Raw genomic sequence first — 42,970 nt, forward strand, 5'->3', positions numbered from 1 at the left:
CACCGGCAGCACTTCCTGGAGGCACGGCCGAAGAACTGGGCTGCCTTCTTCGCCGCCGCGCCCGCGGACCCGCCCCTCGCCGAGGGCATCGCGCTCGCCCTGGAGAGCGCCCGCGAGTGCGAGGTGCTGTATCTCACCGGCCGCCCCGAGCGGTACCGGCGCGACACGCTGGACTGGCTCGCCGCCCAGGGGCTGCCCGAGGGGCGCGTGTACATGCGGGGCAACGCCGACCGCAGGCCCGCCCGGTTCACCAAGCTGGAGATCCTGCGCCGGCTCGCCGAGGACCGCGAGATCCGGGTCCTCGTGGACGACGACGATATGGTCTGCGACAACGCCGAGCGCGCCGGGTTCACCGTCGTACGCGCCCGCTGGGCCGCGAAGTCCGCGGCGCTCCAGGAGGCTCAGGAGCGGGAGGGCCGCACCTGACGCCGGGAGACCGTCATTCGGCGTCCTCGATGCGGAAGCCCACCTTCAGCCCCACCTGGTAGTGCTCGATCCGTCCGTTCTCGATCTGGCCGCGGACCTCGGTGATCTCGAACCAGTCCAGGTTGCGCAGGGTCTGGTCGGCGCGGGCGATGCCGTTGCGGATGGCCTGGTCGATGCCCTCGTGCGACGTGCCGACGATCTCGGTGACCCGGTAGGTGTGGTTCGTCATGAGGGTGCTCCTCTCGTGTCACGCCGTACTCCACCGTGCCCCATCCCCGCCCGGCCCGCCCCTTGACCTCCGCATTGGTCCATACCAAAATCCAGCACACCCGTACGAGCGTCACCGCTCGTCCCCCCACGTCGGGCCCCCAGCCCTGTCCGCGTTCCCTTGCCAGACAGAACAGGACCCCTCGTGAGACGTCGTCTGCTCGCCCTCGTGTGTGTCGCCGGTTCCCTCGTGAGTGCCTGCGGGATGCTCCCGGGCCACCATGAACGCAAGACCGTCACCGTGTGGTTGATGAAGGACAGCGCCTCCGAACAGTTCCTCCGGCGGTTCACCGCCGATTTCGAACGCACCCACAAGGACCTGCGCCTGGACATCCGCATCCAGGAATGGACCGGCATCGTCGACAAGGTCCGTGCGGCGCTCAAGGACGACTCCGGGAACGGACCCGATGTCATCGAGGTCGGCAACACCCAGGTGCCGCTGTACGCCGACGGCGGCAAGCTCGCCGACCTCACGCTCGAGTCGATGCGCGACTGGGGCAAGGACCAGTGGCTGCCCGCCCTCGCCGAGCCCGGCAAGGACGCCAACGCGCAGTACGGCATCCCCTGGTACGCGGCCAACCGCGTCGTCATCTACCGCAAGGACCTGTTCGAGGCCGCCGGCATCACCCGCCCGCCGCGGACCCGCGAGGAGTGGCTCGCCGACACCGAGAAGCTGAACTCCGGCGGCAACCAGGGCATTTACCTGGCGGGACAGGACTGGTACACCCTCTCGGGGTTCATCTGGGACGAGGGCGGCGACCTCGCCCGGCAGAAGGACTACCGGTGGGAGGGCGCCCTAGACACCCCGGCCGCGCTGCGCGGCATGGACTTCTACCGGCGGCTGCAGGCACTGGGCCGAGGCCCGGCGGACGCCGATGAGGAACACCCGCCCCAGGCCGGGGTGTTCGCCGGCGGCAGGGTGGCGCAGCTCGTCGCCGTGCCGGGGCTCGCCCAGTCGATCGTGCGGCAGAACCCGGATCTGAAGGACAGGCTGGGCTTCTTCCCGGTGCCCGGCAGGACCGCGGCGCGTCCCGGCACCGTCTTCACCGGCGGCTCCGACCTTGTCGTCCCCGCCCGCACCAGGGACCAGTTCGCGGCGACCGCCGTCGTGGGCGCGCTCGTCGGCGCCAAGTGGGACACCGAACTCGCCCGCACCATGAACTACGTGCCCAACAAGACCACGCTGGCCGGCGCGGTAGCGGGCGAGGAGGGGGTCGCCGCCATGGCCGCGGGCGCGGCACACGGCCGGGCGACCCCCAGCACCCCTCAGTGGGCCGACGTCGAGGCCGACAACCCGATCAAGCAGTACATGACCCGGGTGCTGTCCGGGGCGGATCCGGCGACGGAGGCCCGCCTGGCCTCCGCGAAGATCACCGAGAAGCTCGCACCGGACGTGTGAGTCACCGCGCCACGCTCAACGACAGCGCGAAGCGGCCCTGTGCGTCCGTCCACCAGCGGGTCAACTCCAGCCCTGCCGCGGCCAGTTCGCTGCTCACTCCCTCCTTGCGGAACTTCGCCGACACCTCGGTGCGCAGCTCCTCGCCCGCTGCGAAGTCCACGGCCAGGTCCAGCGCGGGCACCTTCACGGTCTGCGCGGTACGGGAGCGCAGCCGCATCTCGATCCACTCGTGCTCGGCGTCCCAGCGGGCCACATGGTCGAAGGTGTCCGGATCGAAGTCGGCGCCCAGCTCACGGTCGATGACGGCCAGTACGTTCTTGTTGAACGCGGCGGTCACCCCGGCCGCGTCGTCGTACGCCCGGACCAGCACCCGCTCGTCCTTGACCAGGTCCGTGCCGAGCAGCAGCCCGTCGCCCGGCGCGAGCAGGGACCGTACGGTGGCCAGGAAGCCCGCGCGTTCGGCGGGCAGCAGGTTGCCGATCGTGCCGCCGAGGAAGGCAAGCAGCCGGGGGCCGGGAGTCGCGGGCAGGGCCAGCGGGGCGGTGAAGTCGGCGATCAGCGCATGGACGTCGAGGTCCGGGCGGTCCGCGACGAGCGCCTGCCCGGCCTGGGTGAGCGCGCTCTCGCTGACGTCGACCGGGACGTACGCCGCGGGCGAGAGCGCGTCGAGGAGATAGCGGGTCTTCTCCGAGGAGCCCGAGCCGAGTTCGATCAGCGTGCGGGCGCCGCTCGCCGCGGCGATCTCGCCGGACCGGCCGACGAGGATCTCCCGCTCGGCGCGCGTGGGGTAGTACTCGGGCAGCTCGGTGATCTGCTCGAACAGCTCGCTGCCGCGGGCGTCGTAGAACCACTTGGGCGGCAGCCACTTGGGGCTGACGGTGAGGCCGTGCCGGACGTCGGCGCGCAGCGCGGCCTCCGTCGCGTCTTCGGGGAGTGTGCGGGTCACGTGCAGGGGGCTCACGTACAGGGCTCCTTCGTTGGTGCGGATGCCGGATCCTCCAGCGGTGCGAGCAGCACGCCGGCGCGGCTCGCGGTGAGCACGGTGCGGTCGGGGACCTCCTGCCAGAGCGGGTCGTCGTCGTAGGGCTCGGAGGCGACGACCGTGCTCCGGCCGGGCTCCGTGCGGTACCAGAGGGTGTCGCCCCAGGCGGTGGCGGCGATCGTCGTGCCGTCGGTCAGCAGCAGGTTGAGCCGGGAGGCCGGGGCCGCCCCGGCCAGCTGCCGAACCGTTTCACCGAGCGCCCGGTCCGGCTCGTCACCGCAGCGCAGCCGGTGCAGGACCAGCGCCCAGACGAACGCCGAGTCGGTACGGGCCTGCAGCGACAGCAGCTCCACCGGGGGCAGCGCGGACACCAGCGGTGCCGCCGAGTCGGGCCAGCCCGCGAGCGCGCCGTTGTGGCTGAACAGCCACCGCCCCGAGGCGAAGGGCGCCGCGGCGGCCTCGGCGTCCGCACCGGCGAGCGTGGCGTCCCGCACGGCGGCGAGTACGCAGCCGGAGCGCACCACCCGGGCCAGATCGGCGAAGGACAGGTCCGCCCAGATCGGCCCGGCGCGCCGGTAGCGCGCCGGGACGGGGTCCTCGGGGGCGTACCAGCCGACCCCGAAACCATCGGCGTTGACCGTGCCGTAGCGTTGCCGCCGCGGCGCCCACGACTGGCGCAGCAGGCTGTGCTCGGGCTCCACCAGAAGCCGGCCGAGCGGCTCCTCGGGCCCCACGTAGGCCAGATGACGGCACATCAGGCGGCCTCCGATCGGGCGGTGCGGAACCCGGAGAAGATCTGCCGCCGGATCGGGTAGTCCCAGTTGCGGAACGTGCCCCGGCAAGCCACCGGGTCCACGGCGAACGAACCGCCGCGCAGCACCTTGTACTCGGGGCCGAAGAACACCTCCGAGTACTCCTTGTACGGGAAGGCCTGGAACCCGGGGTACGGCAGGAAGTCGCTCGCCGTCCACTCCCACACGTCGCCGATCAACTGCCGTACGCCGAGCGGTGATGCACCGTCGGGACAGCTGCCCGCGGGCGCGGGCCTGAGGTGCCGCTGGCCCAGGTTGGCGTGCTGGGGCGCCGGGTCCGCGTCGCCCCACGGGTAGCGCATGGAGCGGCCGGTGGCCGGGTCGTGCCGGGCGGCCTTCTCCCACTCCGCCTCCGTCGGCAGCCGCCGCCCGGCCCAGCGGGCGTAGGCGTCGGCCTCGTACCAGCACACGTGCAGCACCGGCTCGTCCGGCGGAACCGCCTCCGTGACCCCGAAACGCCGCCGCAGCCAGCGGTCGCCGTCCCGGCGCCAGAACAGCGGCGCGGTGATCGCGTGCTGCTTGACGTGGGTCCAGCCCTCCGGGGTCCACCAGCGCTCGGTGTCGTAGCCGCCGTCCTCGATGAACGCCTGGTACGCCGCGTTCGTCACCGGTGTGGTGTCGATCCAGAACGGCGCCACCTCCCGGACGTGCGCCGGGCGTTCGTTGTCCAGCGCCCACGGCTCGGTGGAGGTGCCCATCGTGAACGGCCCGCCGGGAACGAGGACTTCGGCCGGGCCGGTGAACAGCGGGGCCGGCTCCGGGTCCGGGGCGGTCAGGACCTGCGGGCCCGTTCTGAGCTGATGGGTGATCAGCATCGTCTCGTCGTGCTGCTGTTCGTGCTGGGCGATCATCCCGAAGGCGAACCCGGCCTCGGTCAGCCGGGTGCCGTGGAAGTCCGCGTCCGCCAGCAGGTCCATGACCCGGCCGCGCACCTCGGCCGCGTAGCGGCGGGCCTCGGCGGGCGGCAGCAGCGGCAGCGAGGGCCGCTCGGCCCGTGGATGCTCGAAGGCGTCGTACAGGCTGTCGATCTCGGGCCGCATGGCGTCCCGGCCGCCGACCCCCCGGAGCAGCCACAGCTCCTCCTGGTTGCCGATGTGTGCCAGGTCCCACACCAGCGGGGACATCAGCGGCGAGTGCTGCGCGGTGAGATCGGGCTCCTCGACGCAGCTGGTCAGTAGCGTGGTGCGGTCCCGGGCCGTGGTGAGGGAGGCCAGCACCCGCTCGCGCAGCGTCTCGGTGTCCACCTCGGTCGTGTCGGTCTCGGGGACGGTCATGTGCGGATGTCCTTCCTCCCGTGGGCGGTGCGGCCGGGCCGGTACGGGGGCAGGCCCCCGCCGTCCACTCGGTCCAGCAGGTCGTCGGCCGGGCAGCGGCCCCGGGCGACATAGCGGTCCAGGTACGCGGCCACCGCGTCGGTCACCCCGGCGGTGGCGCCGAGCCGGGGCAGGGCCTGGAGCGCCGCCGTGAAACACACGGCGGCCACCTCGCGCAGCTCCGGGTCGGCGAGGCCGAGGCGGGCCGCGTCGGTCCACAGCGGGTTGTGCGGGGCGGGCAGGTTCAGGGCCCGTTCCGCGAGGCGCTTGACGCTCCGGTACACGGTTTCGGCGGCCTCCTGGTCGTCGAACAGCGCCGCCGTCACTGCGAGCGGCACGATCCAGCCGTCGTCGCCGGGCTGCGCGTCGATCATCCGCAGCTCCAGGTGGCCACGCGGCCGGACCGGCGGGAACAGGGTGGTCAGGTGGTAGTCCAGATCCGCCCGGGTGGGCGGCCGGGGCGATCCGGAACGGGTCCACTCACGGAAGGTGAGCCCCTCGGGCACCTCCCACGGCCCGCTGTCCCGGCGCACACACATCACCGGAGAGTCGAGCACGTGCCGGGCCCAGGCCGCGCGCGGCTCGCCGTCCAGCGGTGGAGCGCCCGCGCGTCCGGCGTCGATCTCCAGCCACAGCAGCTGCCGGGTGGACCGCCAGCCCGTGGGCTCGCGGCCGACCAGCGGGGAGTTGGCGAACGCGGCCACCAGGACCGGCCCCAGCTGATGGGCCAGCCACCAGCGGCGCCGGTACCCGAGTGGACCCGGTTCCTCGTGGCCGGCGTCCAGGCAGACCTGCACGGAGGCGGAGGCGCACATCATGTGCCGGCCGGCCGGACCGGTGCGGTCCAGGCAGGTCTCCATCGCGTCGTAGCGCGGCTCGTGCAGGAACCGGCGGGGGATGTGCCAGGGGTCGTGGCCGATGCCGACCAGACCGAGCCCTTCCTCGGCGAGGACGGCGCGGACGGTGTCCAGGTCGGCGGAGACGGTGCCGATGCACTCCATCAGGGAGGCGGCGGGCGGCGAGCTCAGCTCCAGCTGGCCGCCGGGTTCCACGGTGAGCGGCGACCGCAGGGGCAGGGCCCGCAGTGCGGCGTACGCCGCTCGGAGTCGTTCGGGTGTCACGGGGAGCTGCGGCATCCGCAGCTCATGGACGAGCCACTCCAGTTCGACACCGAGTGCGCGGGGTGGCCCGGTCTTGAAGCAGATGCCCTGGACCAGGGCCTCCGCCTCGGCTTCGGCGACGGCGGTGCGGTGGTCCGTACAGTCGCCACCATCGCTCTGTGAATCGGACATGTCGGGATCCTCCTGAGATTCCACCATGTCGCCGGCCCGGTTCGGACGTGGGGCCGGGCAGGCGTGCGTTCCACCCAAGACCCTCGAGCCGATTCGCACAAGGGTGCCCCTCGGTACGTTCCGGTTCGGTCACCTCCGTTTCCGTATGCGTTCGCGGACCGTTCCGGGGACGGGAAACTCCGTTGCACGGCATCACCAGCATCACCCAGGATGCGTGCATGAGCACGACGGGGGAGACCGCGCAGGCCGCGGGCACGGCGCCCACGGGGGTGGCGCCATGAGCGCGCGCCTGCGCGGGATCGCCGCGGAGACGGAGCAGATCGTCGCGGCGGGCCGGTACCGCTTGCCGGACGGCCGCGAGGTGTCCGTCGCGGCGGAGATCGAGGCCGCGCGGGCTGGCACGCGGATGTTCGGTCCGCAGCCGGTCTCCCTGCGGGAACCGGCCCCGGTACGGCAGACGCCCACCGTTTTCCAGGTCACCGGCGAGAGCAGTCTGGAAGCCGCCCGCCGGCTGGCCGGTGCTCCGGTCGCGGTCCTGAACTTCGCCTCCGCGCGCAATCCAGGCGGCGGCTATCTCAACGGCGCACAGGCCCAGGAGGAGGCCCTGTGCCGCGCCTCCGCGCTGTACACCTGCCTGCTGGAGGTCCGGGAGTTCTACGACCATCACCGCGCCCACCGCGACCCCTTCTACACGGACCGGGTGATCCACTCCCCGGCCGTCCCGGTCTTCCGTGACGACCGTGGCCGGCTGCTGTCCGAGCCGTACCTCGCGGGCTTCCTGACCGCGGCCGCCCCCAACGCGGGCGTCGTACGGCGCACGGAACCGCAGCGCGCCGCCGAGTTGCCGGGCGCGCTGGCGGCGCGGGCCGAGCGCGTGCTGGAGACGGCCGCTGCCTGCGGCTACGGCCGACTGGTGCTCGGAGCCTGGGGCTGCGGAGTGTTCCAGAACGACCCCGCGCAGGTCGCGGGCGCGTTCCGGGCACTCCTCGGCCCCGGCGGCCGGTTCGCCGGGACGTTTGAGCACGTGGTGTTCGGGGTGCTGGACCGGACCCCGGGAACGGTGGTCCGGGAGGCCTTCGCCCGGGCCTTCCCGGAAACCCCGGCCGGGGCGCCGTACGCCGGTCAGGTCCAGCCGTAGCGCTCGTGCAGCCGCTGCCGGACGAGGTTGAACCGCATCCGGTCGATCGCGCACGCCTCGCGGCGCATGCCCTCCTCGTGCAGCCGCAGCACGCGGTCCACGTCCACCCATGAGTCCCGGCCGGACCGGTCCCACGGCCCGCTGCCGATCGCCACCCACTCCCGGTCGCCGTCGTGCCGCTTGCTGGAGAGCTGTACGGCGAGCAGGGTGCCGGCCGCCTCCCGGGCGACGACCAGCACCGGGCGGTCCTTGCCCCGGCCGTCGTTCTCCTCGAACGGCACCCAGGTCCACACGATCTCGCCGGGGTCCGGGTCGCCGTCGTGGGCCGGGGAGTACTCGGTGCGCACCCGGCCGACCTCGCGCGGGTCGGCCTCGGTGGTCGCGTGGGGGCCGAAGCGGCCGGGGACGTTCTCATCGGTAAACGTGGTCACGGGGGCACCCTAGTGCCAAGCTCCCGCAGGTCAAGGGGCGGCTGTCGGCGGGGGGTTGCCGATGGCGCGCTACTTCGGCTACGCCGGTGCCGGTCGGGCCGGCCGCGACCGTGACGTGCCGTGGGCCCCACAGTGGTGTGCTGTCGGCCCCGACCGTGGCGCGTGGGGCCCGCTGTGTGTGGGCGGCCGGGCGGTAGTGCCGGTGATCCGGGCCGAATCGCGCGGGGCCGGTGTTGTGCCGGTGATCCGGGCCGAATCGCGCGGGGCCGGTGCTGTGCCGCTGTCCGGGCTGTAGTCGTCGGGGCGGGGGCGGTCAGGTCTCGGGGCGGGTGCCGATTTGCATTCCCGGGCGGCGCTGATGCACGGTCACATAGGTCAGGCCCGCCTCGCCCGCACTGATGCTGCGCGGCGCCCCGTGCGGCAGCCAGGCCAGGGCGCCCTCGGTGAGCGGCTGCGGTGCCTCGGCGGGGCCCGCGCCGAGCACGCCGTCCCCGGCCACGACCAGGACCATCACATCCAGCTGCGTCTCGGTGTGCGCCGTGATCCGGTCGCCCGGCGCGAGCCGGACCACGTTGGCGTCGAGTTGCCGTCCGCTCTCGGCCAGCTTCCACAGCACTCCGCCCGGCAGTGGCGGAGACTCCGCCAGGGCCCGGGTGTCGCACAGCACGCGTGCCTCGTCCGAGGTGCGGTCGGCCGGCCCGGTGTGGGTGGCTGAGCGCGACGTCATCTGGTGTTCCCCTCGGCTCTTCCGTTTCCCTGCGAACAGGTACCCACTGTTGCCCCCCGTGCTCACTCTACAATTAATACAAGTAGAGTTCGTGAAAATGAGCGCAGGTGGGAGAGGGGTTCCGGAGGTGACCACGCGACAGAGGCCACGCCGCCGAGAGGTGCTGGACGTGCTGCGCGCGGCGCCCTCGCCACTCGGTGTCGCGGAGACGGCCGAGCGGATGGGCGTCCACCCGAACACGGTGCGGTTCCATCTGGACACCCTGGTGGCCGAGGGCCTGGTCGAGCGCCGGGCAGAGCCGTCCTCAGGGCCGGGCCGGCCCCGCACCGTCTACACCGCGCGTCCCGGCATGGACCGCGGCGGCATGCGTGACTACCTGCTTCTCGCCCGCATCCTGCTGAGCCGGTGGGCGTCCGCCGACCCGGCGACGGCGCGCGAGGAGGCCCTGCAGACGGGCCGGGCGTGGGGTGGTCACCTGGTGCAGCCGCCGCCCCCGTTCGAGGAGCCGACGGCAGACCGCTCGGTGGCCGCACTGCTCGCTCTGCTGGGCGAGCTGGGCTTCGCACCGCGGGCGGAGGGAGCCGACGAGTCCGGCGCTCCACCCCGGCTGATCCGGCTACGGCACTGCCCCTTCCTGGAACTCGCCGAGGAACACGGGAGGTTGGTGTGTCCGCTCCATCTGGGCCTGATGCAGGGCGCGTTGACCCGGCTGGACGCCCCGCTGACGGCCACCGGCCTGGAACCCTTCGCCGAACCCGACTTCTGCGTGGCCCACTTGGCCGCGACCAAGGCCGCCTAGCCGACGTACCCCCCTCCACGCGCTCAACGCACTGCACCGCCGGCCCCCGGCGGAGAGAGGCCCCCGCACATGAACGGCACGTCCGCCGCCACCGCGAGCGCTGTCACCTTCGTCTGGCTCGGCATGGTGCTGGCGATCTCCTTCCTGGAGGCGCCGCTGAAGTTCCGAGCGCCGGGCGTGACCATCCCGGTCGGCCTGGGCATAGGCCGGCTGGTCTTCCGCGCGCTGAACGCCGTGGAGGCGGTGCTGGCCGTCGTCGTCATCGCCGCGATCGCCGTGGGCGGTGCCCCGGCCGGGATCACCTCGCTCACCGCGGTCCTCGCGGTGCTGCTCCTCGCCCAGCTGGCCGCCGTCCGGCCCTGCCTCAACCGCCGGTCCGACCGGATCCTCGCCGGGGAGGAACTGCCCCGCTCCCGCAGTCACTTCTGGTACGTGGGACTGGAGATGCTGAAGGTCATCGCGCTGATCGCCCTGGGAGTCGGCCTGCTCACGGTGTGACGCCGTGAGGTCGTCGCCCCCGAGGTCCGCGCCCCAGCCGCAGGGGACCCGCGGCCCCGCCCGTCACCGTGGAACGCCTCCCCTCGGACCCGACCCCGACCCGCAGCAGGGGTCGGCGTCCGCCCGGCACCTGAACCTCCCTCCGGCCCGGCCCCCCTCGCACGCGCCCGTCCATCGACGCGTCGTCGGTCACATGTCACAAGGCGCGGGCGAAACAGCCGTCAGGCGGCCCGTGGTGCCGAGGCGGATTCCGGCGGCCACCGGTCCTGCCAGCGCAGCTCCGTCTCCAGCTGGGCGGCGACGGACACCAGCAGTGGTTCGCTGTGCGCGGGCCCGAGCAGTTGCGCGCCCACCGGCAGGCCGTCACCGACGAACCCGGCGGGCACGTTCACACCCGGCCAGCCCAGCACGTTCCAGGGCCAGGCGTACGGGCAGGCGGCGATCATCGCCCGGTCCGTGGCCAGCCCGCGCAGCCGGTACAGGGCGCCGATCCGGGGCGGGGGAGCGGCCGTCGTTGGCGCGAGGATCACGTCGTACCGCCCGAAGAACCCGCCGATCCGCCGGTGCAGCACCGCCTCCGCGCGCCGGGCCGCGCGCAGCGGGGCCCCGCCGAGCAGCCGGCCGAGGCGGGCCGCGTCCCGGGTGCGCGGGTCGAGCAGCGCCGGGTCGGGGGCCTCGCGGACGTGTTCGGCGATACCGGCGGTGGCGCGCGGCACGAAGGTCAGCCCGATCTGCCCGTACGGCGGGTCGGCCTCCTCCACGTGGTGCCCCAACGCGGCGAGTTTCCCGGCGAGTTCGACGACCCGGGCGCGGATCTCCGGGTGCAGCCGGGCAGCTACGGCGGTGAACGGCGGCTTCAGGGACAGGGCGATGCGCAGCCGGCCCGGGTCGCGGCCGACCGCGTCCGCCACGGAGAGCGCGGGCGGCCGGTGCGGGTCCCGGTCGTGGTTGCCGCTCGCCGCGTCCAGCAGCAGGGCCGCGTCGGCGACCGTCCGGGCGAGGGTGCCGTTGACCGTGATGCCCTGGAAGGACTCACCGCGCGGCCAGGTGGAGATACGGCCCCGCTGCGGCTTGATGCCGACCAGGCCGGTCCACGCGGCCGGGATGCGCACGGAGCCGGCGCCGTCGGAGCCGAGCGCCGCGGGGACGAGCCCGGCCGCGACGGCGGCGGCCGAGCCCCCGGACGAACCCCCGGGCGTGTGCCCGGGGTGCCAGGGATTGCGGGTGTCCCCGAACGCGGCTCCCTCGGTGAACGGCCACTGCCCCAGCTCGCACGTGTTGGTCTTGCCGACGATCACGGCACCGGCCGCGCGCAGCCGCCGTACCGCCTCCCCGTCCTCGGCGACCGCGGGGAACGTGCCCGCGCAGCCGAAGGCCGTCGGCTCCCCGGCCACGTCCATGTCGTCCTTCACCGCCACCGGCACGCCGAGCAGCGGACGCCGCGCCCCGCCGGCCAGCTCCCGGTCGGCGGCGTCCGCCTCGGCGAGCGCGGCCTCGGCCCGCACGATGCGGAAGGCGTTCAACGTCCCCTGTGTGGCCTCGATGCGGGCCAGCGCCCGTTCCACCAGCGCACGGGAGGTCACCTTCCCGTCGGCGAGTGCACTCCGGGTCTCGACGAGGCCGGCGGAACGGTCGTGCGGCATGGGCGGCACCTCCGGGAGACTCCGGGACTGATGTCTACCGAACGGTAACGTCACCGTCGGGCAGCCGTACGGGTTTCGCGCGGATGCCCCGGGCCGGACAGGCGTCGGCGGGCGATCTCGTCGGCCGCCCGCGCGGGGGTCACGCCCTCGCGTTCCGCTGTGTCGAGCAGTTCCCCGGCGGTCTGTTCGATGGCGAGGACCCGCGCACCTGCGGATACTGCTCGCCACGGGCCTGGTGACCCGCGCCAGGGACGGCCGCCGGGTGCTGTACCGGCGCAGTGGGCCGGCCGAGCGGCTGGGCGCCGATGGGGGTGACGCGGTCGGCTGACGGTTGGCGGCGGGCGACTCGTACGCGGCGGGGGCGACCGCCGGTGTCGACGGAGCGTTTCGAGCGGCTGGAGGAGACGCTGCGGATCTGTCTGCAGATGCGGGACGACCCTGCGGCTGATGGAGGGCTGCACCGAGCTCGGCACCGACACGGTGATCCTCTGCCCGCGGCTCGGCGGGACCTCCGCGTGGAGGGTGTGCCTCGCGGCGCCGCGGTGGAGCGGCTGAGCGGCCTCGACCAGGCCACGCGTACGCGGAAAGGGGCCGGACGGGATCCGGCCCCTGCGCGCGGTGCGTGCGGCTCAGGCGGCCGCGGCCTCGCCCACGTTGCCGTGCAGCCGGGCGACGACCTCGGTCAGCTGGGCGGCGACCTCGGCGTCGTCGACCGGGTGGGTCTCGGCGAAGCGGGTCAGGGAGCCCGGGATGGACAGCTTGATGTCCTCGATCACCTTGCCGCCGGCGATGCCCACGGCCTTGCGGGCCTCGTCCTGCGCCCACACGCCGCCGTACTGGCCGAAGGCGGTGCCGATCACGGCGACGGGCTTGCCGCCGAAGGCGCCGGCGCCGTACGGGCGGGACAGCCAGTCGATGGCGTTCTTCAGGACGGCCGGGATGGTGCCGTTGTACTCGGGGGAGAAGAGCAGGAAGGCGTTGGCGGCCTGCGCGGCCTCGCGCAGCTTGGCGGCGGCGGCCGGGACACTGCCCTCGACGTCGATGTCCTCGTTGTAGAAGGGGACGTCGGCCAGGCCCTCGAACACCACGACCTCGGCGCCCTCCGGAGCGAGCTTGACAGCGGCCTCGGCGAGCTGGCGGTTGGTCGAACCGGCACGAAGGCTGCCGACGAGCGCGAGGATGCGAACAGACATGGGGAACTCCAAGAGGCTGAAACATCGCCGATACGATCCGGACCGAGGTCCGGTTAAGTTTGTATCACTCTAAGCGGACCGCGGTCCAGTTTTGTTCCCGATGCTTTACGCTGTCTTCATGTCCAGCGCTCTGCCGCCCTTCCCGTCACCTCAAGAACCCCTCGACGTCCCTCAGTTGCTCGAGGTGGGCAGCGGGCCCGAGGAGCCGTGCCTGCGTGCCGACGCGGCGCGCAACCGGGCCCGGCTGCTGGAGGCTGCCGCGCGGCTGATCGCGGAACACGGTGTGGCCGGGGTCACCATGGAGGCGGTCGCGGCGGCGGCCCAGGTGGGCAAGGGGACGGTCTTCCGACGCTTCGGCGACCGCACGGGACTGCTGATGGCCCTGCTCGACCACTCGGACCGCAAGCTGCAGGCGGACTTCCTGGGCGGGCCGCCGCCGCTGGGGCCCGGAGCGCTGCCCCTGGAGCGCCTGCGGGCGTTCGGCGTCGCGGTGCTGTACCGCAGGGTCGAGCAGCTCGACCTGTTCCTGGGCGCCCAGACGGAACCCACCCGCCGGTTCTCCCACCCGGCGGTCACCGCGCTGCGCACGCACATCACGATGCTGCTGCGGCAGATCGTGCCGGACGCCGACTGCGAACTGCTGTCCCAGACCCTGCTGAACTCGCTCGACCCGGCCCTGATCCACCATCAGACCAGGCAGTGCGGGATGCCCATGGAACGGCTGGAGGCCGGCTGGATCGACCTGGTCGCCCGGGTTACCGGCACGCGCGCCCCCAGCTGAGCCCGCACTCTACGCCCGGCGCCCTCCCCGACACCCCGCCCACGCCCCTCACGCGGCCACTCCGCCGAGCCCCCGGGCGGCGATTCGTACGCGGCCGGCCCCCCGGGGGCCATGGGGACGCCGGCCAAGCCCCGGGCGGCGATCCCCACGCAGTTGATCTGCTCGGCATGGGGCCCGGCCACTCCATGGTCACCGGGCCGAGCCCCGGCCGGCGATCTGCGCCCGGTCTCCCCGCTGAGCCCCGCTCGGCCACCCGCAGTCGCCCACCGGGCGGCGGCCGTCCGCTTGGCGCCACCCATGGCAACCCCGATCCACATCCACCCATGGCAACTCCGCTCAGCGCCCGTCAGCCGCTCTGGGGTGCGAAAAGGTCGAGCAGGCCCTGTGGCGCGTCGGCGCGGAACAGCAGCGCGGCATTCTGCGCGGACTCCGCCGCGGAGGCCTCCGCGCGCCGGAACATCCGGTCTTCGTAGGCGGTGAGCGCGGCCCCGGTGTCGTCGGGGTGCGCGGCCAGTGCGAGGCCCAGTTCGGCGCCGTCGAGGAGTGCCAGATTGGCTCCCTCGCCCGCGAACGGCGACATCAGATGGGCCGCGTCCCCGAGCAGGGTGATCCCGGGCACCCGGTCCCAGCGGTGGCCGACCGGCAGCGCGTGGATCCGCCGGGGCACCAGCGCCCCGTCCGCGTCGCCGACCAGGGCCCGCAGGGTCTCGTCCCAGCCGTCGAACTCCTTCAGTACCGCCGCCTTCGCCGCCTCGGTGTCGCCGAAGTCGATGCCGTCCAGCCAGTCCTCCGGCGCCTCGACGGCCGCGTACACATGCAGACTGCCGTCGGTCTCGCGGTGCGCGAGGAAGCCACGGCCCGCGCCGAGCGCGAAGAGCATCCCGCCGCCTACGACCGCCGCGCTCGCCGGATGGCGCAGGTCCGCCTCCCGCAGGTCGGCTTCCACGAAGGACACACCCGTGTACGAGGGCCGGGCGGGGGAGAGCAGCGGGCGGATCCGGGACCACGCGCCGTCCGCGCCGACCAGCAGGTCCGTGGTGAACCCGGTGCCGTCCGCGAGCGTGACCTCGTGCCGGCCGTCGCCCAGCGGGCGCGCTCCGGTGACCTTGGCGCCCCAGCGGACCGTGCTGCCGGGCAGTGAGCCGAGCAGCAGCTCGCGCAGGTCGCCCCGGTCGATCTCGGGCCTGCCGCCGGCGCCGTCGTCATCCTCGGTGAGCCGGACGGTGGCATGCCGGTCCAGGACACGCATGGCCTGGCCGCCGGTGTGGACCCGTTTCAGGAACTCCTCGTGCAGCTTGGCCGCCCGCAGCGCCTCCTGGCCGGAGTCGTCGTGGATGTCGAGCATGCCGCCCTGGGTCCGGGCGGTCGGCGCGGGGTCCAGGTCGAAGAGGGCGGCCTCGATGCCGTGCACGTGTAGCACGCGGGCGAGCGCGAGCCCGCCGAGCCCCGCGCCGACGACGGCGATCGGGTGGTGGGGGCGATGGCTGGTCATGGGACCTCCTGGCGGGTCAGTCGGGTACGGCGGTGCGCTCGATGCCGTTGATCAGGGTCTGGAAGGCCCAGGACAGGCGGGCCTCGGGGGTGCCGGCGAGCAGTGCCCCGGCGCTCGCGGCGATGTGCGGATGGGTGTCGGCCGGCGCCTCGCGCAGGGCGCGGGTCAGGGCCTGCCAGTCGCCCGCGGAGTCCTCTCCGGCGTGCTCGGCGGCGGTGGCGGTGGCGTGCTGCAGCAGCAGGTCGACGCCCCACGCGGCCTGTTCGCGCGGTACTCCGCCCGACTGGAGCAGGTCCAGCAGGGTCTCGATGAGCCGCAGATAGTTCGGGCCGCTCGGCCACGCGGTCAGTGCCGAGCGGGCCAGGCTCGGATGCTCCAGGAGCATCGCGGTGTAGGCGGTGAGCACCTTCTCCAGCCCCTGCCGCCAGTCGCCCTCGGCCGGGGCCGGGGCGACCGTGCCGAGCAGCTCGTCCAGGACGGCGGCGTGCAGTTCGTCGGTGTTGCGGACGTACACGTACAGCGAGGCGGGACCGGTGTCGAGCTCCTGTGCCAGCCGCCGCATGGTCACCTTGCGCAGTCCTTCCGTGCGCAGGATCGCGACGGCGGCGGTGACGATGCCCTCCCGGGTCAGGGCGGGCTTGGCGGGACGCTCGCGACGGGAGCGGGGAGCAGCGGTCATGCCTTCACAGTAACGAACATGTTCGGCACGAACAAGTACGTGACGAACGTGTTCGCCGAGCGTCGTGCCGTCCCCTGCAGCTCACTCGAGAAACCGCCTGGCCCTTTTCGTCGAAAGCCGAACCACGTCGCCCCGCCTCTTCCCGGTCCCCGCGCCTCTGCCAAGATGCGGACTGTCATGGTGCAGATACCGAACACGCCCACGAGTGCCGATGTGGCCCGCCTGGCGGGCGTCTCGCGCGCGACCGTGTCCTACGTCCTCAACAACACCAGCGCCGTACGGATCAGCGAACCGACGCGCCGCCGGGTGCGCGAGGCCGCGCGGGAACTGGGGTACGTCCCCCACGCCGCCGCCCGCAGTCTGCGCGCCGGGCACAGCCGTATGGTCCTCATGCCCGCCCCCGCGATCCCGGTGGGCCCGCTCTACAGCAGGTTCCTCAACGAGCTGCAGTGGGAGCTCGGCCGGCTCGACTACACCGTCGTGCAGTACGGCAGCGTCGGCCTCCAGGGTGACGAAGCGGCCCGCGCCTGGGCGGAGTTGCGGCCGGTCGCCGTCCTGGTGCCCGGCGCGGACCTCGGGCCGCAGGGCGTCGGGGTTCTCAAGCGTTCCGGTGCCAGGGCCGTGCTCACCCTCGGCCCCGGACGCGTCGACGGCGCGCACGCCCTGCTCATGGACCACGACGCGGTCGGTGAGTGTGCGGGCGCCCATCTGTACGCCCGGGGCCGGCGCCGGATCGGTGTGGTGGTGCCCGAGGAGTCCGGCCTGGAGGCGTACTCCCGGCCCCGGCTCGCCGGTGTGCGCCGGGCGCTGCACGGCACGGACGCCGCCGTCACGGAGCTGCCGCTCGCGTACACGGAGGAATCGGCGGCTCAACTGGCCGCGGGCTGGCGGGAGTCGGGGCTGGACGCGGTGTTCGCGTACAACGACGAGTACGCGATGCTCCTGATGCGTGCCCTGCAGGACGCCGGGATGCGCGTCCCCGAGGACGTGGCCGTGATCGGCGCCGACGACCTGATGCTCGGCCGGCTGCTGCGGCCCCGCCTGAGCACGGTGCATGTCGAGCTGCCCTCGGGCCGCGACCTCGCCGAACTCGTCGACCGGGCGGTCCGCGACCCCGGCGGCGAGCCGGAGGTGCACAAGGTGCTGGGCGCCTCGGTGATCCCGCGCGAGTCCAGCTGACCCGGTCCCCGGCCGCTGCCGGGCTTCCGGATCTCCGTGTCGCGATGTAGTTTCGCGCTCAACCAAGTAGCGTCGAGGCGACAGTTCCCCACCGCCCGGCGATCGATCGGAGAGCCGTATGCCGCTGCTCGACCCGAAGACCTGGCAGGACCGCAGCCTTGCCGGACCCGCCCACAGCGTCACCGAGCCCGCCACCGGCGACGCGCTCGGCACCGTCACCCTCGCCGCCCCCGAGGACGTCGGTGACGCCGCGCGCGCCGCACGCGCCGCCCAGAGCGCCTGGGCCCGTGCACCGCACTTCCAGCGGGCCCAGGTGCTGCGCCGGGCGGGGGACCTGTTCACCGAGCACGCCGGGGAACTGCGCGAATGGCTGGTGCGCGAGTCCGGATCGATCCAGGGCAAGGCGGACTTCGAGCTCCATGTGGCCGCCCAGGAGTGCTACGAGGCCGCCGCCCTCGCCTCCCGTCCGACCGGTCAGGTGCTGCCCAGCGAGGCGCCCCGGCTGTCGTACACCCGCCGGGTCCCGGTCGGCGTGGTGGGCGTGATCGCCCCGTTCAACGCGCCGCTGATCCTGTCCATCCGCTCGGTCGCGCCGGCCCTGGCGCTCGGCAACGCGGTGGTCCTCAAGCCGGATCCGCGCACCGCCGTCTGCGGCGGCCTCGCCCTGGCCGCCGTCTTCGCGGAAGCCGGCCTGCCCCAGGACCTGCTGCACGTCCTGCCCGGCGGCGCGGAGACGGGCCGGGCGCTGGTGGAGGACCCGCTCGTGCCCGTCCTGTCCTTCACCGGATCCACCGCGGCGGGCCGCGCGGTCGGCGAGGCGGCCGGCCGCCATCTGAAGCGGGCCCACCTCGAACTCGGCGGCAACTCGGCCCTGATCGTGCTGGAGGACGCCGACCTCGACGCCGTCATCTCCACGGCGGCCTGGGGCTCGTTCTTCCACCAGGGCCAGATCTGCATGACGACCGGCCGTCATCTCGTGCACGCCTCGCTCTACGCCGAGTACGTCGAACGGCTCGCCGCCAAGGCCGACTCGCTCGCCGTCGGCGACCCGTACCGCGAGCAGGTCCACCTCGGCCCGGTCATCGACGCGGGACAACTCGCCAAGATCGACGGCCTGGTGCGCACGAGCACCGCCCGCGGCGCGAAACTCGCCGCGGGCGGCACCCACGAACAGCTCTTCTACCGGCCGACCGTGCTGGCCGACGCGGGCGACCACACCCCGGCCTACACCGAGGAGGTCTTCGGCCCGGTCGCACCGGTCCGCTCCTTCAGCACCGCCGAGGAGGCGGCGGCGCTCGCCGCGGACGGCCCGTACGGCCTCTCCCTGGGCATCGTCACCCGGGACACCGCCCGCGCCCTGGACCTCGCCGAACGGATCCCCACCGGAATCGTCCACGTCAACGACCAGACCGTGAACGACGAGGCCGTGGCCCCGTTCGGCGGCGTCGCCGCGTCCGGCACCGGCGCACGCTTCGGCGGCGAGGCCAATCTGGAGGCCTTCACCGAGCTGCGCTGGACGACCGTACGCGGCGACGTGGCGCCGTACCCGTTCTAGGCCCTGTCGTCAAATTCCCGCCTGCCCCGCGACGCCATGCACGCACTCTCGCCGCACCGGGGCCGGGCCCAAGTACATCCAGTACGAGGGCCAGGCCCCGGCACGCCGAGAGCACGCACCTGACGCCGCAGGGCCCGCCCTCCGGGCGGACGGCGGGAATTTGACGACAGGACCTAGGCCCTACTGCGCCTGGCCCTCCTGGGCCGCGATGCTCTTGCGGACCTCGTCCATGTCCAGGTTCCGGGCCTGCCCGATGAGGTCCGTCAGCGCGGGCTCGGGCAGCGCGCCCGGCTGGGCGTACACGGCGACCCTGTCCCGCACGATCATCAGGGTCGGGATCGACTGGATGCCGAAGGCCTGGGCCAGCTCCGGCTGGGCCTCGGTGTCCACCTTGGCGAAGACCAGGTCCGGGTTGTCCACGGCGGCCTTCTCGTACACGGGTGCGAACTGGCGGCACGGCCCGCACCAGGCAGCCCAGAAGTCGATCAGCACGAAGTCGTTGTCGGTGACCGTCTGGTCGAAGTTGTCCTTGGTCAGCTCCACGGTGCTGCTCATGGCGTGAGTCCCTCTTCCTGGTGTGGGGTGTGCCGACGGCGGAAACACGGCCGCCGGACCGCCTATTCCACACGCGCACGTCTGTCGTCCGGCGCTCGTACCCATGTGGCCGTCGCGCACACCACCCACCAGACTGACCCCATGAGGGAAACGACGGAATCGGAATCCATCGCATACGACATCGTGGTGCTCGGGGCCGGGCCCGTGGGGGAGAACGTCGCCGACCGCACCCGCGCGGCCGGTCTCACCACCGCGGTCGTGGAGAGCGAGCTGGTCGGCGGCGAGTGCTCGTACTGGGCGTGCATGCCCAGCAAGGCCCTGCTCCGGCCGGTCATCGCCCAGGCGGACGCCCGCCGGCTGCCCGGCCTCGACCAGGCGGTCCGGGGCCCGCTCGACACCCCGGCCGTCCTCGCCCGCCGGGACGAGTACACCTCCCACTGGAAGGACGACGGCCAGGTCGCCTGGCTCGACGGCATCGGCGCCGACCTGTACCGCGGCCACGGACGGCTGGCCGGCCCCCGCACGGTCACCGTGGCGGCTCCCGACGGCACGGTGACGACCCTCACCGCCCGGCACGCCGTCGCCGTCGCCACCGGAACCCGCGCCCAGCTGCCCGACCTGCCCGGCCTCGCCGAGGTGAAACCGTGGACCAGCCGCGAGGCCACCAGCGCCAAGGCCGCGCCGGCCCGGCTGATCGTCGTCGGCGGGGGAGTGGTGGCCACCGAGATGGCCACCGCCTGGCAGGCCCTCGGCTCCCGGGTCACCGTGCTGGTGCGCGGCAAGGGCCTGCTGAACCGCATGGAGCCGTTCGCCGGGGAACTGGTCGCCGAGGCGCTCGTGCAGGCCGGCGCCGACATCCGCACCGGCACCTCCGTGGAGTCCGTCACCCGCGAGAACGGCACGGTCGTGGCCGTCACCGCCGCCGGCGACCGTTTCGAGGCCGACGAGATCCTCTTCGCCACCGGGCGTGTCCCGCACACCGACGACATCGGCCTGGACACCGTCGGCCTGGCGCCCGGCTCCTGGCTGGACGTCGACGACACGCTCCGCGTCACCGGCACCGACTGGCTGTACGCCGTCGGCGACGTCAACCACCGTGCCCTCCTCACCCACCAGGGCAAGTACCAGGCCCGCATCGCGGGCGCGGCCATCGCCGCCCGCGCGGTCGGCGACCCCGTGGCGGACGAGTCCTGGGGCGCGCACGTGGCCACCGCCGACCACCACGCCGTACCGCAGGTGGTGTTCACCGACCCCGAGGCCGCCGCGGTCGGCCTCTCCCTCGCCGAGGCCGAACAGGCAGGCCACCGCGTCCGCGCCGTCGACGTGGAGTTCTCCGCCGTTGCGGGCGCCGGCCTGTACGGCGACGGCTACAAGGGCCGCGCCCGCATGGTGGTCGACCTCGAGGACGAGGTGCTGCGCGGTGTCACCTTCGTCGGTCCCGGCGTCGGCGAGCTCATCCACTCGGCGACCATCGCCGTCGCCGGCCGCGTTCCCGTCAGCCGCCTGTGGCACGCCGTCCCGTCGTACCCGACGCTGAGCGAGGTATGGCTCAGGCTGTTGGAGGCCTGCCGCGACAACTGACCTTCTGTTTACGGCAGTTGGAAGCCGAGCGCGTCGGCGGCCGCCTGTGGTGTGGGCTCGCTCCACAGCGCGGCGACCGCCTCGTTCGTGGACAGCGAGCGCAGTTCGGCGCGGTCCAGGTAGAGGGTGCCGTCCAGGTGGTCCGTCTCGTGCTGGACGATCCGGGCGGGCCACCCGGTGAACAGCTCGTCCAGCGCGCGCCCGTGCTCGTCCTCGGCGCGCAGCCGCACCTCCGCGTGCCGGGCCACCACCGCCTGCCAGCCCGGCACGCTCAGGCAGCCCTCGAAGAACGCGGCACGGGCGGTGCCCACGGGCTCGTAGACCGGGTTGACCAGGACACGGAACGGCTGCGGCACCCGGCCCCGGGCCTTTGCGACCTCCTCGGGCACCGGCGCCGGATCCTCGAGGACCGCGATCCGCAGAGGCACGCCGACCTGCGGCGCGGCGAGGCCCACACCGGGGGCGGCGTGCATGGTGAGGCGCAGGGCCTCGACGAAACGGGCGAGCAGGGCGGGACCCAACTGGCCCTCGTACGGCTCGGTGCCGCGCCGCAGCACCGGCTGCCCGGCGGCGACGATGGGCAAGGGGCCGCCGGTGGCGAGGAGTTCCTCGACCCGCTCGGCGAGCGGTGCGTGATCACGGAGAGGGGCCATCGCGCCAGCATGCCATGCCACCCGGCCGCCGACGGGCACACTCTCGCCATGACGCCGTGAAGCAGCGTGATCCGGCACGCCGGTGCCAACTCCGGCGTCCAGAAGATGGACAGGGCCACACCAGAGGGAGACCTGGACATGGCTCGGGAGGGCGGCCGGGGGGAGTTGGTGGGCCGGGTGCGTCCGCGGTCGGCGACCGGACGAAGGAGCGGCTCCGGCGTTCGCGGGAGACCGTGGCCCGCCTCGCCGGCCTGCGCATGTGCCGCCGGCCGGATGGCGAACGGGACCGCGAGGCGGTCCTCGCCGACTTCGTCACCGCCCTGCCGCCCGGCGACGCGCAGGTGCCGCGTGCCCTGCTCGACAGGTCCGGAACCGGTCTGCCGGACTCCACGGACACCGGGGAGGGCCGTGCGGAAGACTGACCGCCCATGGGAGCGTCCCTGACCCCGAGGAGAGAGATGACGTTCTCGGTACGGTCCCTGACCCCGGACACCTTTGCCGACCTCGCCCGGCTGGTCGCGGAGCACGACGGGGTCTGGGGCGGCTGCTGGTGCATGGCGTTCCACGAGGAGGGCGTCGGCCGCACCAAGACCCCCGAGCAGAACCGGACGGAGAAGGAGGCACGGGTCCGCGAGGGCCGGGCACACGCGGCCCTGGTGTACGACGGCCCCGACTGCGTCGGCTGGTGCCAGTTCGGCCCGCCCGCCGAGCTGCCCCGGATCAAACACCGCCGCGCCTACGAGGCCGGCCCTCCCGCCCCGGCCGACTGGCGGATCACCTGCTTCTTCGTACACCGCGCCCGACGCCGCACGGGTGTGGCCTCGGCCGCGCTCGACGGCGCCCTGCGCGAGATCGCCCGGCTCGGCGGCGGCACGGTGGAGAGCTTCCCGCAGGACACCGAGGGCACCCGGGTGTCCGCGTCCTTCCTGCACAACGGCACGGTCGCCCTGTTCGAGGGCAGGGGCTTCACCCGTACCCGGCGGCTGGGCAAGAACCACTGGGTGGTGACACGCACGGTACGGCCGTCCGCCTGAGACGCGCCGTCCGGCACCTCCTCGACCAGACCGGTCAGCACCCGCGCCGCGTCCGCGTAGTCCTTGGCGTCGAAGAACTGCCGCGCGCGCTAATGATCCGCGCCCGGGGGTCGTGGGGCCACCTGTGTGGTGAGGAAGTCCAGCAGGGCGGTGTTGAAGCGCTCGGGCTGCTCGGCGCCGGGCAGATGCCCCGCCTTCTCGACGACGGTCATGATTGCGTGCGGGACGAGACGGTGGATCGCCTCGGCTTCCGCGACAGGCGTGTAGAAGTCGTCCGCGCCGACCACGATCAGGACCGGTTGCCGTACGGTCGCCAACGTGTCCCGGTAGTCGGGGCGTTCGGCCCGTCCGCGCAACGCCGCCGCCGCCCCACGGGGGTCGGTGGCGCGCATCATGCCGAGGACCCGCTCCGCCACCTCGGGCATCGCCGTGACGTTGTACGGGGCGAGCATCTTGTCGATCACCTCACCTGCGTAACCGTCCATCCCCTCCGCGAGGAGCCGGTCGGCCAACCGGTTGCGGAACTCCTTGCCCTCGTCGGTTTCGGCGGGCGCGGAGGTGTCGGACAGGACGAGGGCGTGCACCCGTTGCGGGTGCCGGCGCTGGAACTCCATGGCGATCTGCCCGCCCATGGACACACCGCCGACCACCGCTCGCCCGATGTCCAGGTGGTCGAGGAGCGCGGCGAGGTCGTCGGCGAAGTCGGCGAGGAAGACCTTGCCGGGGTGGACGCTGCTGCGGCCGTACCCGCGCAGATCGGGGGTGATGACCCGGTATCCGGCTTCGGTCAGTGCCCTGGCCTGCGGTGCCCACAGGGTGCGGTCGAAGGGGTGCCCGTGGATCAGCAGGACCGGCAGACCGGCCGAGGGCCCGAGGTCGGCGTAGTGGATGGTGGCGCCGCGCAGGACTACGGCGTTCATGTCAGGCACACGGACTCCATGATCGGCAGGTCGGACGGTGTGTCGCTGATGCTCGGGATCTCTCCCGGGGTACAGAGGAGAGCTGCTCCGGGGCAGCCCGGGGCAGTCCGTGGGAGCGTAAACCCTGCCCCTGGGGGCAAGGTCAACTCGCTGCGCCGTCCTGTTGCGGGCGCCGGAGCCTGACGGCCAGGAAGTGCGGCTGTCGGTGGGTCTTCTCGTTGCGGCACGAACCCCGCCGCGAGCAGCTCGCCGAGGAACCGCTCCTCGGCGAGCAACTGCCCGCGCGCGTCGATGTGGTGGTGGACGAGAGCCATGACGACCAGGTCGAACGACCGGTCCGCCACGACCTCAGCGGCTCCCCGTTTCCGGAACTCCGCGAGGTAGTGGCCGGCCCCGCACCCGAGATCTGACGGCTCTCACCGGACCATTCTCGCAGCCGACCGATGTATGGTGAGCCGCGGTGGCCGCTGCTGCCTCATCCCACGTGCGGTTGCTCCTCGGTACCGGGTTCTGCGGTGCGTTGACCACGTACTCGAGGTTGTCGTTCGCGGAGGTGCTGTGGGCATGGACCAGCCGGTGTCCGACGAGCGGGAGGCGGACCGGTCGTCGGTGCGCATGAGGCCCTGGCGGTTCGTTGTCTGGTTCGGCACGGTCAGTCTGCTCGCCGATTTCGTCTACGAGGGCGCCCGTTCGATCACCGGCCCGCTGCTCGCCTCGCTGGGTGCGTCCGCCCTCGTCGTCGGCGTGGTCACCGGCGCCGGTGAGGCTGCGGCGCTGGGGTTGCGGCTGGTCTCCGGCCCGCTGGCCGACCGCACGCGCCGCTTCTGGGGCCTGGCGATCGCCGGGTACGCCCTGACGGTCCTCTCCGTCCCGCTGCTGGGCGTGGCCGGGGTGCTGTGGGTCGCGTGCGCACTGGTGATCGCCGAGCGGGTCGGCAAGGCGGTGCGCTCCCCGGCGAAGGACACGCTGCTCTCGCATGCCACCGCCGCCACCGGGCGGGGCCGTGGCTTCGCCGTCCACGAGGCGATGGACCAGATCGGCGCCCTGGTCGGCCCGTTGCTGGTGGCCGGTGTGCTCGCGCTCACCGGGAACGACTACGGCCCCGCGCTCGGTGTGCTCGCCGTCCCCGGCATCGCCGTACTGCTGCTTCTGTTCTGGCTCCGGGCCCGGGTGCCCGACCCGGAAGCATACGAACGCGAGGTGACGGCCGCGGCGTCCACGACACCGGACGGTCGGGACGGGCGGCTGCCGAGGGAGTTCTGGACCTACGCCGCGTTCACCGCGGCCACCACGACCGGGTTCGCCACCTTCGGCGTGCTCTCCTACCACCTGGTCCAGCGACATCTGCTGTCCGCAGCATGGGTGCCGGTGCTGTACGCGGCGGCGATGGCCGTGGACGCGGTCGCCGCACTGGCCACCGGGTGGCTCTACGACCGGGTCGGCCCGCGCGTGCTGATCGCCCTGCCCGTCCTCACGGCGGGCGTGGTGGCGCTGGCGTTCACCGACACAGTCGCCGTCGCGGCGCTCGGGTCGCTGGTGTGGGGCGCGGCGATGGGCATCCAGGAGTCGACCCTGCGCGCGACGGTCGCGGACCTGGTGCCCAGCGGGCGGCGGGCGACCGCGTACGGCCTGTTCGCCGGCGTGGTCGGCGCGGCGAGCCTGGCCGGTGGCGCGCTGACCGGTGGCCTGTACGGCTACTCGATCCCCGTCCTGATCACGGTGGTGGTCGCCATCCAGGCGCTGGCCGTGGTGCTGCTGCTGGTCATCAGGACCGATCGCCGCTGACACGGAGTCGGCCGCCGGTCAGGGGGCCGGCACGTTGGTGCAGCGCGGGTCGTGGGCGGGGACGCACAACACCTTTTCGCCGGGGCCGTGTTCGTCCTTCGTGATCTCCACGGCCACCATGAACCCCACGTCGTCCTCCGTGTCGTAGCGCGTCAGCGGGACGGCGGTCGAGGCCGTCGGTCCTCCACTCGTCGCAGGTCGGCAGGCGGCGGAAGGTCCGTGCCCGCACGCGGGGCGAGAACGGCGGGTGCGCGTAGGGCTCCTCCTGGTCGGCGCCTCGGCTGGTTGCCGCCCCGGCCGTCCGGCAGGAGACTGCTGGTGTCCGGCGACGGGGTTCGCCGCCTATCGCTCCGACGCGGTGCGGACGGCCTCCACCCGCTGACCCTGCTCACGTCCGAGGAGGTCAGGGCCATGCCCCGGATCACCGTCGACATCGACGCCACCGCTTCCTCCACCATCCGCACGTCCGACGACGGCGCCTCCGGCCGCCTCACCGCGACGGGCTGGCCGGTCGGACACGGCCGCATCCCCGACACCCTCGACGCCGACGGGTTGCCCCTGGACGCCCTGGTGCTGATGCCCGAACCCGCCCTGGCCGGCACCACGGTCCCTGCCTGGCCGCTGGGCGTCCTGCACCGCATCGGCGCACAGTCCGCGCCCGCCGCACCCGTGCTGCTGTGCGTGGCCGAGGACCCTTCCTTCGTCGACCTGGTCGACACCGACGACCTGCCCCGCTGGCACGCCGAAGGCGAGGCCTGGGCCGCCGTTCTGGCGCGCCTGCAGCGCCGGACCACCGGCGAGGTCATCGACTGCGGCACCCGCGCCGAGGCCGAGCATCTGATCAGCGACGCCCATCACGCCTACGAGCGGCTGACGGGCTGCCTCGAATGAAGAGGCAACGGGTCCGTCAAGATTCACCCAAGCGCTGCACAGGAAGCCTTAGGTAAGGCTCGCCTAATTTATGCTGAGCGTCGTCCCCAGGCAGCCCGCCCCCACCCGGCCGCCACCAGAGCACGACCCGGAGTTCTCCCCATGTCCAGCGCCAACATCGCCCTGCTCGGCGCCATCGCGGGCCTCACCATCTACCTCGGCCTCCCGCTCGGCCGGCTGCGCACACCGACGCCCCGCCTGAAGGCCGGGCTCAACGCGGTCGCCATCGGCATCCTCGTCTTCCTCGTCTGGGACGTCCTCACCCACGCCTGGGAGCCGATCGACGAAGCGCTGAGCGCCCACCACTGGGCGACGGTCGCCTCCGGCGGACTCGTGCTCGCCGCCGGGCTCGCGGCCGGACTCGCCGGGCTGGTGTACTACGACGCCTGGACCGCCCGCCGCCGGGCCGCCGCCGCGCGTCCGGCCGGCCCCGGCGCCGCCGCGGCGACGGAGCTGGCGCCGAAGACCCGCAGCCAGGCGGCCTCCCTCGCCCTGATGATCGCGACCGGCATCGGCCTGCACAACTTCGCCGAGGGCCTGGCCATCGGCAACTCCGCCGCCAAGGGCGAACTCTCCCTCGCCGTGCTGCTCATCATCGGCTTCGGCCTGCACAACGCCACCGAGGGCTTCGGCATCGTCGCCCCGCTCGCCGCCGAGGGCGAACGCCCCAGCTGGGCCACCCTCTTCCTGCTCGGTCTGATCGGCGGCGGGCCCACCTTCCTCGGCACCCTCGTCGGCCAGCACCTCGTCAACGACACGCTCTCCATCGCGTTCCTGGGCCTGGCCGCCGGCTCCATCCTCTACGTCGTCATCGAACTGCTCGCCGTGGCCCGCAAGGCCGGTCTCAAGACGCTCACCACCTGGTGCATCCTCCTCGGTCTGCTCCTCGGCTTCGCCACGGACGCCGTGGTGACCGCCGCCGGAGCCTGACCGTTGTCACTCCCTCCGGCGGGTGAACCCCCGCCGGAGAACAGAACCGCCCTCCGCTCCCGAGCTGCCCATGGCGAACCATGCGGTGTCCCGGAGCAGAGGGCGTGTGCGTTTCAGGTGCCCGGCACGCCCGCGGCTTCGAGGTCCGGCTCCGGCTCCGCGCCGGGCGCCGACGCATCGCTCAGGCCGAGGCGGAGGTGCTCGACGTGGTACAGGGCCTGGTCGAGGAGTGCGGCGACGTGGTTGTCGTAGAGGGCGTAGATCACCGAGCGGCCCTTGCGGGTGCCGGTGACCAGGCCGAGGTTGCGCAGCAGCCGCAGCTGGTGCGAGCAGGCGGACTGCTCCATGCCCACCTCGGCGGCCAACTCGGTCGTCGGCAGGGGCCCTTCGCGCAGCCGGGCCAGGATGAGCAGGCGGGAGGGGGTGGCCAGGGCCTGGTGGGTGGCGGCGACCTTGGCGGCGTCGGCCGCGTCCAGACGCGTACGCGGAACGTTGCTGGCAGGCGGTGCGGCTCCATGACCCATGCGCTCATGGTGCGCCGCGCCATGAACACATGAATCGATGTTCATTCGTTCCTGTTACGGTGGTGGCGTCGGACGCTGACCACCCACCGCGTGCACAAGGACCCCGTTTCTGATGTCTTCCACTCTCATTCGCCCGGTCCCCGACGGCGATGCCGTTCGGGACGAGGTGGCGCGGCCCGGGCGTCGTACGAGGATCTTCACGCTGCCGGAGGCCCGCTGGGCGGCTGCGGCGCTGGCGCTGTTCCTGATCGGCCTTCCGCTGTACCTGCTGGGCGCGCCGGCCTGGGCATGGGGAACGCTGTTCGCCCTCACCTACGCCACCGGCGGCTGGGAGCCCGGCTGGGCGGGCCTGAAGGCGCTGAGGGGCAGGACGCTGGACGTGGACCTGCTCATGGTCGTCGCGGCGCTGGGCGCGGCCGCGATCGGGCAGGTGCTGGACGGCGCCCTGCTGATCGTCATCTTCGCCACCTCCGGAGCGCTGGAGGCGATCGCCACCGCCCGCACCGCGGACTCGGTGCGTGGCCTGCTGGACCTGGCCCCCGCGACCGCGACCCGCCTCGGCGACGACGGCGCCGAGGAGACGGTGCCGACCGGGCAACTGAGCGTGGGCGACATCCTTCTGGTGCGGCCCGGGGAGCGGATCGGCGCGGACGGCCGGGTGCTGGACGGGACGAGCGAGGTCGACCAGGCCACCGTCACCGGCGAACCGCTGCCGGTGGCGAAGGAGACCGGGGACGAGGTGTTCGCCGGCACCCTGAACGGCACCGGTGCCCTGCGCGTGAAGGTCGAGCGCGACGCCTCCGACTCGGTGATCGCCCGGATCGTGGCCATGGTGGAGGAGGCGTCCGAGACCAAGGCGCCGACGCAGTTGTTCATCGAGAAGGTCGAGCAGCGCTACAGCCTGGGCATGGTCGCCGCGACCGTGGCACTGTTCGTGCTGCCGCTGGTCTTCGGGGCGGCTCTGCAGCCGACGCTGCTGCGCGCGATGACCTTCATGATCGTCGCCTCGCCGTGTGCGGTGGTGCTGGCCACCATGCCGCCGCTGCTGTCGGCGATCGCCAACGCCGGACGCCACGGAGTGCTCGTCAAGTCCGCGGTGGCCATGGAACGGCTCGGCCAGGTCGACGCGGTGGCGCTGGACAAGACCGGCACCCTGACCGAGGGCACTCCGCGGGTGACGGAGATCCGTCCGCTGGCCGGCTCCGGTCTGGACGAGGACGGGCTGTTGCGGCTCGCGGCGGCGGCCGAGCATCCCAGCGAGCACCCGCTGGCCCGCGCCGTGGTGGCCGCCGCCCGCGGCCGCGACCTGGACATCCCGCCCGTGGCGGACTTCGGCTCCGCACCGGGCAGCGGGGTGCGGGCCACCGTCGAGGGCAGGCCGGTCGCGGTCGGCAGCCCCGCCCGGCTCCTGAACGCGGCTGCCGGGCACCCCGCCCGCGCGATGGCGGGTCTGCTGGAGGACGAAGGCCGTACCGCTGTCGTCGTCGAGGTCGAGGGCGTCCCGGTCGGGGTGCTGGGGATCGCCGACCGGCTGCGCGAGGAGGCCGCCGCCACCGTCACCGCCCTGGCCGCGCTCACCGGCAGCGCGCCGGTGCTGGTCACCGGCGACAACCCGCGCGCCGCCGCCCGACTCGCGCAGGAGGCCGGCATCACCGACGTGCGCGCCGGGCTCCTGCCGCAGGACAAGGTCGCCGCGGTCAAGGACCTGGAGCGGGCCGGGCGCAAGGTGCTCGTGGTGGGCGACGGGGTCAACGACGCGCCCGCACTGGCCGCCGCCCACACCGGGATCGCCATGGGCCGGGCCGGCTCCGACCTCGCCCTGGAGACCGCCGACGCCGTCGTGGTCCGCGATGAGCTGGCCACCATTCCCACCGCCTTGAACCTGTCCCGGAGGGCCCGGCGGCTGGTGGTGCAGAACCTGGTCATCGCCGGGGCGTTCATCACCGGCCTGGTCGTCTGGGACCTCGCCGGAACCCTGCCGCTGCCGCTCGGTGTGGCCGGGCACGAGGGCTCCACCGTCATCGTCGGCCTCAACGGCCTGCGCCTGCTGGCAGACGCCGCCTGGTGCCGCGCCCGCATCGGGACCGCCCGGTGAGCCGCCGACCCGCCTCGGTGAGCCGTACGGCTGCCCGCAGCGAAGCCGCCCCCGCGAGCCGTACGGCGGCCGGCTGCACCGTCACCGTCTGCCGCGGCTGCTGCTGCGGTACGGCGAAGATCCCCGGACTGGACCACGCCGCCCAACTCGACCGGCTCCGCCGGGCGCTCGCACGGATCGCGCAGGTGCGCGTGACCGGCTGCCTGGACGCCTGCGAGCACGCCAACGTCATCGTCGTCCAGCCCTCCGCCGTCGGCCGTGCGGCCGGCGGCCGGCCGGTGTGGCTGGGCCTGGTCAACGACACCGACGCCGTGGACGACATCAGGGCCTGGGTGGAAGCCGGCGGCCCGGGTCTGGCCGACCCGCCCGGTGTCCTCGACCTGTACGCCTTCACTCCCTCACGGCGCATCCGCCGAGCCGTCGAGCCATGATCCGCCCGGTCGGCTGACCACGTCGCCGGCCGGCACACCGTCGCGGGGCGGCGTCAGTCGTGCGGCGGCAGGTGGCCGATCTGGTGGTCGGCGATGCTGAGCGCCTCGTCGACCAGGCGGCGCAGATGCCCGTGCCGCAGGGCGTACACGACCCGGCGCCCCTCCTTCCGGGTGGTCACGAGCCCGGCCAGGCGCAGCCGGGCCAGATGCTGGCTGACCGACGTCCGGGTGGCATCGGTCGCCCCGGTCAGCGTCGTGACGTCGGCCTCCCCCTCGCCGAGCCGCCGCAGCAGAGCCAGCCGGGTGCGGTCGGCGAGCAGGCCGAGGACCTCTACGGCGACCGCGAGGCGTGCGCCCTCGTCCGCTTGTTGCGAGGGGTGCGCACCTGATAGATGCATGCGTGCGTTCATGTGCACATAATGAGGGGCAGCCAGTCCGGCGTCCACCTACGACCAGCCCGCCGTCCGCGAAAGGTGCACCGTGAACGAGCAGACCCACACCCACGAGCCGCACGGGCACCACCACGGTGACCACGGGCACCGGCATGACCATGAGCACCCTCGCCCTCACCCTCACGGAGGCGGGCGGTGGTCGAAGGTGCGCCACCAGCTCGCCCACCTGGTCACTCCGCACAGCCACGAGGCCCTGGACAAGATCGACTCCGCGATGGAGACCTCCCGGGAGGGCATGCGCACGCTCTGGCTGTCGCTCGCCGTCCTCGGGGCGACCACGGTGGTCCAGGCGGTGATCGTGGCCGTGTCCGGGTCGGTCGCGCTGCTGGGCGACACCATCCACAACGCGGCCGACGCGCTCACCGCCGTACCTCTCGGCATCGCGTTCGTCCTCGGGCGGCGGGCGGCCGATCGCCGCTACACCTACGGATACGGTCGCGCCGAGGACCTGGCCGGCATCGCAGTCGTGCTGACCATCGCCGCGTCCTCCGCGCTGGCCGCCTACGAGGCCGTCGACCGCCTGCTGCACCCTCGCGACGTCGGCCACGTGTGGGCCGTCGCCCTCGCCGCGCTGGCCGGCTTCCTCGGCAACGAGTGGGTGGCCCGCCACCGCATCCGCACCGGCCGCAGGATCGGCTCCGTGGCGCTGGTCGCCGACGGCCTGCACGCCCGCACCGACGGCTTCACCTCCCTCGCCGTCCTCCTCGGCGCCGGCGGCGCCGCCCTCGGCCTGCGCTGGGCCGACCCGGTCGTCGGGCTGCTGATCACCGCGGCGATCCTCATGGTGCTGCGGGACGCCGCCCGCGAGGTCTACCGGCGCCTGATGGACTCCGTCGACCCCGCCCTGATCGACCTCGCCGAGCGGGCCCTGCACACCGTCGAGGGCGTCGAGCGGGTCGGCTCGGTGCGGATGCGCTGGATCGGCCACTGCCTGCGCGCCGAGACCGACATCGTCGTCGACCCGCGGCTGAGCGTCGCCCGGGCTCACGCCATAGCCGTCGAGGCCGAGCACGCCCTGATCCACGCGGTGCCCCGGCTGACGGCAGCCACCGTCCACACCGACCCGCACTCAAGCCCCGACGCCGGCGACCCCCACGAGCCCCTCAGGCACCACGCCACCCGCTGAGTCCCCGGGGCAGGCCCGGTCGTACGGGCGGGTGCAGACGCCGGTGATCCACCGGACACGGTGGACGGACCGGTCGTGGCCCGCGAGGGGAAGCAGGTCACCGGGCAGCAGGCGGAGCGCGAGTACGGCGGCGACGACGTAGCGCAGTGCCGAGCCCACGGCGACGGTGTGGAAGCCGGGCACGAAGTGCGCGCCGCTGCTGGGCCGACCGGCGATGGCACCGGCCAACGCGATGCCGATCGCGCCGCCGGCCCGACAGCAGTGTTGTTGATGGCCGAGGCGAGACCGGAGCGTTCGCCGGGCACGACGGCGGGGGTCAGCAGACCCAGTCCGACGCCCCACAGCAGGAAGGCGGGCAGCAGGGCGCGGTAGCCCGACGCCGGTGTCACCCGGGTCAGCAGCGCCGGCCCCGCCGCGGCGAGGAGCAGCCCGGACCCGGCCGGCAGGCGGGCCCCGATCCGGCTGGTCAGCCGCCCGCCGAACGGCGCCGGCGCGGCCGGCGGCGCGAACAGCGGGACGATCGCCGGCCCTGCCTCCAGTGGTGGGCGATGCTGGAGCGACTGCAGGAACAGCGATTCCCTGTACGACGGCGGGCGGCGACCAGCCTGCCACGCCGGAGGCCAGGCCGCAGGCGAGCGAGCCCGCCCCGAAGACGACCAGTCCGATCAGCGCGATGCGTTTGTGGCCGTGCAGATCACCCAGCGTGCCGGGGTCAGCATCAGCGACGTCGGCGCCAGCGAGTTCGATCTCTCCGGGGCGATTCGATCTCTGGGCGAGCGGCGCGCTGAGTTCTCGGAATGAGGGAGCCCCGTCACTGTGCCAAGCTGGAGTTGATCACGAGGACCACACGCACTGGGGTCATGTCCGAAGACCGGTGAGTGCAGATGACCTTCAGCTCCGCCGACGCCCCCGCCCCCCGGCCGGTCGGTACCGGCAACGGGCCTGCCGTCTCCCGTGAGGAGTTCGACGCGCTCTTCGAGGCGGTCCGCACCTGGGGTCGCTGGGCCCCGGCCGACCGCGGGGCCTGGAACCGGGTGACCGCGGACCGGGTACGGCGGGCCACGGCCGCGGTGCGGTCCGGGACGGTCGTCCCGCTGGGGCTGCCCTGGAACACCCGGCCCGGCCCCGACAACCGCAAGCCCGCGCTGCATCACATGACCGACCTCGGTGACGTGCAGAGTCCGGAACCCTCCGTCCGCAAGGACTTCATCGCCGCCGACTACCACGGCAAGGGCATCACGCATCTCGACGCGCTGTGCCACATCGCCTACCGGGGGCGGCTCTACGACGGCCGGAGGGCCGGTGACGTCGTCGACAGTGCGGGCGCCCGCTTCGGAGCGGTGTCGGCGCTCGGGCCCCTGGTCACCAGGGGCGTGCTTCTCGACCTTCCCGCCGTTCTCGGGGTCCGCTGGCTGGAGCCGGGACGGGCGGTCCACGCGGAGGACATCGCCGTCGCGGAGACGGCGCTCGATGTGACCATCGGCGAGGGCGACGCGGTGCTGCTGCGCTCCGGTCATGTCCGGCGTCGCGCGGAACTCGGTGCCTGGGACCCCGACACGGCGAGCGCGGGCTTCCACGTGGACGCCGTACCGCTGCTGGCCGAGCGCGGCATCGTGTTGCTCGGCGGTGACGGCGACAGCGATGTACGGCCCTCGCCGGTGGAGGGCGTGCACTCGCCGGTCCACGCCCTGGCGATGGCCGCGATGGGGGTGCCGCTGCTGGACAACCTCGACCTGGAGGCCCTCTCCGCCGCGGCCTCAGCAGCCGGGCGATATGAGTTTCTGCTGGTCGCGGCGCCGCTGAACATCCCCGGCGGGACGGGCTCGCCCGTCAACCCGGTGGCGGTCCTGTGAGGCGGGCGTCGGCCCGTCGCCGGCGGTGAGGAGCCTTGCGAGCCATGACGTATGTGGCTGAATGTCCGTATCCTCATCTATGCCAGATTGTTTCGAAAAGCGGACTATCGTGAGCGCGGGTGAGCGAAGCGTGGTTCGGTCCGGCGGGGCACCGATACCGACGGGGCGTGCGACAGACGGCACGGGGCCCGTCCGTTCGCGTGAGCGGTTTCTGGAGGGCGAGCCGGTCGCAGCGGGTGTACGTGCGCCCATCTCGAACTCCTGGCAGCGCTGCCGGTCCCTGGGGCTCTCGCCGGACCAGGCCGACCTCCCCTTCCGGGACGACTTCGATCCGGACGCACGGATCGTCCGGGCGGCCGTGCCGGTGCTCGACCGGCTGCAGACCAGGTTCACCGGCAGCCGGATGAACATCTCCGTCGCCGATGCGAGCGGCACCGTCCTCCTGCGCCGTTTCGGAGAGGCGTCCCTGGCCAGAAGCCTCCCGGCGATCCAGCGCGAGCCGGGATTCGTGTTCGCCGAGCAGGTAGCCGGCACCAACGGCATCGGCCTCGCACTGGCGGAGCGGCAGCTCATCCGGGTCTACGGTGCCGAGCACTTCGCCGAGCGCTCCCAGGCAAGCGCCTGCCGGGCGCTCCCGGTCCGCGACCCGCTCAGCGGCCGTATCGAAGGCATCCTGTGCTTCGGCTATCCCCGCACCTGCGATCACCCCGCACTGGACACCGTGATCCGCAAGGCGGCACGGGCCATCGAACGGCGGCTGCTGTGGCAGAGTTCCGCGCGCGAGCGCGCTCTGCTGCGGGCGTACCTGGACACCGAGGCCGAAGCCGCCGTCGCCGCGCACCAGACCGTCGGGTTCGACGAACTGGCCCTCGGACAGCATCCGCGCGACCGCGCGATCCTCATGGAGAAGGCCACCGAGCTGCTCTCCTGCGCGCAGCGGGCCGCCGTCCATGTCGTCCTCTCCGGCGGCCGGTGGGTCAAGCTGGTGAGCCGTCCGATGACGGGTGCCCCCGGGGTGGAGGGCCTGGCCGTCGAGGCCGTCCTGCCCGGCTCCGCACCACGAGCACCCCTCGCCGCCCCAGGGCAGGCGGACGAGCTGCCGGGCCTCCCCGCCGCGCCTGCCGCCGCCCGCGGCGTCCTGCTGTCCGGGGCCGGCGGCGGAGCGGCATCCGGTCAGGCCGCCACGGGCGGCGAAGGTGCCACAGCCGGCCATCCGGGGGACGTCCATCCCGCCTCCCCGCCTCCGGTGAGAGGTCTGCTGCTCGTGGGGGAGCCGCAGGTGGGACGGTACGCCCTCGCCGCACGCCGCCGCCTGGAGCTGCTGTGCGAGACCAGTACGCGCATCGGCACCACCCTTGACGTGCGCCGCACCGCCCAGGAACTGGCTCAGGCCGCGGTGCCGCAACTCGCCGACTACGTCACGATCGACCTGCCGGAGGCCGTACTGCGCGGAGAGGAGTCCGCCCACCCGTACGGGGACCTGCGACGTACGGTGGTCCACGGCGTCCGCGACGACTGTCCCTTCCACCCGGTCGGCAAGCAGGTCGACTACGGCCCGACCACGCCCCAGCTGCGCTGCCTGACCAGCGGGCAGGCGGTGCTGGAACCGGACCTGAAGACCGCCGCGGGCTGGCTCGCCCACGACCCCGAGCACACCGCGGAACTGCTGGCCCACGTCCACTCCCTCATCGCGGTCCCTCTGGTGGCCCGCGGCGTCGTCCTGGGCGTCGCCGCCTTCTACCGTGGCCGGGACCCCGCCCCCTTCGGCGACGACGACCGTTCGCTGGCCCAGGAACTCGCCTCCCGCGCCGCCCTGTCCATCGACAACGCCCGGCGCTACACCCGCGAACGCACCATGGTCCTGGCACTGCAGCGCAGCCTGCTCCCGCAGGGACTGCCCGACCAGGCCGCCGTCGAGGTCGCCCACCGCTATCTGCCCGCCGAATCGGACGTCGGCGGGGACTGGTACGACGTCATCCCCCTCTCCGGCACCCGTATCGGCCTCATGGTCGGGGACGTCGTCGGCCACGGCATGCTCTCCGCCGCCACCATGGGCCGGCTGCGCACCGCCGCACGCAGCTTCGCCGAGCTGGACTTCCCCCCGGACGAGGTCCTCATCCACCTCGACAACCTGGTGGCACGTCTGGACCGGGAGGAGCCCGCCGCCGGGGAATCGGGCATCATCGGCGCGACCTGCCTGTACGCCGTCTACGACCCGACCACCCAGCGGTGCACCATGGCCCGCGCCGGGCACCCTCCCCCCGCGCTGGTCCTCCCCGACGGCACGGTGTCCTTCCCCGAACTGCCCGACGGGCCCCCGCTCGGCCTCGGCGGCCTGCCCTTCGAGTCCGTCGAGATGGACGTCCCCGGGGACAGCCAGCTGGTCCTCTACACCGACGGGCTCATCGAGGACCGGCACCGTGACGTCGACGTGGTCCTCGACCAGCTGCGCGGGGCCCTGGCCCACCCGGAGCGCACGCCCGAGGACACCTGTGAGGTGGTCCTGAACACCGTGGCCCCCGCCCACCCCTGCGACGACATCGCCCTGCTCGTCGCCCGCACCCACCCCCTGGACCCCGGCCGGATCGCCACCTGGGACCTGCCCGCCGACCCGGCACGGGTCAGCGAAGTACGCGCCTCGGCCATGCGGAAGCTGGCCGACTGGGGACTCGACGAGGCCGCGTTCGCCGCGGAGCTCATGCTCAGCGAACTGGTCACCAACGCCATCCGCCACGGCTGCGGACCCATCCGCGTACGGCTGCTCCACGACCGCAAGCTGATCTGCGAGGTCTCCGACACCAGCAACACCGCCCCGCACCTGCGCCGGGCCGCCACCACCGACGAGGGCGGCCGGGGCCTGTTCCTCGTCGCGCAGCTGGCACAGAGCTGGGGCACGCGCTACCTCCCGCAGGGCAAGGTCATCTGGGCCGAATGCGATCTCGCCGGCGCATGAGAACGACGGCACCGCTGACCCGTTGGTGTCACAGCGGGCGGCAAATGTCCGACATGCCATAGCCCTGCCCCCTAGGATCACTGGCGAAAGTCGGGAAGAAATCGCCAGGCCGACCCCCGGAGATGTCCGTGCACGACCCTCCCGACACCTCTGCGGAACCCCTGGTCCGCATCCGCGGGCTCGCCAAGCGGTTCGGCGGCACCCGCGCGCTGGACGGGGTCGACCTCGACGTCCACGCGGGCAGCGTCCTCGCCCTCCTCGGCCCCAACGGCGCCGGAAAGTCCACGCTGATCAAGGTGCTGGCCGGCGTCCACCAGGCCGACGCAGGACGGATCACGGTGGCCGGGCACCCGCTCGGGAGTCCCGCCGCCTCCAAGGGCATGTCCTTCATCCACCAGGACCTCGGTCTCGTGGAGTGGATGACGGTCGCCGAGAACATCGCCCTGAGCACCGGCTATCCCCGCCGCGCCGGACTGATCTCCTGGCGGCGCACCCGGGAGCGCTGCACCGACGCCCTGCGGCTCGTCGCCGGACACCTCGACCCCGACGCGCCGATCGCGCACCTCGCCCCGGCCGAGCGCTCGCTGGTCGCCATCGCCCGGGCCCTGGCCGCGCGGTCGCGACTCATCGTCCTCGACGAGCCGACCGCCCGCCTCCCCGCCCCGGACTGCGCCCGCCTCTTCCGCGTACTGCACATCCTGCGCGATGGGGGGCACGGCGTTCTCTACGTCAGCCACCGCCTGGACGAGGTGTACGACGTCGCCGACGCCTTCGCCGTCCTGCGTGACGGCCGCCTCGTCAGCCACGGCCCGCTCGCGGGTCACAGCCCGGCCCGTCTGGTGCGTGACATCGTCGGCGAGGAACCGATCCGCCACCACCGGGCCACCGTCCCCGCCGGCGGCCCGGCCGTCCTGTCCCTGGACGGTGCACGGACCGCCGGGACGGGACCGGTCGACCTGGCACTGGGGGCCGGGGAGGTGCTGGGCCTGGTCGGCCTCTCCGGCGCCGGGCACACGGACCTCGGCAGAGCCCTCGCCGGCACCCGGCCCTTCCTCGACGGCCGAGTGCTCCTCGGCGGGCGGCCGTACAGCCCTCGCACGGTCGCCGACGCCGTGCGTCTCGGTGTCGGCTTCGTACCCGGCGACAGACTGGGGGAGGGCTGCGCCGCCGCGCTGACGGTACGGGAGAACCTCCTGGCCAACCCGCGCGCCGAAGGCGTTCCGGCATGGCACTGGATCGTGCCCCGCCGCGAACGCGCCGAGGCGGCCGGCCTGATGGAGAGGTTCTCGGTGCGTCCCCGCGACAGCGAGGCCCCCCTCGCCACGCTGTCCGGCGGAAACCAGCAGAAGGTCATGATCGGCCGGTGGCTCCGGGTGGGCCTGCGGCTGCTGATCCTGGAGGAGCCGACCGCGAGCGTGGACATCGCAGCCAAGGCCGCCCTCTACCGCCTGCTCGACGATGCGCTGGCCGGCGGCCTCGCGGTGCTGCTCATCTCCACGGACTTCGAGGAGGTCGCGGGCGTGTGCCGGCGCGCCCTGGTGTTCGTCCGCGGGACCGTGTCGGCCGAGCTGAGCGGTCCGGGCCTCACGGCCGCCGGGCTCACCCGGGCGGCCTCGGCCATGCCGCCGTCCGGAACCGCGACGGACTCATGACCGCCCCGCCCTCCTCCCCGTCCCCGTCCCGGCCGCACCGACGGAGCCCCACCGGACACCTCGTCAGCGCCTACGGCCTCCTGGCCCTCACCGCCCTGCTCTTCCTCACCTTCTCGCTCCTCCTGCCGCGTACGTTCCCCACGCGGGACACCGTCGACTCGATCCTGTCCAACCAGTCGATCCCGGCCGTCCTCGCGCTCGCCGCCACGGTCCCCATCGTGACCGGCGCGTTCGACCTCTCCATCGGCTACGGCCTCGGCCTGGCGCACGTCATGGCGATGCAACTCATCGTCAACGAGGGCTGGTCCTGGCCGTGGGCCTGCCTCGCGGTGATCACCGGAGGGGTGGTCGTGGGCGTCCTCAACGGTGTCGTCGTCGAGTTCGGCCGGATCGACTCCTTCATCGCCACCCTCGGCACCGGCAGCATGCTGTACGCCGTGACCGGCTGGGTCACCGGCGGCGGCCGGATCGTCCCCGGCCCGCGGGGGCTGCCCGCCGCCTTCACCGACCTCTACGACTCCAGGTTCCTCGGCCTCCCGGTGCCCGCCTTCTACGTGCTCGCCCTCGCCGTCGCTCTCTGGCTCGTGCTGGAACGGCTGCCGCTCGGCCGGTACCTCTACGTCGTCGGCTCCAACCCGCGCGCCGCCGACCTCGTCGGCATCCCGACCCGCACGTACACCGTCTACGCGTTCGCCGCATCAGGCCTGATCGTCGGCTGCGCCGGCGTCCTGCTCGCGGCCCAGCAGCAGATCGGCAATCCGAGCGTCGGCCTGGACTATCTGCTGCCCGCCTTCGTGGGCGCCCTCCTCGGCTCCACCGCGATCAAACCCGGCCGGCCCAACGCCCTGGGCACGCTCGTCGCCGTCGCCGTCCTCGCCGTCGGCCTCACCGGGATCGGCCAGATGGGCGCCGACTTCTGGACGATCCCCCTGTTCTACGGCGGCACCCTGCTGCTCGCCGTCGGCCTGGCCGGCTACTCCGCCCGCCGCCTGCGCAGCGGGGCCGACGCGCCCCCCGTACCCCCGCAGCCGCCGCCCCCGGCGCGCGACGACGGGACGGCGGCCACCCCTCCATGACCCCGCCACGGGCCCCGCCTCCGCCCCCCGGCCGCATCCTCCCGCTCATCCCTCCGCGAGGAGCTCCCGTGCACCGCAACCGCAAGGCCGTACCCGGCGTCGCCGGGGCGCGATCCGTGGCCGTCGCCCTGCTCGCGGCGGCAACCGCCCTCGCCGGCTGTGAACGCGGCTCGTCGAACGGACCCGGGGTCTCGGCCACGGGCCCGAGCGGCTGCCCCACGGCCCAGACCAGGGCCCGGACGGCCGTCACCCGGGCGGAGCGGACCGACGTCCCCTGGAACGGGCCGACCGGCGGGCCAGCGGCGGTGCCGGGCAGGACGATCGTCTACGTCGCGCAGACCATGACCAACCCCGGAGTCGCAGGCGCCGCGCAGGGCGTACGGGAGGCCGCGAGGGTCATCGGCTGGAAGGTCCGGGTGATCGACGGCGAGGGCACCCCGGCCGGCATCCAGGCGGCACTGAGCGAGGCCGTGGACCTCAGGCCCTCGGGCATCGTCATCGGCGGTTTCGACCCCGGCTCGACCGCGCAGCAGGTCGCGCGGGCCGACGCGGCGCGCATCCCGCTCATCGGCTGGCACGCGGTCGCCTCCCCCGGCCCCAGCGCGCGACCCAGGCTCTTCACCAACGTCACCACCAGCGTCGAGGACGTGGCCGCGATCAGCGCGCAGTGGGTCATCTCGCACTCCCGGGGCCACGCCGGGGTCGTCCTCTTCACCGACGCCTCGATCCCCTTCGCCAAGCACAAGTCCGACCTGATCAGGAAGGAGCTGGCCACCTGTCCGGGCGTACGGCTGCTGGCCGGTGAGAACATCCCGATCCCCGACGCCGGCAGCCGCACCCCCAGGGAGGTCGCCTCCCTCCTCTCCCGGTTCGGGACCAGCTGGACCTACTCCGTCGCCATCAACGACCTGTACTTCGCCGACGCCGCCCCCGCCTTCCGCGCGGCCGGAAAGCAGGGCTCCGGCCCGCCCTTCAACATCGGCGCAGGTGACGGCGACCCGTCCGCCTTCCAGCGCATCGACAGCAGGCAGTACCAGGCGGCCACCGTGCCCGAACCGCTGTCGCTGCAGGGATGGCAGATCGTCGACGAGTTCAACCGCGCCTTCTCCGGCCGTCCGGCCAGCGGCTACGTGGCCCCCGTCCACATCTCCACGGCCGCCAACAGTGAAGGGGCCACGACCTGGGACCCCTCGGGCTACCGAGAGGCGTACCGGAAGATCTGGGGCACGTGACCGACGTACGACGACAGACGGTGACGATCGGCGTCGACCTGGCCGCCCGTGCCCGGCTTACGGCCGTGTGCCGGGTGGTCTGGGGATCCGGGGACGGTCCGACGGCGGAGTCCTCGTGCCCGAGGGGGACGAGCAGTTGCTCGCCGTGGTCCGGGCGGCCGACAAGACCGGGCTCGACTGCCCGCTCGGCTGGCCGTCGAGCTTCGTGGCCACGGTTCTGGCCCACCACCAGGGCGTGCGGCTGCCGCGCCCCGCCCGGTTCGGGGAGCGCGCCGACGGTCGGCCCGGTCTGGACGCGTTGCGGTTCCGGCTGACCGACGACCTCACCTGGAAGGCGACCTCGATGCGGCCGCCGCTGTCGGTGTCCACCGACCTGCTGGGTGTCGTGGCACTGCGAGCGGCCCATCTCCTGGATGCGCTCGAGGCGTCGGGCGTCCCCGTGCCCAGGGACGGTTCCGGACCGGTCGCCGAGGTGTATCCCGCCGCCGCGCTGTGCCAGTGGGGCATCCGTTTGACCGGCAGCTACAAGACCGCCACACCCCAGGCGCACACCCTCAGAAGGCACATCCTCCGCTCCATCGAGGCGGGTCTGGGGGCGGCTCTGCCGGAGGCGGTGCGTGAGCGGTGCGCCGCCAGCCACGACCACCTCGACGCCCTGGTCTGCGCCCTGGTCGCCCGCGCCGTCCTGATCGGGGACACGCTGTGGCCGCACTCTGCGGACGAACGGTCGGCCGCCCTGCAGGAGGGCTGGATCCATCTGCCCGGTCCGGACCTCGCCGCCCTCCGCAGCTGACCGCATCAGGGGTCGGCCGACTGCCGACCGCCGGGGCGCCCCCGTGGATCCGGCGGGGACCCGTGGTGCGAGGATCGTCCTGGTAGCCCGCTCACCAGCGGGAGCAGCACGAGCGTGCGGAAGACACCATGCACACCCCCAACGGCGACCTCGCCGCGACCCAGCAACAGCACTGGCAGGAGACGTACGCCGCTCACCCGGGCATGTACGGCACCCAGCCCTCCGCCCCGGCTGTCCATGCCGCCACCGTGTTCCGCGCAGCCGGCGCCAAGGCGGTGCTGGAGCTGGGTGCCGGGCACGGCCGCGACGCCCTGTACTTCGCACGCGCGGGGTTCACCGTGCACGCCACCGACTTCAGCCCGGTCGGACTCGCCCAGCTCGCGGCGGCGGCCCGCGCCGAGGGCATCGCCCAGCGGGTGACCACCTCGGTCCACGACGTCCGCGACCCGCTGCCGCTGCCCGACTCTTCGGTGGACGCCGTCTTCGCCCACATGCTGCTCTGCATGGCCCTGTCCACCGCCGAGATCCACGCCCTGGTCGGTGAGGTCGGGCGGGTGCTGCGGCCGGGCGGCGTGTTCGTTTACACCGTGCGCCACAGCGGCGACGCCCACTTCGGGACCGGCACGTACCTCGGCGACGACATCTCCGAGCACGGCGGCTTCGCCGTCCACTTCTTCCGGCGCAGCCTCGTCGACGAACTCGCGCTCGGCTGGGACCTCGTCGATGTGCACGACTTCGAGGAAGGCGCACTGCCGCGCCGCCTGTGGCGAGTGACCCAGATCGCCCGCTGACCATCGACGGCGCCCGCGCCCTGGTGACTGCCGCGCTGTGGTGACGGAGGCAGCGCGCGCAGCGTCTCACTCCCCGTCGATGTGGGGCCGGATCTCCACCGTGAGGGCCGCGTCCTCGGGGCCGATGCCCTCCTCGTCCTCCCAGACGAGCACGCGCACGTGCGACTGGCCGGTGCCGCTCACCCTCCAGTCGCTCACCAGGTCGGTGACGACCAGGGCGGCGACGTACTCGGCATTCTCGGCCGGGTCGTCGGTGGCGACGGTCCCGCGCCACCGATCGGGGTCGTCCCCGTAGGGGCGCCAGCCGGCCGAGCCATGCGGCTCGTCGACCCGGTACACCCAGTTCATGTCGGTGCCCATGGCACCGATCCTTTCACCGTGGCGAGAGGAGCGCGGTGTCACGGACCGCTCGGGCTGCCGGCAGGGGGATGGTGCGGATCGCATGTGCCACGCCGGTGCGGCCGTGGGACTCCGTGCTGGGGTGCCACTTCTGATCACCGCCGGTCTGTACGAACCAGCATGTTCCGAGGACCTCCGCCGCATCTTGGCAGCGCGGCCCGTCTCTGCGGGTTTCCCCACACCGAAGCGCTCAACCGGCCGACCCGGGAACTGGCCGAGAAGGGCCGCTCGGGCGCATGCGTTGCGGTGGGCGTTCGTGCACTGGCCGATGGTGGGCTCCGTTGCTTGAGCGTCGGTGCGGGAGGACGGAGCCCTTGGTGTCAGCCACGTTGTGCCTTGGGGTTTCAACTTGCGGACGGCCAGGAAGCTGGATGCGGCGCTACCGGCCCGGTTGCATTGCCCCCTGTTCCGCAGGTCAGGCGTTGGGATCGAAGGGGATGCCCGAGGGCATGGAGTGTGCCAGCGCGTAGGCGAAGTCGCCGTCCTTGATCTTGATGGTGGCCGCGCCGAAGTCGGCGCTCATCAGCTTGTCCCGGAAGTCGGCTGGGTAGCCGTTCCAGCCCACCAGGCGGGGGTAGAACCAGCCGCCGGTCACGTTC

At 73.3% G+C, this 42,970-nt stretch carries 44 protein-coding genes and 2 pseudogenes (1 of these 46 only partly in view); 26 read left to right on the forward strand and 20 right to left on the reverse strand.

The features are described from left to right. Window positions 1-426, forward strand: the 3' portion of a protein-coding gene (locus ACWC2T_RS18860) for a phosphatase domain-containing protein (RefSeq protein WP_450671456.1). 66 nt of this gene lie to the left of the window's left edge; only the last 426 of its 492 coding nucleotides appear in the window; its start codon lies off the left edge, out of view; it ends in the stop codon at window positions 424-426. 13 nt (window positions 427-439) lie between these two features. On the opposite strand, the gene ACWC2T_RS18865 is transcribed toward ACWC2T_RS18860, so the two are convergent. Continuing rightward, window positions 440-655 carry a dodecin gene (locus ACWC2T_RS18865; protein WP_450671457.1) on the reverse strand — a complete coding sequence of 72 codons (216 nt, stop codon included), beginning with the start codon at window positions 653-655 and terminating at the stop codon, window positions 440-442. Between the two features lie 183 nt (window positions 656-838). Here ACWC2T_RS18865 and ACWC2T_RS18870 point away from each other — a divergent pair, with 183 nt between their 5' ends. Then, window positions 839-2,092, forward strand: coding sequence for an extracellular solute-binding protein (locus ACWC2T_RS18870; protein ID WP_450671458.1), 1,254 nt, complete (start codon window positions 839-841; stop codon window positions 2,090-2,092). Window position 2,093: 1 nt separating this feature from the next. Here ACWC2T_RS18870 and egtD read toward each other — a convergent pair whose 3' ends face one another. From egtD to egtA, 4 genes are read right to left on the reverse strand one after another with little or no spacing between them, the layout of a single operon-like run. Next, complete coding sequence (gene egtD, locus ACWC2T_RS18875; RefSeq protein ID WP_450671459.1) at window positions 2,094-3,053, reverse strand: L-histidine N(alpha)-methyltransferase; 960 nt, start codon at window positions 3,051-3,053, stop codon at window positions 2,094-2,096. Next, entirely contained in the window at window positions 3,050-3,829 is a 780-nt protein-coding gene (gene egtC / locus ACWC2T_RS18880) for an ergothioneine biosynthesis protein EgtC (protein WP_450671460.1), read from the reverse strand. Before egtC ends, egtD begins: the two co-directional genes overlap by 4 nt. Continuing rightward, the gene (gene egtB, locus ACWC2T_RS18885; protein WP_450671461.1) at window positions 3,829-5,160 is read right to left on the reverse strand and encodes an ergothioneine biosynthesis protein EgtB; all 1,332 of its coding nucleotides are present in this window, start codon (window positions 5,158-5,160) and stop codon (window positions 3,829-3,831) included. The genes egtC and egtB overlap by 1 nt, the downstream gene beginning before the upstream one ends. Continuing rightward, the gene (gene egtA / locus ACWC2T_RS18890) at window positions 5,157-6,491 is read right to left on the reverse strand and encodes an ergothioneine biosynthesis glutamate--cysteine ligase EgtA (RefSeq protein WP_450671462.1); all 1,335 of its coding nucleotides are present in this window, start codon (window positions 6,489-6,491) and stop codon (window positions 5,157-5,159) included. Before egtA ends, egtB begins: the two co-directional genes overlap by 4 nt. Before the next feature lie 277 nt (window positions 6,492-6,768). Here egtA and ACWC2T_RS18895 point away from each other — a divergent pair, with 277 nt between their 5' ends. Then, the gene (locus ACWC2T_RS18895; protein WP_450671463.1) at window positions 6,769-7,629 is read left to right on the forward strand and encodes a TIGR02452 family protein; all 861 of its coding nucleotides are present in this window, start codon (window positions 6,769-6,771) and stop codon (window positions 7,627-7,629) included. Here the strand turns inward: ACWC2T_RS18895 and ACWC2T_RS18900 are convergent. Next, window positions 7,614-8,060, reverse strand: coding sequence for a type II toxin-antitoxin system PemK/MazF family toxin (locus ACWC2T_RS18900; protein WP_450671464.1), 447 nt, complete (start codon window positions 8,058-8,060; stop codon window positions 7,614-7,616). The two genes, ACWC2T_RS18895 and ACWC2T_RS18900, sit on opposite strands and share 16 nt — an antisense overlap. Window positions 8,061-8,373: 313 nt before the next feature. After that, window positions 8,374-8,787: a hypothetical protein gene (locus ACWC2T_RS18905; RefSeq protein ID WP_450671465.1), complete on the reverse strand. Its 414-nt coding sequence runs from the start codon at window positions 8,785-8,787 to the stop codon at window positions 8,374-8,376. A 127-nt stretch (window positions 8,788-8,914) separates the two neighbouring features. On the opposite strand from ACWC2T_RS18905, the gene ACWC2T_RS18910 reads away from it, so the two are divergent. Both ACWC2T_RS18910 and ACWC2T_RS18915 read left to right on the forward strand, forming a co-directional pair. Then, a complete protein-coding gene (locus ACWC2T_RS18910; protein WP_450671466.1) occupies window positions 8,915-9,586 on the forward strand; it encodes a helix-turn-helix transcriptional regulator in 672 nt (223 codons plus the stop codon). 69 nt (window positions 9,587-9,655) lie between these two features. Beyond that, the gene (locus ACWC2T_RS18915; RefSeq protein ID WP_450671467.1) at window positions 9,656-10,084 is read left to right on the forward strand and encodes a hypothetical protein; all 429 of its coding nucleotides are present in this window, start codon (window positions 9,656-9,658) and stop codon (window positions 10,082-10,084) included. 221 nt (window positions 10,085-10,305) lie between these two features. Here ACWC2T_RS18915 and ACWC2T_RS18920 read toward each other — a convergent pair whose 3' ends face one another. Beyond that, window positions 10,306-11,727: an amidase gene (locus ACWC2T_RS18920; protein WP_450671468.1), complete on the reverse strand. Its 1,422-nt coding sequence runs from the start codon at window positions 11,725-11,727 to the stop codon at window positions 10,306-10,308. 629 nt (window positions 11,728-12,356) lie between these two features. Continuing rightward, the gene (locus tag ACWC2T_RS18925; protein WP_351208519.1) at window positions 12,357-12,920 is read right to left on the reverse strand and encodes an NAD(P)H-dependent oxidoreductase; all 564 of its coding nucleotides are present in this window, start codon (window positions 12,918-12,920) and stop codon (window positions 12,357-12,359) included. 100 nt (window positions 12,921-13,020) lie between these two features. Between ACWC2T_RS18925 and ACWC2T_RS18930 the strand changes: the two genes are divergently transcribed. Further along, window positions 13,021-13,701 (forward strand): TetR/AcrR family transcriptional regulator, encoded by a 681-nt coding sequence (locus ACWC2T_RS18930; protein ID WP_450671469.1) that lies wholly within the window; start codon window positions 13,021-13,023, stop codon window positions 13,699-13,701. Window positions 13,702-14,047: 346 nt separating this feature from the next. Here the strand turns inward: ACWC2T_RS18930 and ACWC2T_RS18935 are convergent, their stop codons facing one another. Beyond that, window positions 14,048-15,193: an FAD-dependent oxidoreductase gene (locus tag ACWC2T_RS18935; RefSeq protein WP_450671470.1), complete on the reverse strand. Its 1,146-nt coding sequence runs from the start codon at window positions 15,191-15,193 to the stop codon at window positions 14,048-14,050. A gap of 16 nt (window positions 15,194-15,209) precedes the next feature. Next, the gene (locus tag ACWC2T_RS18940; RefSeq protein WP_450671471.1) at window positions 15,210-15,872 is read right to left on the reverse strand and encodes a TetR/AcrR family transcriptional regulator; all 663 of its coding nucleotides are present in this window, start codon (window positions 15,870-15,872) and stop codon (window positions 15,210-15,212) included. A 177-nt stretch (window positions 15,873-16,049) separates the two neighbouring features. On the opposite strand from ACWC2T_RS18940, the gene ACWC2T_RS18945 reads away from it, so the two are divergent. Beyond that, window positions 16,050-17,051, forward strand: a complete 1,002-nt coding sequence (locus ACWC2T_RS18945; protein ID WP_450671472.1) for a LacI family DNA-binding transcriptional regulator — start codon at window positions 16,050-16,052, stop codon at window positions 17,049-17,051. 118 nt (window positions 17,052-17,169) lie between these two features. Continuing rightward, the gene (locus ACWC2T_RS18950) at window positions 17,170-18,606 is read left to right on the forward strand and encodes an aldehyde dehydrogenase family protein (protein ID WP_450671473.1); all 1,437 of its coding nucleotides are present in this window, start codon (window positions 17,170-17,172) and stop codon (window positions 18,604-18,606) included. Between the two features lie 180 nt (window positions 18,607-18,786). On the opposite strand, the gene trxA is transcribed toward ACWC2T_RS18950, so the two are convergent. Next, window positions 18,787-19,161, reverse strand: coding sequence for a thioredoxin (gene trxA / locus ACWC2T_RS18955; RefSeq protein WP_450671474.1), 375 nt, complete (start codon window positions 19,159-19,161; stop codon window positions 18,787-18,789). Between the two features lie 141 nt (window positions 19,162-19,302). Here trxA and ACWC2T_RS18960 point away from each other — a divergent pair, with 141 nt between their 5' ends. Beyond that, window positions 19,303-20,742: a dihydrolipoyl dehydrogenase family protein gene (locus ACWC2T_RS18960; protein WP_450671475.1), complete on the forward strand. Its 1,440-nt coding sequence runs from the start codon at window positions 19,303-19,305 to the stop codon at window positions 20,740-20,742. 8 nt (window positions 20,743-20,750) lie between these two features. Here ACWC2T_RS18960 and ACWC2T_RS18965 read toward each other — a convergent pair whose 3' ends face one another. Then, window positions 20,751-21,395, reverse strand: a complete 645-nt coding sequence (locus tag ACWC2T_RS18965; RefSeq protein ID WP_450671476.1) for a peptide deformylase — start codon at window positions 21,393-21,395, stop codon at window positions 20,751-20,753. A 233-nt stretch (window positions 21,396-21,628) separates the two neighbouring features. On the opposite strand from ACWC2T_RS18965, the gene ACWC2T_RS18970 reads away from it, so the two are divergent. Together ACWC2T_RS18970 and ACWC2T_RS18975 are read left to right on the forward strand one after the other, a co-directional pair. Continuing rightward, on the forward strand, window positions 21,629-21,817 hold the full coding sequence (locus ACWC2T_RS18970; protein ID WP_450671477.1) for a hypothetical protein: 189 nt from the start codon (window positions 21,629-21,631) through the stop codon (window positions 21,815-21,817). Window positions 21,818-21,853: 36 nt separating this feature from the next. Next, window positions 21,854-22,429: a GNAT family N-acetyltransferase gene (locus ACWC2T_RS18975; protein WP_450671478.1), complete on the forward strand. Its 576-nt coding sequence runs from the start codon at window positions 21,854-21,856 to the stop codon at window positions 22,427-22,429. An 8-nt stretch (window positions 22,430-22,437) separates the two neighbouring features. Here the strand turns inward: ACWC2T_RS18975 and ACWC2T_RS18980 are convergent. Both ACWC2T_RS18980 and ACWC2T_RS18985 read right to left on the reverse strand, forming a co-directional pair. After that, window positions 22,438-22,518, reverse strand: a pseudogene (locus tag ACWC2T_RS18980) (tetratricopeptide repeat protein); the annotation flags it as partial. Continuing rightward, a complete protein-coding gene (locus ACWC2T_RS18985; protein WP_450671479.1) occupies window positions 22,519-23,349 on the reverse strand; it encodes an alpha/beta fold hydrolase in 831 nt (276 codons plus the stop codon). A 218-nt stretch (window positions 23,350-23,567) separates the two neighbouring features. Between ACWC2T_RS18985 and ACWC2T_RS18990 the strand changes: the two genes are divergently transcribed. The 5 genes and pseudogenes from ACWC2T_RS18990 to ACWC2T_RS19010 all read left to right on the forward strand — a co-directional run bounded on the left by ACWC2T_RS18990 (window position 23,568) and on the right by ACWC2T_RS19010 (window position 26,994). Continuing rightward, on the forward strand, window positions 23,568-23,759 hold the full coding sequence (locus ACWC2T_RS18990) for a hypothetical protein (RefSeq protein WP_450671480.1): 192 nt from the start codon (window positions 23,568-23,570) through the stop codon (window positions 23,757-23,759). A gap of 44 nt (window positions 23,760-23,803) precedes the next feature. Next, a pseudogene (locus ACWC2T_RS18995) lies at window positions 23,804-23,896 on the forward strand (fluoride efflux transporter CrcB); the annotation flags it as partial. 17 nt (window positions 23,897-23,913) lie between these two features. Beyond that, window positions 23,914-25,134, forward strand: a complete 1,221-nt coding sequence (locus ACWC2T_RS19000) for an MFS transporter (protein WP_450671481.1) — start codon at window positions 23,914-23,916, stop codon at window positions 25,132-25,134. A 411-nt stretch (window positions 25,135-25,545) separates the two neighbouring features. Beyond that, entirely contained in the window at window positions 25,546-26,025 is a 480-nt protein-coding gene (locus tag ACWC2T_RS19005; RefSeq protein ID WP_450671482.1) for an inorganic diphosphatase, read from the forward strand. Between the two features lie 141 nt (window positions 26,026-26,166). After that, window positions 26,167-26,994, forward strand: a complete 828-nt coding sequence (locus tag ACWC2T_RS19010) for a ZIP family metal transporter (protein WP_450671483.1) — start codon at window positions 26,167-26,169, stop codon at window positions 26,992-26,994. A gap of 113 nt (window positions 26,995-27,107) precedes the next feature. On the opposite strand, the gene ACWC2T_RS19015 is transcribed toward ACWC2T_RS19010, so the two are convergent. Beyond that, entirely contained in the window at window positions 27,108-27,518 is a 411-nt protein-coding gene (locus ACWC2T_RS19015) for an ArsR/SmtB family transcription factor (RefSeq protein ID WP_450671484.1), read from the reverse strand. Window positions 27,519-27,630: 112 nt separating this feature from the next. Between ACWC2T_RS19015 and ACWC2T_RS19020 the strand changes: the two genes are divergently transcribed. Together ACWC2T_RS19020 and ACWC2T_RS19025 are read left to right on the forward strand one after the other, a co-directional pair. After that, window positions 27,631-29,613, forward strand: a complete 1,983-nt coding sequence (locus tag ACWC2T_RS19020; RefSeq protein WP_450671485.1) for a heavy metal translocating P-type ATPase — start codon at window positions 27,631-27,633, stop codon at window positions 29,611-29,613. After that, window positions 29,610-30,044, forward strand: coding sequence for a (2Fe-2S) ferredoxin domain-containing protein (locus tag ACWC2T_RS19025; RefSeq protein WP_450671486.1), 435 nt, complete (start codon window positions 29,610-29,612; stop codon window positions 30,042-30,044). The genes ACWC2T_RS19020 and ACWC2T_RS19025 overlap by 4 nt, the downstream gene beginning before the upstream one ends. A 53-nt stretch (window positions 30,045-30,097) precedes the next feature. Here the strand turns inward: ACWC2T_RS19025 and ACWC2T_RS19030 are convergent, their stop codons facing one another. Further along, a complete protein-coding gene (locus tag ACWC2T_RS19030; protein WP_450671487.1) occupies window positions 30,098-30,454 on the reverse strand; it encodes an ArsR/SmtB family transcription factor in 357 nt (118 codons plus the stop codon). 70 nt (window positions 30,455-30,524) lie between these two features. On the opposite strand from ACWC2T_RS19030, the gene ACWC2T_RS19035 reads away from it, so the two are divergent. Continuing rightward, a complete protein-coding gene (locus ACWC2T_RS19035; protein WP_450671488.1) occupies window positions 30,525-31,622 on the forward strand; it encodes a cation diffusion facilitator family transporter in 1,098 nt (365 codons plus the stop codon). Here the strand turns inward: ACWC2T_RS19035 and ACWC2T_RS19040 are convergent. Then, entirely contained in the window at window positions 31,566-31,850 is a 285-nt protein-coding gene (locus ACWC2T_RS19040) for a hypothetical protein (protein WP_450671489.1), read from the reverse strand. The genes ACWC2T_RS19035 and ACWC2T_RS19040 overlap by 57 nt on opposite strands. Window positions 31,851-32,506: 656 nt before the next feature. Between ACWC2T_RS19040 and ACWC2T_RS19045 the strand changes: the two genes are divergently transcribed. The 7 genes from ACWC2T_RS19045 to ACWC2T_RS19075 all read left to right on the forward strand — a co-directional run bounded on the left by ACWC2T_RS19045 (window position 32,507) and on the right by ACWC2T_RS19075 (window position 41,972). Then, complete coding sequence (locus ACWC2T_RS19045; protein WP_450671490.1) at window positions 32,507-33,475, forward strand: cyclase family protein; 969 nt, start codon at window positions 32,507-32,509, stop codon at window positions 33,473-33,475. 130 nt (window positions 33,476-33,605) lie between these two features. Then, window positions 33,606-36,428: a SpoIIE family protein phosphatase gene (locus ACWC2T_RS19050; RefSeq protein WP_450671491.1), complete on the forward strand. Its 2,823-nt coding sequence runs from the start codon at window positions 33,606-33,608 to the stop codon at window positions 36,426-36,428. A gap of 122 nt (window positions 36,429-36,550) precedes the next feature. Beyond that, entirely contained in the window at window positions 36,551-38,080 is a 1,530-nt protein-coding gene (locus ACWC2T_RS19055) for a sugar ABC transporter ATP-binding protein (protein ID WP_450671492.1), read from the forward strand. After that, the gene (locus ACWC2T_RS19060) at window positions 38,077-39,156 is read left to right on the forward strand and encodes an ABC transporter permease (RefSeq protein ID WP_450671493.1); all 1,080 of its coding nucleotides are present in this window, start codon (window positions 38,077-38,079) and stop codon (window positions 39,154-39,156) included. Before ACWC2T_RS19055 ends, ACWC2T_RS19060 begins: the two co-directional genes overlap by 4 nt. A 68-nt stretch (window positions 39,157-39,224) precedes the next feature. After that, window positions 39,225-40,388: a substrate-binding domain-containing protein gene (locus ACWC2T_RS19065; RefSeq protein WP_450671494.1), complete on the forward strand. Its 1,164-nt coding sequence runs from the start codon at window positions 39,225-39,227 to the stop codon at window positions 40,386-40,388. Between the two features lie 115 nt (window positions 40,389-40,503). Then, window positions 40,504-41,181, forward strand: coding sequence for a DUF429 domain-containing protein (locus ACWC2T_RS19070; RefSeq protein WP_450671495.1), 678 nt, complete (start codon window positions 40,504-40,506; stop codon window positions 41,179-41,181). A gap of 128 nt (window positions 41,182-41,309) precedes the next feature. Next, the gene (locus tag ACWC2T_RS19075; protein WP_450671496.1) at window positions 41,310-41,972 is read left to right on the forward strand and encodes a class I SAM-dependent methyltransferase; all 663 of its coding nucleotides are present in this window, start codon (window positions 41,310-41,312) and stop codon (window positions 41,970-41,972) included. Between the two features lie 66 nt (window positions 41,973-42,038). Here ACWC2T_RS19075 and ACWC2T_RS19080 read toward each other — a convergent pair whose 3' ends face one another. After that, window positions 42,039-42,332 (reverse strand): hypothetical protein, encoded by a 294-nt coding sequence (locus ACWC2T_RS19080; RefSeq protein ID WP_450671497.1) that lies wholly within the window; start codon window positions 42,330-42,332, stop codon window positions 42,039-42,041. A gap of 454 nt (window positions 42,333-42,786) precedes the next feature. After that, a partial coding sequence (locus tag ACWC2T_RS19085; RefSeq protein ID WP_450671498.1) for an NPP1 family protein occupies window positions 42,787-42,970 on the reverse strand: 184 nt, incomplete at its 5' end.

This window comes from Streptomyces sp. NPDC001393 (assembly GCF_053597455.1).

Coding starts and splice junctions, on each gene's coding strand:
- ACWC2T_RS18865 (WP_450671457.1), bottom strand. CDS start 655: ATGACGAACCACACCTACCGGGTCACCGAGATCGTCGGCACGTCGCAC.
- egtC (WP_450671460.1), bottom strand. CDS start 3,829: ATGTGCCGTCATCTGGCCTACGTGGGGCCCGAGGAGCCGCTCGGCCGG.
- egtB (WP_450671461.1), bottom strand. CDS start 5,160: ATGACCGTCCCCGAGACCGACACGACCGAGGTGGACACCGAGACGCTG.
- egtA (WP_450671462.1), bottom strand. CDS start 6,491: ATGTCCGATTCACAGAGCGATGGTGGCGACTGTACGGACCACCGCACC.
- ACWC2T_RS18895 (WP_450671463.1), top strand. CDS start 6,769: ATGAGCGCGCGCCTGCGCGGGATCGCCGCGGAGACGGAGCAGATCGTC.
- ACWC2T_RS18905 (WP_450671465.1), bottom strand. CDS start 8,787: ATGACGTCGCGCTCAGCCACCCACACCGGGCCGGCCGACCGCACCTCG.
- ACWC2T_RS18915 (WP_450671467.1), top strand. CDS start 9,656: ATGAACGGCACGTCCGCCGCCACCGCGAGCGCTGTCACCTTCGTCTGG.
- ACWC2T_RS18920 (WP_450671468.1), bottom strand. CDS start 11,727: ATGCCGCACGACCGTTCCGCCGGCCTCGTCGAGACCCGGAGTGCACTC.
- ACWC2T_RS18925 (WP_351208519.1), bottom strand. CDS start 12,920: ATGTCTGTTCGCATCCTCGCGCTCGTCGGCAGCCTTCGTGCCGGTTCG.
- ACWC2T_RS18930 (WP_450671469.1), top strand. CDS start 13,021: ATGCTTTACGCTGTCTTCATGTCCAGCGCTCTGCCGCCCTTCCCGTCA.
- ACWC2T_RS18935 (WP_450671470.1), bottom strand. CDS start 15,193: ATGACCAGCCATCGCCCCCACCACCCGATCGCCGTCGTCGGCGCGGGG.
- ACWC2T_RS18940 (WP_450671471.1), bottom strand. CDS start 15,872: ATGACCGCTGCTCCCCGCTCCCGTCGCGAGCGTCCCGCCAAGCCCGCC.
- ACWC2T_RS18945 (WP_450671472.1), top strand. CDS start 16,050: ATGGTGCAGATACCGAACACGCCCACGAGTGCCGATGTGGCCCGCCTG.
- ACWC2T_RS18950 (WP_450671473.1), top strand. CDS start 17,170: ATGCCGCTGCTCGACCCGAAGACCTGGCAGGACCGCAGCCTTGCCGGA.
- trxA (WP_450671474.1), bottom strand. CDS start 19,161: ATGAGCAGCACCGTGGAGCTGACCAAGGACAACTTCGACCAGACGGTC.
- ACWC2T_RS18960 (WP_450671475.1), top strand. CDS start 19,303: ATGAGGGAAACGACGGAATCGGAATCCATCGCATACGACATCGTGGTG.
- ACWC2T_RS18965 (WP_450671476.1), bottom strand. CDS start 21,395: ATGGCCCCTCTCCGTGATCACGCACCGCTCGCCGAGCGGGTCGAGGAA.
- ACWC2T_RS18975 (WP_450671478.1), top strand. CDS start 21,854: ATGACGTTCTCGGTACGGTCCCTGACCCCGGACACCTTTGCCGACCTC.
- ACWC2T_RS18985 (WP_450671479.1), bottom strand. CDS start 23,349: ATGAACGCCGTAGTCCTGCGCGGCGCCACCATCCACTACGCCGACCTC.
- ACWC2T_RS19000 (WP_450671481.1), top strand. CDS start 23,914: ATGGACCAGCCGGTGTCCGACGAGCGGGAGGCGGACCGGTCGTCGGTG.
- ACWC2T_RS19005 (WP_450671482.1), top strand. CDS start 25,546: ATGCCCCGGATCACCGTCGACATCGACGCCACCGCTTCCTCCACCATC.
- ACWC2T_RS19010 (WP_450671483.1), top strand. CDS start 26,167: ATGTCCAGCGCCAACATCGCCCTGCTCGGCGCCATCGCGGGCCTCACC.
- ACWC2T_RS19015 (WP_450671484.1), bottom strand. CDS start 27,518: ATGGGTCATGGAGCCGCACCGCCTGCCAGCAACGTTCCGCGTACGCGT.
- ACWC2T_RS19020 (WP_450671485.1), top strand. CDS start 27,631: ATGTCTTCCACTCTCATTCGCCCGGTCCCCGACGGCGATGCCGTTCGG.
- ACWC2T_RS19030 (WP_450671487.1), bottom strand. CDS start 30,454: ATGAACGCACGCATGCATCTATCAGGTGCGCACCCCTCGCAACAAGCG.
- ACWC2T_RS19045 (WP_450671490.1), top strand. CDS start 32,507: ATGACCTTCAGCTCCGCCGACGCCCCCGCCCCCCGGCCGGTCGGTACC.
- ACWC2T_RS19055 (WP_450671492.1), top strand. CDS start 36,551: ATGTCCGTGCACGACCCTCCCGACACCTCTGCGGAACCCCTGGTCCGC.
- ACWC2T_RS19060 (WP_450671493.1), top strand. CDS start 38,077: ATGACCGCCCCGCCCTCCTCCCCGTCCCCGTCCCGGCCGCACCGACGG.
- ACWC2T_RS19075 (WP_450671496.1), top strand. CDS start 41,310: ATGCACACCCCCAACGGCGACCTCGCCGCGACCCAGCAACAGCACTGG.
- ACWC2T_RS19080 (WP_450671497.1), bottom strand. CDS start 42,332: ATGGGCACCGACATGAACTGGGTGTACCGGGTCGACGAGCCGCATGGC.